42 protein-coding genes (1 of these 42 running past the window's edge) are annotated in these 57,671 nt (G+C 36.0%); 25 read left to right on the top strand and 17 right to left on the bottom strand.

Translation table 11 applies throughout. From position 1 onward, the window contains the following. From BW932_RS08500 to BW932_RS14155, 13 genes are all read left to right on the top strand, one after another. Nucleotides 1–222, top strand: the 3' end of a protein-coding gene (locus tag BW932_RS08500) for a TetR/AcrR family transcriptional regulator (RefSeq protein ID WP_221404511.1). The gene continues 450 nt to the left of window position 1, outside the view; 222 of the gene's 672 nt are visible here — the last part of the coding sequence; the start codon falls outside the window, past its left edge; the stop codon is at nucleotides 220–222. Nucleotides 223–816: 594 nt separating this feature from the next. After that, a complete protein-coding gene (locus BW932_RS08495; RefSeq protein WP_143745533.1) occupies nucleotides 817–1,050 on the top strand; it encodes a hypothetical protein in 234 nt (77 codons plus the stop codon). 872 nt (nucleotides 1,051–1,922) lie between these two features. Then, nucleotides 1,923–2,183: a helix-turn-helix domain-containing protein gene (locus tag BW932_RS08490; RefSeq protein ID WP_076387068.1), complete on the top strand. Its 261-nt coding sequence runs from the start codon at nucleotides 1,923–1,925 to the stop codon at nucleotides 2,181–2,183. A 602-nt stretch (nucleotides 2,184–2,785) separates the two neighbouring features. Next, nucleotides 2,786–3,427, top strand: coding sequence for a DUF6266 family protein (locus BW932_RS08480; protein ID WP_076387066.1), 642 nt, complete (start codon nucleotides 2,786–2,788; stop codon nucleotides 3,425–3,427). Nucleotides 3,428–3,734: 307 nt separating this feature from the next. Continuing rightward, a complete protein-coding gene (gene hsdR, locus BW932_RS08475; RefSeq protein WP_076387167.1) occupies nucleotides 3,735–6,104 on the top strand; it encodes an EcoAI/FtnUII family type I restriction enzme subunit R in 2,370 nt (789 codons plus the stop codon). Nucleotides 6,105–6,107: 3 nt separating this feature from the next. Then, on the top strand, nucleotides 6,108–6,854 hold the full coding sequence (locus BW932_RS08470; RefSeq protein WP_076387065.1) for an abortive infection system antitoxin AbiGi family protein: 747 nt from the start codon (nucleotides 6,108–6,110) through the stop codon (nucleotides 6,852–6,854). A gap of 4 nt (nucleotides 6,855–6,858) precedes the next feature. Further along, nucleotides 6,859–8,289 (top strand): class I SAM-dependent DNA methyltransferase, encoded by a 1,431-nt coding sequence (locus tag BW932_RS08465; RefSeq protein WP_076387064.1) that lies wholly within the window; start codon nucleotides 6,859–6,861, stop codon nucleotides 8,287–8,289. A gap of 1 nt (nucleotide 8,290) precedes the next feature. Then, a complete protein-coding gene (locus BW932_RS08460) occupies nucleotides 8,291–10,036 on the top strand; it encodes a restriction endonuclease subunit S (protein ID WP_076387063.1) in 1,746 nt (581 codons plus the stop codon). Beyond that, the gene (locus BW932_RS08455) at nucleotides 10,029–10,451 is read left to right on the top strand and encodes a hypothetical protein (RefSeq protein ID WP_076387062.1); all 423 of its coding nucleotides are present in this window, start codon (nucleotides 10,029–10,031) and stop codon (nucleotides 10,449–10,451) included. Before BW932_RS08460 ends, BW932_RS08455 begins: the two co-directional genes overlap by 8 nt. Nucleotides 10,452–10,474: 23 nt before the next feature. Continuing rightward, nucleotides 10,475–11,770 (top strand): protein NO VEIN domain-containing protein, encoded by a 1,296-nt coding sequence (locus BW932_RS08450; RefSeq protein ID WP_084566484.1) that lies wholly within the window; start codon nucleotides 10,475–10,477, stop codon nucleotides 11,768–11,770. A 208-nt stretch (nucleotides 11,771–11,978) separates the two neighbouring features. Beyond that, nucleotides 11,979–12,662, top strand: a complete 684-nt coding sequence (locus BW932_RS08440) for a hypothetical protein (protein ID WP_076387059.1) — start codon at nucleotides 11,979–11,981, stop codon at nucleotides 12,660–12,662. Nucleotides 12,663–12,698: 36 nt separating this feature from the next. Continuing rightward, nucleotides 12,699–13,952: a PD-(D/E)XK nuclease family protein gene (locus BW932_RS08435; RefSeq protein ID WP_076387058.1), complete on the top strand. Its 1,254-nt coding sequence runs from the start codon at nucleotides 12,699–12,701 to the stop codon at nucleotides 13,950–13,952. 20 nt (nucleotides 13,953–13,972) lie between these two features. Beyond that, nucleotides 13,973–14,803 carry an SH3 domain-containing protein gene (locus BW932_RS14155; protein ID WP_084566482.1) on the top strand — a complete coding sequence of 277 codons (831 nt, stop codon included), beginning with the start codon at nucleotides 13,973–13,975 and terminating at the stop codon, nucleotides 14,801–14,803. Between the two features lie 233 nt (nucleotides 14,804–15,036). Here BW932_RS14155 and BW932_RS08420 read toward each other — a convergent pair whose 3' ends face one another. Further along, nucleotides 15,037–16,464, bottom strand: coding sequence for a hypothetical protein (locus BW932_RS08420; protein ID WP_143745532.1), 1,428 nt, complete (start codon nucleotides 16,462–16,464; stop codon nucleotides 15,037–15,039). Between the two features lie 840 nt (nucleotides 16,465–17,304). Here BW932_RS08420 and BW932_RS08415 point away from each other — a divergent pair. Further along, the gene (locus BW932_RS08415) at nucleotides 17,305–17,952 is read left to right on the top strand and encodes an SOS response-associated peptidase (protein ID WP_076387056.1); all 648 of its coding nucleotides are present in this window, start codon (nucleotides 17,305–17,307) and stop codon (nucleotides 17,950–17,952) included. A gap of 104 nt (nucleotides 17,953–18,056) precedes the next feature. Continuing rightward, complete coding sequence (locus BW932_RS08410) at nucleotides 18,057–18,332, top strand: DUF1294 domain-containing protein (RefSeq protein WP_076387055.1); 276 nt, start codon at nucleotides 18,057–18,059, stop codon at nucleotides 18,330–18,332. Here the strand turns inward: BW932_RS08410 and BW932_RS08405 are convergent. The 3 genes from BW932_RS08405 to BW932_RS08395 all read right to left on the bottom strand — a co-directional run bounded on the left by BW932_RS08405 (nucleotide 18,329) and on the right by BW932_RS08395 (nucleotide 20,843). After that, nucleotides 18,329–18,691, bottom strand: a complete 363-nt coding sequence (locus BW932_RS08405; RefSeq protein ID WP_143745531.1) for a hypothetical protein — start codon at nucleotides 18,689–18,691, stop codon at nucleotides 18,329–18,331. The genes BW932_RS08410 and BW932_RS08405 overlap by 4 nt on opposite strands. Nucleotides 18,692–19,138: 447 nt before the next feature. Then, nucleotides 19,139–20,425, bottom strand: coding sequence for a tetratricopeptide repeat protein (locus BW932_RS08400; RefSeq protein ID WP_076387053.1), 1,287 nt, complete (start codon nucleotides 20,423–20,425; stop codon nucleotides 19,139–19,141). A 205-nt stretch (nucleotides 20,426–20,630) separates the two neighbouring features. Further along, the gene (locus BW932_RS08395) at nucleotides 20,631–20,843 is read right to left on the bottom strand and encodes a hypothetical protein (RefSeq protein ID WP_076387052.1); all 213 of its coding nucleotides are present in this window, start codon (nucleotides 20,841–20,843) and stop codon (nucleotides 20,631–20,633) included. Between the two features lie 325 nt (nucleotides 20,844–21,168). Between BW932_RS08395 and ychF the strand changes: the two genes are divergently transcribed. From ychF to BW932_RS08365, 6 genes are all read left to right on the top strand, one after another. After that, nucleotides 21,169–22,260, top strand: coding sequence for a redox-regulated ATPase YchF (gene ychF / locus BW932_RS08390; protein ID WP_076387051.1), 1,092 nt, complete (start codon nucleotides 21,169–21,171; stop codon nucleotides 22,258–22,260). Nucleotides 22,261–22,358: 98 nt separating this feature from the next. Then, a complete protein-coding gene (locus tag BW932_RS08385) occupies nucleotides 22,359–23,153 on the top strand; it encodes a T9SS-dependent choice-of-anchor J family protein (RefSeq protein ID WP_076387050.1) in 795 nt (264 codons plus the stop codon). A gap of 111 nt (nucleotides 23,154–23,264) precedes the next feature. Further along, on the top strand, nucleotides 23,265–23,825 hold the full coding sequence (locus tag BW932_RS08380; RefSeq protein ID WP_076387049.1) for an NADPH-dependent FMN reductase: 561 nt from the start codon (nucleotides 23,265–23,267) through the stop codon (nucleotides 23,823–23,825). Between the two features lie 123 nt (nucleotides 23,826–23,948). Continuing rightward, entirely contained in the window at nucleotides 23,949–25,835 is a 1,887-nt protein-coding gene (locus BW932_RS08375) for a DNA topoisomerase IV subunit B (RefSeq protein WP_076387048.1), read from the top strand. A gap of 28 nt (nucleotides 25,836–25,863) precedes the next feature. Beyond that, nucleotides 25,864–26,343: a hypothetical protein gene (locus BW932_RS08370; RefSeq protein ID WP_076387047.1), complete on the top strand. Its 480-nt coding sequence runs from the start codon at nucleotides 25,864–25,866 to the stop codon at nucleotides 26,341–26,343. Further along, entirely contained in the window at nucleotides 26,343–28,955 is a 2,613-nt protein-coding gene (locus tag BW932_RS08365) for a DNA gyrase/topoisomerase IV subunit A (protein WP_076387046.1), read from the top strand. The genes BW932_RS08370 and BW932_RS08365 overlap by 1 nt, the downstream gene beginning before the upstream one ends. Before the next feature lie 184 nt (nucleotides 28,956–29,139). Here BW932_RS08365 and BW932_RS08360 read toward each other — a convergent pair whose 3' ends face one another. Next, entirely contained in the window at nucleotides 29,140–29,505 is a 366-nt protein-coding gene (locus tag BW932_RS08360) for a hypothetical protein (RefSeq protein WP_076387045.1), read from the bottom strand. A 151-nt stretch (nucleotides 29,506–29,656) separates the two neighbouring features. On the opposite strand from BW932_RS08360, the gene BW932_RS08355 reads away from it, so the two are divergent. Next, nucleotides 29,657–30,862, top strand: coding sequence for a metallophosphoesterase family protein (locus tag BW932_RS08355; protein ID WP_076387044.1), 1,206 nt, complete (start codon nucleotides 29,657–29,659; stop codon nucleotides 30,860–30,862). A gap of 3 nt (nucleotides 30,863–30,865) precedes the next feature. Continuing rightward, nucleotides 30,866–33,901 (top strand): AAA family ATPase, encoded by a 3,036-nt coding sequence (locus BW932_RS08350; protein ID WP_076387043.1) that lies wholly within the window; start codon nucleotides 30,866–30,868, stop codon nucleotides 33,899–33,901. Nucleotides 33,902–34,034: 133 nt separating this feature from the next. On the opposite strand, the gene BW932_RS08345 is transcribed toward BW932_RS08350, so the two are convergent. The 9 genes from BW932_RS08345 to ligA form a co-directional block, all read right to left on the bottom strand. Further along, a complete protein-coding gene (locus BW932_RS08345) occupies nucleotides 34,035–35,216 on the bottom strand; it encodes a hypothetical protein (RefSeq protein WP_076387042.1) in 1,182 nt (393 codons plus the stop codon). Nucleotides 35,217–35,357: 141 nt separating this feature from the next. Further along, nucleotides 35,358–36,185 carry a type 1 glutamine amidotransferase gene (locus BW932_RS08340; RefSeq protein WP_076387041.1) on the bottom strand — a complete coding sequence of 276 codons (828 nt, stop codon included), beginning with the start codon at nucleotides 36,183–36,185 and terminating at the stop codon, nucleotides 35,358–35,360. 39 nt (nucleotides 36,186–36,224) lie between these two features. Further along, the gene (locus BW932_RS08335; protein ID WP_076387165.1) at nucleotides 36,225–37,331 is read right to left on the bottom strand and encodes a carboxylate-amine ligase; all 1,107 of its coding nucleotides are present in this window, start codon (nucleotides 37,329–37,331) and stop codon (nucleotides 36,225–36,227) included. A gap of 50 nt (nucleotides 37,332–37,381) precedes the next feature. Beyond that, nucleotides 37,382–38,341, bottom strand: coding sequence for an ATP-grasp domain-containing protein (locus tag BW932_RS08330; protein ID WP_076387040.1), 960 nt, complete (start codon nucleotides 38,339–38,341; stop codon nucleotides 37,382–37,384). Between the two features lie 79 nt (nucleotides 38,342–38,420). Next, a complete protein-coding gene (locus BW932_RS08325; protein WP_076387039.1) occupies nucleotides 38,421–39,134 on the bottom strand; it encodes an alpha/beta hydrolase-fold protein in 714 nt (237 codons plus the stop codon). Between the two features lie 57 nt (nucleotides 39,135–39,191). Further along, nucleotides 39,192–40,403, bottom strand: coding sequence for an ATP-grasp domain-containing protein (locus BW932_RS08320; protein ID WP_076387038.1), 1,212 nt, complete (start codon nucleotides 40,401–40,403; stop codon nucleotides 39,192–39,194). Between the two features lie 144 nt (nucleotides 40,404–40,547). Continuing rightward, complete coding sequence (locus BW932_RS08315) at nucleotides 40,548–41,963, bottom strand: leucyl aminopeptidase family protein (RefSeq protein ID WP_076387037.1); 1,416 nt, start codon at nucleotides 41,961–41,963, stop codon at nucleotides 40,548–40,550. A 205-nt stretch (nucleotides 41,964–42,168) separates the two neighbouring features. After that, the gene (locus tag BW932_RS08305) at nucleotides 42,169–44,907 is read right to left on the bottom strand and encodes a M4 family metallopeptidase (protein ID WP_076387035.1); all 2,739 of its coding nucleotides are present in this window, start codon (nucleotides 44,905–44,907) and stop codon (nucleotides 42,169–42,171) included. 266 nt (nucleotides 44,908–45,173) lie between these two features. Further along, nucleotides 45,174–47,177, bottom strand: a complete 2,004-nt coding sequence (gene ligA, locus BW932_RS08300) for an NAD-dependent DNA ligase LigA (RefSeq protein ID WP_076387034.1) — start codon at nucleotides 47,175–47,177, stop codon at nucleotides 45,174–45,176. Between the two features lie 199 nt (nucleotides 47,178–47,376). On the opposite strand from ligA, the gene BW932_RS08295 reads away from it, so the two are divergent. After that, on the top strand, nucleotides 47,377–48,723 hold the full coding sequence (locus tag BW932_RS08295; RefSeq protein ID WP_076387033.1) for an ammonium transporter: 1,347 nt from the start codon (nucleotides 47,377–47,379) through the stop codon (nucleotides 48,721–48,723). A 350-nt stretch (nucleotides 48,724–49,073) separates the two neighbouring features. Here BW932_RS08295 and BW932_RS08290 read toward each other — a convergent pair whose 3' ends face one another. The 3 genes from BW932_RS08290 to BW932_RS08275 form a co-directional block, all read right to left on the bottom strand. Then, nucleotides 49,074–51,146 carry an alpha-ketoacid dehydrogenase subunit alpha/beta gene (locus BW932_RS08290; RefSeq protein ID WP_076387032.1) on the bottom strand — a complete coding sequence of 691 codons (2,073 nt, stop codon included), beginning with the start codon at nucleotides 51,144–51,146 and terminating at the stop codon, nucleotides 49,074–49,076. 131 nt (nucleotides 51,147–51,277) lie between these two features. Continuing rightward, the gene (locus BW932_RS08280; protein ID WP_076387030.1) at nucleotides 51,278–51,967 is read right to left on the bottom strand and encodes a T9SS type A sorting domain-containing protein; all 690 of its coding nucleotides are present in this window, start codon (nucleotides 51,965–51,967) and stop codon (nucleotides 51,278–51,280) included. Between the two features lie 3 nt (nucleotides 51,968–51,970). Beyond that, a complete protein-coding gene (locus tag BW932_RS08275; protein ID WP_084566481.1) occupies nucleotides 51,971–52,558 on the bottom strand; it encodes a phage tail protein in 588 nt (195 codons plus the stop codon). 345 nt (nucleotides 52,559–52,903) lie between these two features. Between BW932_RS08275 and dnaE the strand changes: the two genes are divergently transcribed. Beyond that, nucleotides 52,904–57,562, top strand: a complete 4,659-nt coding sequence (gene dnaE, locus BW932_RS08270) for a DNA polymerase III subunit alpha (RefSeq protein ID WP_076387029.1) — start codon at nucleotides 52,904–52,906, stop codon at nucleotides 57,560–57,562. The last annotated feature ends 109 nt before the right edge of the window (nucleotides 57,563–57,671 follow it).

Raw genomic sequence — 57,671 nt, 5'->3', positions numbered from 1 at the left:
TTAATCGGTAATGTGATATTAGCCTATAATCCAAATTACAAATTTCCTAGATCATTGGCTTCTACGATCGTAGAAATAGCGCATTTTCAAAACTTCTTCATGCACAATCTTTCCTCACTGACCGATTTCAGCAAAAGAAATAAAGAGACTGAAATCGTTGAATTTCTAAATGATTTGGTTTTTTCCAGTTTAGATAGATCTGATACTTTTAAAACTATCTAATTTGCGATGTTAAGCTTTATTGTTTTACGCTTCGCTTGAAAATTATAGTATCATCATCTTACTATTGGACCTAAATCAGCATCCATAAATAATACCACTTTAAATCCGTTGATTGTAGTGCTGTTAGTGAAGTTGAAGCAATTGGATTCGGAGAATTGCGGCGGTTTTTATGAGATGCAGACTGAAATTATTCATCAATTTTAACAAGTTTTTTCCAATCGCGAATACAATATATTCGCAATTTAGTTGTAGCGGTATAATTTTTTTAATTCTTATCAATGAAGTACAAAAATCAGGTGGCAAAATATTATATTGATATTTCTAAATTTAAACGTAATTAAAACCTGATAACATTTAGTAAATAGTAGACGAAAGCTTTGATAGAATATTTTTGAAAAGATGTTGCAGCATGTTATAGCTGTACTACTTTTGTACACCTTGGCCGTTTTTAACCCTCATCAGTACAGACTTCTTTAGATTCTGTATTGGGAAATAATCCCACCTACCACCGCAGCACTCCTTCCCAATACAGGCAGCAATTCCCGCTTATTTTCCCCACGCAATCCGTATCGTTATTGGTTGGATTCGTTGCGTTTGAAGTCAACCAACCAATTCAAAAAAGCAGAATCAGGTTGGAAGCGCATCGGAGTTTCCAGCAATTGGGAGGAATCTAAATTCGCCAATTCATTTTTTGTTAAAGCAATATACACCGTACTTTCCACGACCGATTTCGCAGGTTCACTGCACGTTGACTGGTATTATTCCGGAAATAGAACCACGAGAACATTCGGGAAACCTTGTTGGATTTTTTCAGCTGGCAACCAATAGAGGTTCATTTCTTTTCGTTCGGAAAGGGTGCTTAGAATTGCATCTTTTGTTCCTGAAATCGGTTATATGGTTGAAATTTAAATACTCTTACCAAAAATGGGAAGAACAAGTGGAGGAGTTGTTCCAAAAGAAAGAAGAGGAAAGCTGTTTTCGCAGTGGAGGCAAGGTTCGTAAGGAAGCCAGAAAACTCCCGTGAATTCTTCTTTTTAAGTTTGAGATAGGGGCTTTTACTTTTTTGACAGTAAGAAGGTTCAAATCAAATGATCAGCACCAAGATGGGTACGGTCGAAATCAACCTATCGCCAACTTCGCAATGCCTTCTTCATGTACAATTCATGATCTGCCGAAACCGAAACATTCCCCTTTTTTTATTGCAGACCACCACCAAATAAGAAACGGTGGTCATAGGTTGTAAAAGCGAACTCAACGAAGCTGAAATAAAAAAACAATCCGAGAACTAAGAAGAAACACCCATGTTGCACTGCTTCGAGGGTGCGCTTCACTATGCTCTTGGAACTTCACGCCGCTCTATTTCCTGAATCATAGGCAAAAGGAGGCTCGCTGAATAGCAGTCGTCTAAAATTCCGTTGCCTGAACACGGGAAAGTCAACGATCAAAAGCGGTATTGGTGCGCCTTTGTACGTTTTTTCAAGGCGGAATGTTGTGGTAAAAGATGACCCTCCGTGATTGGTCGGTAAAAAGAGCGTGTTGTACGGTACCAATTTGATAAAAATACCGTGATTTAACGGTGCAAAAATCCGTGAAAACACCCTTTTTTTTTACTCAAATATTTTGCAACTTGCAGGGTGAAACAAGGGATCAAATGAATCCTGATTTCTTCATTTTTTATCCAACACAAAACACATAAAATTATGAAAAAAGCAGAAGAAAACCCCATGAACAGCGAATACACGCAGCAGATTCTAGATATGTTGCAAGTGATTTTCGGCTATGTGAAAAAGGTGGTAGAAAACGACCTCATCTACTATGATAACGCTGATCTGAAAAGAATGTTCCACATCAGCGACAGCACCCTGCACCGGTTGCGGAAACAAGGAGTCATCGAGTACATCAAAATCGGTGGTAAATATTTTTATCGTAAATCTTTTATCGATAGTGCCTTTATTAAATAAAGGCATTTTTTAGGGCCTGCTTCCCGCTCCATGAGCGCACCTCTTTAGAGCTTCCCGACCATCATCCTTCTGATTGATCAGACCTTCCCGCCAAACACTTCCCGCCAAATCCCTTTTTTTTCCTGCCTCCACTTGCCGTCGTGCGATCCTAACACTCGCCACTCAGCGCCGCCGTTCAGAACCCTTTGTGCATGCTCGCAAAATCCTACCATTTCCACTTGACCAAGAACCAAAATGAGTGCACTCCCGTCATTGTTCTACTTCTTAAAGAAGATGGTGGGGTTGAATGCGCTTCAAACGCCTGCACCTAAGCGTTTCCAAAAAAAGAAAGACCTTTTTCCCACCATGTATTCCCGCTTCTTTATTGCTCGTTTGTTCGATGATTGTTCGACCTTTCTTCGACTGTTCTTCGGTAAAAACATCTTTTTTCCGAAGGATGTTCGAACATGACTCGAACAAAGGTCGAAGAAACCCCTTAAAAAACTGCGCGCAATCGGTCAAAATCGGTCAGCGGTTGTCAAAACCTGTCAAATTTTTCACGGGTTTGGAGGGGAGTAAAATTTCGTTTTACATTCGTATAACAAATCCAAAATTATAGTATTATGGCTAACATTAGCAAAGGAATCCTAGGAGGATTCAGTGGAAAAGTAGGCACCATTGTAGGAGCCAACTATCGTGGAAAGGACATCATTAGAAGTGTCCCTAAAAAGAGTGGCAGAAAGCCGACTGAATTGCAATTGCTGCAGCAGAAAAAGTTCAGACTCGTAGTGAGTTTTCTGCAACCCCTCAAACCCATCCAAAGTAAATATTTTGGCATGAGCAGCGGGGTGAAATCAAAGGCTAATTTGGCAGCCTCCTACATGCTCAACAATGCATTGTTGGTGGTGGCAAATGAACCGGAACTGGTTTTTAACAAAATTCTGATCACCAAGGGAGAATTGGCAGGATTTCAAAATCAGGTAGCCACGCCTGCAGCAGGCAGGATCATGAACTTTACCTGGGACGATAACAGTCTTCAGGGGAACGGCAACGCCACCGACGTAATGAATGTGGTGAGTTACAGTGAAGATCAGCAAGTGTTTGAAGTGTTTCAGGGAGTCGCCACCCGTGCAGATGGCACCGCCCAGATCACCCTGCCCAATTATTTTGGCGGACTCGATATTCATTTCTGGATCTATTTCAACAACGCAGAGCAGAAGCTGGCGTGCAACAGTCCTTACCTCGGACTTATTACCTTAATTTAACCAACAACCCCGCTTGAGAGAACGGGGTTTTTTTGTGGGGATTTTGCGATTTATATGGTAAAAGATATATGAAATAATGGTGTTGTAAAAAATATATATTTTTTTACACCATTTTACGGGTTCCCTTTTTTTATATACATCGGCTTTTACTATATTTAACGTCAATTAATTTTTATGGCAAGTTGTTTAAATAAAATCGTAAAAAAGTATACCGAAAATTCATTTGCAGACTGCTTTAAAGCGAAATTTCAAATTTGTATAATAAATTTCAAATCTAATTTTTCAACCCACTTATCCAGTTTTAATGATTGATAAAAAGAAACTGTCAGAAAGAGATATCTGTACAAAGTTCATAAATCCTGCAATTCAGGAAGCTGGTTGGGATATGCATAAGCAGGTTCGCGAGGAAGTGTTTTTTACAGATGGGCGAATTATCGTACAAGGGAAATTATACACCAGAGGTAAGAGCAAAAAAGCAGATTATATTCTTTACTACAAACCAAATATTCCAATTGCAATTATAGAAGCAAAAAAGAATATATTACCTGCAGGTTCAGGAATGCAACAGGCTTTGGAATACTCCGAAATTTTACAGATCCCATTTGTATTTACTTCCAATGGAAACTCATTTGTTTTTCATGATAAAACAAATTCTGGAAAAGATTTAGAAACAGAACTTGCACTGGATGAATTTCCTTCACCCGAAATTTTATGGGAAAAATATTTGAAGCATAATAATCTCGCAGAACCCAAAGCAAAGGAAATTGTAGAGAAGGACTATTATGTAGATACGAGTGGAATGAAACCACGATATTATCAACAAAATGCTGTCAATAGAACAATAGAAGCAATTGCCAAAAACCAAAAGAGAATTATATTGGTAATGGCGACCGGAACAGGGAAAACATATACCGCATTTAATATTATTTGGCGTCTATGGAAGACGGGTCTTAAAAAACGGATTCTTTTTCTTGCAGATAGAAATGCTTTGTTGACACAGACTAAAAATGGTGACTTTTCTCCCTTCGGCAACGATATTATGCACATCATCAAAAACCGAAAAATAGATAAGTCATATCAAATATATTTTGCGCTCTATCAAGGATTAACTGGTACAGATGAAGAAAAAAATGCTTACAAAGAGTTTAGTCGAGACTTTTTTGATCTAGTTGTGATTGATGAATGTCATCGTGGAAGTGCATCAGAAGCTTCTGCCTGGAGAGAAGTACTTGAATATTTTTCTTCTGCAACTCAAGTTGGTTTGACAGCGACTCCAAAGGAAACAAAGGACGTATCTAATATGGAATATTTTGGAAAACCTGTTTATACGTATTCTTTAAAACAAGGCATCGATGATGGTTTTTTGGCGCCTTATAAAGTGGTTAGAGTAACAACTAATGTAGATGAAGGATGGAGGCCAACTGCCGGAATGTTAGACAAATTTGGTAATGAAATTAAGGATCGAATTTATAATCTCAAAGATTATGACAAAACTTTGGTTATTGATGGACGCACAGAAATTATTGCCAAGAAAATTACTGAATACCTAAAAGCAACAGACAGATATGCAAAGACGATTGTTTTTTGTACAGATATCGATCATGCCAACAGAATGAGACAGGCTTTAATAAATGAAAATGCAGATTTGGTTGCAAAAAATTGGAATTACTGTGTTAAAATTACTGGTGATGATGATGTAGGAAAACAAGAGTTAGATAATTTTACAGATGTTGAGGAACAGTTTCCTGTCATTGCGACCACTTCAAAAATGCTAACTACGGGAATTGATACCAAGATGGTAAAATTTATAGTGTTGGAATCTAATATTCAATCGGTCACAGAATTTAAACAAATTATAGGTCGAGGCACCAGAATTAGAGAGGCAGAAGGCAAAGTGTATTTTACCATTTTAGATTTTAGGAAAGCAACAAATATTTTTGCAAGACCTGACTTTGATGGCGATCCCGTTCAAATTTATGAGCCGGGACCCGATGACCCAATTGTTCCGCCTGATGAAGATGATAAGCCAGAACCAACTGTGGGGCCAATTATTTCACCTGGTGATGAGAAAGATCCGCCAGATATTACAATTCCTGATCCTCCTGTAGAGGAAGTTAAAAAGTATTACGTTAATGAAGTTCAGGTCACGGTAATTAATGAAAGAGTGCAGTACTACGGAAAAGACGGAAAGTTAATAACAGAATCTTTAAAAGATTATTCCAAAAAAAACTTAGAAAAAGAATTCAGTTCATTAGATGATTTTATTCAGAAATGGACAGAATCTGAAAAGAAGGAAGAACTCATCAAAGAATTAGCTGACCATGGCGTATTGTTAGAAGAACTGCGCGAGGATGTTGGAAAAGATTTAGATGATTTTGATTTAATATGCCACGTCGCTTTTGATCGGCCATCTTTAACCAGAAAGGAAAGAGCAGATAATGTCCGTAAAAGAAATTATTTTGGAAAGTATAGTGAAATGGCTCAAAAGGTTCTCAACAGTCTTTTAGACAAATATGAAAAAGAAGGATTTTATTCTATTGAGCAAGGATCAATACTAAAAATAAAACCTTTAAATGAAATGGGATCACCCGTGGAGCTGGTAAGAGCTTTTGGAAAAAATAAAGATTTTGAAAAAGCCATGAAAGAATTAGAAAACGAAATTTATAATATCGCGTAAAATATGGCAAGTTTATACCCCACTACACTTTTTCATTTTACAGATAAAGATGGTTTATATAAAATATTGACGTCTAATTTCAAGGTTTCTTATGCTAGAGAAAAGATTTGTGGACCAAATTCAGAAAGGGAATTTGCAGTACCAATGGTTTCGTTTTGTGATATAAAAATGGCAGATTTAAAATATTTTGTAGAGAAAGACTATGGAAAATTTGGTATTGGTTTAACCAAAGAATGGGCAAATCGAAATTCTTTAAATCCTGTTATGTATATAAATCAGCATTGCGATATAGCAGATCGATTTAACAATGGTTTAGCAAGCGTTTATCAAACATTAGGTTCAAATTCACTTACCACAAAAGGTTATCATAATTTGATAAATACTTATCGATATATGAAGAATTATGAAGGAGATTTAATTCGAGATCAAAAAATTACAAAAAATTACCGATTTGCTGATGAAAGAGAATGGCGCTATGTTCCGCCTTTCGAAGAAATCGGTGTTGAACCTTTCGTAGCAAAAACTAGTATTGAAACCAAAGAAAGAAAAACTTTTTATAATAGAAAAATTGATCATTTAAGATTATATTTTCAACCTGAAGATATCAAATATTTAATTGTTGAAAACGAAGACGATATTTTAAAATTAATTGAACATTTAAGATTTGCAAAGGTCAATTTTACAGAAGATACAAAGAAAAGACTGGCAAGCCGCATATTAACATTAGAACAAATTATAAACGACTTTTAAGCTAATGAGTAACATTACGACAAACATAAAAAGCATACGCGACATCATGCGTAAAGACACCGGAGTAGATGGTGATGCACAACGCATCTCACAAATGGTCTGGATGCTTTTCATGAAAATATTTTCAGACAAAGAAGAAGAATGGGAAATTACCATTGACAACTATGTTTCACCAATACCCGAAAATTTAAAATGGCAAAACTGGGCGGCAGATGATGAGGGCTTAACAGGTGACCTCTTAATGGATTTCATTGATAACGAACTATTCCCGGCACTTAAAGACCTGGATATTTCCATTAGTCCGCAAACACATATTATTCGGTCTGTCTTTGATGATACTTATAATTACATGAAAAACGGAACACTCTTCCGACAGGTCATTAATGTTATTGATAATATAGATTTTAACAGCACTACAGAGCGTCATTTATTTAATGACATCTACGAAACTATTTTAAAAGAATTACAGTCTGCAGGTTCTTCCGGGGAATATTATACACCAAGAGCGGTTACCCAATTTATGGTGGATATGATTAATCCTCAATTGGGAGAATCGGTACTGGATCCTGCCTGCGGAACAGGTGGTTTTTTAACCTGTACCATCGATCATTTGCGGGATCAAATTAACACTCCAAAAGATCGAGATATAGTACAAAATTCTATTCGTGGCATTGAGAAAAAACCTTTGCCCCATTTGCTTTGTACCACCAATTTAATGTTGCATGGTTTTGATTTGCCTGCTGTGCGCAGAGACAATTTATTGAGCAAACCTTATTCAGATTGGGGAATCAAGGATAAGTTGGATATTATTTTAACCAATCCGCCTTTTGGTGGAGTGGAGGAAGATGGTACGGAAACCAATTTCCCAGCGAAGTTTAGAACTAAAGAAACCGCCGATCTATTCCTGGCGCTAATCATCAAATTATTAAAAAATAACGGTCGTTGTGCGGTGGTTTTGCCGGATGGAACTTTATTTGGCGAAGGCGTTAAAACCCGCTTGAAAGAAGAACTTCTGGAAAAGTGTAATCTGCATACAATTGTACGCTTACCAAATGGCGTTTTTAATCCTTACACAGGAATTAAAACAAACGTTTTATTTTTTGAAAAAGGAACGCCTACAGAAGATATTTGGTATTTCGAACATCCTTATCCCGAAGGTGTAGTGAGTTACAACAAAGGAAAACCTATTAATATTAAGGAGTTTGACTTAGAAAAATCATGGTGGAACAATCGGGAAGAGAACCAACATGCCTGGAAAGTTTCTGTAGAAGAAATTAAAAAACGCAATTACAACTTAGATATTAAAAACCCGCACCAAGCCGTCGATACTTTGGCAAGCCCGGAAGTGATTTTAGAAAAATTTAATGCTGCCGAAAAAAAAATTGCGTCTGTACAAGATGAAATAGTAAAGGTATTAACTGAAGCCCTACAATAAGATGCAGTTATTACAACATTTTAAAAACCTTACCCTCCATCCTAAAAACGCAAAAGAACTGAAAGGTTTGATTTTACAATTAGCAATACAGGGAAAGTTAACGGCTAACTGGAGAAAAGATAATCCCGAAGTAGAACCTTCTTCAGAATTGTTAAAAAAAATTGAAAAAGAAAAAGCGCAATTAATTAAGGAGAAGAAAATTAGCAGAGAAAAATCTGTACATACAATTTCTGAAGAAAACTTTCCTTACACTTTGCCAAATACTTGGCAGTGGACATACTTAATAGAATTGAGTTCTATTAATGGAGGTTTTGCATTTAAAAGTACTAATTATATTGAAGATGGTGTCAGAGTTATACGTATTTCTGATTTTGATGAAAATGGATTTAAAAATCATAAGGTAGTTAGACATTCATTTTCTAATGATTTGAGTTCTTATATTCTGGAAAGTAAGAATATCTTAATAGCAATGACAGGTGGAACAGTGGGTAAAAGTTTATTTGTTGATTCAATTTCAGAAAAAATGGTTGTAAATCAAAGGGTTGCAACAGTAAAGATTTTTAAATCAATTTACGAAAAATATATAAATTGTGTAATTCCTACTCCATTAATACAAAATGTTATTAACGAAGCGAAAAACTCTACGAATGATAATATTTCGATGTCCGATATCAAATACTTCACCATTCCTCTTCCACCTTTAGAAGAACAAAAAGAAATCGTACGCGTAGTTGAAATACTTTTCAAAGAAGTAGAACAATTAGAGCAATTAACAAAAGAGCGAATTGCTTTAAAAGAAGATTTTGTGACTTCGGCTCTGCGACAATTAACAACTGAGGACACATCGAAAGAATGGGATTATTTACAAGACCATTTTAAATCTTTCTTCACTGAAAAAAGTGCGGTAAAAAAATTGCGTGAAGCAGTTCTACAATTAGCCGTTCAAGGAAAACTCACGGTCGATTGGCGAAAAAACAATCCAGACACAGAAACTGCCACAGAACTTTTGAAACGCATACAAAAAGAGAAAGTCCAACTCATTAAGGATAAGAAAATAAAAAAAGAAAGTCCGCTGCCTCCAATTTCAGATGATGAGATTCCATATGAATTGCCTGAAAGTTGGGTTTGGTGTAGACTTGGTGATACATTATTATTTTCAGATGCAGGAAAAAGTCCAGACTGTGAAAAAAGACCTGTTGTTAATAAAGAATGGGGAGTGCTAACTACAACTTCGATCCAAAAGAATAAGTTTAATCAAAATGCAAATAAGGTTTTACCTGCAAATTATCAAATTAATGTAAATCAAATTGTAGAAATTGGAGATATTCTTATCACAAGAGCAGGTCCTATCAATAGAACTGGAATAGCTTGTAAAGTTGATGAAATGAATTTTAATTTAATTTTATCAGATAAAACTATTCGATTACAATATTTAAAGGATTTACTTTCACCTGATTTTATTGTATCAACTTTAAATAGCGATTTAATAAGAGGTTTGTTATTATCAAAAATGATTGGAATGGCATCTAGTCAGGTAAATATATCACAATCAAATATTAAAAATATACAATTTCCCTTTCCTCCCATTGAAGAACAAAAAGCAATAGTAGAAAAAGTAAATGCCTTAATGCTTTTGTGTGATCAACTGGAGCAAGAAATAGAAGAAAGCAAAAATCTAAATGAGCAGTTGATGAAAAGTGTTTTGCGGGAGGTTTTTACAGATAAAAAAGAAATGGAAAATGTCTGAAGTAGTACATTTTGAACTATCAGAAGATGATTTTACTCGTTTAAATGATGCTTATCCCAATAGAAAGAGCAATCATGACATTGGTAATTTCGGAGTTCAAGTCGTGAAACTCTATCTAGAATCAACAGGATATACAGAGGTTAGAATTAACGTAAAGAAAGTTGATATCCAAGGAACTTTAAATAATGTTGTAGAAAAATTTGAAGTAAAGTCAACCGTGAAATCTGAAATTTCTTATGATTGCCTAAAAGTATCGAGTCCAAAAGATTACAAATCACTTACTGAAGACAATATGGAAATCATAAGAGTTTGCAGAGTAGGACAAAGAACTGTAGATCTTCACTTTTTAAAGCACGGTATTGATTTTCTATTGGTTCCAGAGCCAAGATGGAGATTGCAAAAAATAAGAAGATAAATTTACTTTTTAAATAATTTAAAATGAACAAACATCTACGTATTCTCATAGATCATTCGGGAAGTATGGGTTACATGAAAGGTACAGCGGATGAAAATAAATGGCTTTTAGAAGACGGTTCTCCACGAATTGAACTTGTTAAAAAAATTCTAACTAATGATTTATTGACACATTTAGATTTTTTTGATACTATTAATATTTTCACTTTCCGAAGTAATCCAAAAAATGTTCAAGATTTAATTTTACAAAAGGTTTATGCCGGAAGTGAATTTGAAAACGCAAGTAACGAAGTTAGAAAACTGCCAGTGCCAGAAATGGGCGGTACTCCTTTATTTTTGGCATATCAAAAAACTTCTCACTTCCTAGAGAAAGGTGGTGATAATTCACATCGTATTTTGCTAATCATCACTGACGGTGATGGTAATGATTTTATAAACTTTGATGAAAAAATACTCGAACATCAAAAGAATACAGATAAATATTGGAAGATATTTATTATTGGAATCGACCAAAATGCTGAAGCCGCAAGAAAATCTAAAAATGTATGTGAAAATACAAAGGGGGTTTATATAAATCTAAATGCAATTGCTTATGATAAACAGTATTTTTCAAAGATACTTTTTGAGATGAGATCTTCCATAACGAATGCAATTTTGATGGAGGCAATAAACTTAGATTTACAATCAGATTCGACCGAGGAAATCAAAGAAGAAAAAGAGGATTTTGACGTAAAACAAGATGTTTTAATGAATAACGTGAAAATCTCTGAAGAAAAGTATATTTCCACTTTAGAGAAAACGGTAGAAAGTAATACTATTGCAATCAAATTAATTGGAAAACAGTTAGAATTAATTTCGGCAGAAATTATAAGAGCAAATTCTATAAAATTCGAAGATTCAAAAATTATAATTGACGAAGATCCTATTCTAAATGCAAAAATTGGTAGACGGGCGGAAGAAATTGCATATGAATATCTATCAGCAAAAATGCCAGATGTAATTTTAAGTTGGGAGAACGAATTTACTGAAAGTTTTAAGCAATATGATTTCAGCTTCATAGAAGAAAATATAACAATCTATATTGAATGTAAGGGTACAACAGGAACTGAGAAATACTTTTTTCTAAGTAAAAAGGAATGGAATTTTTTCATTGATAACAGAGATAGATATGAATTAGTTTTGATTTCTCAGTTATATACAAAGCCTTCAATTTACCATAGCGAAAATCTCTTTAATTCAATTTTAAATGGGGAAATCGTACCCTATTCTGAATTAAATAGAAATATGAAAAATGGATTGGTTTATCTTCGAGTTATTTAAATGAGATGTTTAAACAATCTTTTTTTATGGACACTTTACAAGCGTTTGGAATATATAAAATTTGCAATAGCAGCATTATTGATTATGCAAATTCAATTGGAGCAAGGAATAAATGTAAGCAAAAATCTGCCTGAGCAGTTGATGAAAAGTTTATTGCGAGAGGTTTTTGAAGGACAAAAAGTATAAATTATAAAAAAACTACGTATCAATGAATAAATATTCCATGCTAGGAAATTGGTTGAATTTTGAAACCTACTCCTTTGATAAATATATAGAGTTTATCGAAAATAATTTTGAATCTACTTTTAAACTGATTGAGGAAAGGTTTCACGAATTAGAAGCAACTCTTGAGGATGATCCAATTAGAGAAACTGTAGAAAATAATCAAAGTTACTATGATCATTTAATTGATAGCACAATTGATGAGCATTATGAGCATAATGTTTTTCAACAGCGTTATAGATATTCTGTTATAATTCAATTGTTTATTTTTTTTGAAACTGAAATAACAAGAGTTTTAAATTATAATAAAAATCCTGCCTCAAAAAGCGTATCTGGCGATTTTTTAGATAAAGCAAAGGAAGTATTAAAACCAAAAGTGCTTATTGCGGCATTTCCCCAATATGTTTTTCTAAAGAATTTTTTGGAGTTAAGAAATGTAATTGTCCATTATAATGGTAAAGTTAGAACTAGCGACCCAAAAATTTCTAAAAAAATACACTGTTTAAAGGACTTGAAAAAGAGCAAAGGTTTTACCCTTATCGAAACTGTAAACCCAAAATCTATAAGTTACGAGGTGAAAATTGAAGATCAAGAGTTTTTAAAATATTCATTAAAACAGATTGAAGATTTCTTGAGCAAGTTGTACCAAGAGTTAAAAAAAACAGTATAATAAATTTAAAATAAAATATTTTTTAAATAAATAAATTTGGAAATAAAAGAAATTGAAAGCGCACTGGATTTCAGCATATCTTTAGAAAATAGAATTCAGAAAAACTTTGGGGAGTTATTAATACTACTTGAAGATTTTAACAACATCTTTGAGATTGAATCTGAAAAACTACCTTACCATATTAATCTTATAGATGAACTGCATGCAGATGAAAACGCACACAGTCGCATCTTCGCAAAGTTATTAAGGTACAAAAAAAATAATAAGTATCCATTAATAGAAGGTTTTCTTCACGATGTCTGCGGTTTTGAAATGACTATTATAAAACCAGTCGTAGAAAAAGTAGATTCTTGTGGTCGTATTGATATCCCGATTTTTGATACAAATTATGTGGTTTTAATAGAAAATAAGGTCACCGATAAAGCACCGGATCAAAACACTGAGGCAGGTGGACAATTGGCAAGATATATTGAGACCATTAAAAACAGTTACAGGAGGAGTGAAAAAGACATTTTTGTTGTTTATACACCAAAATACAGCAGAGAACCTTCAGCCGAATGTTGGATTAATAAGGATAAACTATCTTATAAAGACAGTTTTAAATTAAGATTTAAATCTGTATCATACCGTGATGATATTTATCCCTGGCTCAAAGACAAAATATTACCATTTGAAGAAAAGGATATTTATTTACAAAGTGCCATCGCACAATACATCGATCATTTGGAAGGTCTATTTAGCATACGAACAATAAACAAAGCAATGAATATGAGATTACAGGAATTTTTGAAAGAACAATTGAATTTAGAAGGTAAAAATTCAGACGAAGCAATAAAAATTTTAAACCATAAAAAGGAAGATTTAGAAAATGCAATTGCGCAAATAGAATTATTAAAATTCGATTATCGTAAAAAAAATGTAGTTGACAGGTTTAATGATTGGAAACAACAAATTATTGCAGACTTTCCTAATTTAAAAATTGTGGAAGATGACCCAAGTGCACGAAATAATGTTATTAATTTAGGTGTAATAATGGAAGTTGATGGAAAAGAGTTTTCTGCACTTGTAGAGTGTATTATTGGCGAACCACTAAATATTTATTTTGGTATTAGTCCGACTTATACAAATCATGGGCGTATTGATCTGCCAGATTCGCTTGCAATAATACTTAGGAAAAATAATTTAGGAGAACCGGAAAAATCGTGGTACGGCTGGAGACATACCTCATTGGCAAATGGTTATGTAGATTTAAAGAATATAATCGAAAAAATTAAACAGGAACAACAATAATCATTACAAAGTAATAATGCATGAAAAAATATTTATTATTTTATTTTTTGTTGTTTTTTATACAAAACTATTTTTCACAGGAGGCACGGTATATAGATACTGAACTTTTAAATGTTCGCAGTGGACCCGGCAAAAATTACGAAGTTTTAGATACCGCCCCAAAGGGAGAAAAAGTTATTTTTATATCCACCAAAGGAAATTGGACGCAAATTCAAATGGATAGTGGCATTAAAGGTTTTGTTTCATCAAAATTTGTAATTAATACGCCACCTACTTCACAAAAAATCAATAATGATCCGGGCAAATGGTGGAAAGTTCCTTTAGGAATAGTAGGATTTCTTTTGATAGTAAAATTCTTTGGCAGTAAAAAATGCTCATCGACATCCTCACGAGATTATTCGAAAACTTTTAAAACTCAACAAAATATGGGCTCCAATGCGGTAGTAGAGACCGTAAATATTTCTTCTAAAGAAAAACCATCAATTGCGCCAAAACCTATTCAAAAAAAGGAAAAATTATATTGTAAGTTTTGTGGTAGAGAAGAGACAAATTTATTTTTTCTCACCAGCGGCAAGTGCCAAAAAAGTTCTTCAGGATATCATATGCCATTTGAAGGAGATGTGGAAAAAAAATACCTTTGTAAATTCTGTGGTAGAGAGGAAAGCAATTTGTTTTTTTTAACTTCTGGAAAATGCTCAAAAAGTTCAAACAATTATCACCAACCTTTTGATGGGGGATTTAAGGATCGCTATGCATGCAAGTTTTGTGGAACTACCGACAGAAGTCTTTTCTTTTTAACTTCGCGTAAATGCAATAAAAGTACAAGTAAATACCATCAACCACTGATTTAAAAATTAGAAGAAAAAAATTTTTGTAAGTTTTCGTCACTCTTCATAATTTCTTGCAAAAAATTAATTAGGTGTATAAATGTCAGCAGAATATTTTAGATTAAAAAGGCCCAATAAATTTATTGGGCTTCAGTTTATTTTTTACTAATTGCTATAGTTACAAAGTTGATAATTTACATTTCTCAACTTTTTATTTTATAATTTAGCAATATAATGAAAGTCTAATTGATGGCTTTCTAATTACCAGGTTCAAAAGTAATTCCAACAGTTGCAGCTTGTTGTTTTTTAATAACAGAAGAGGTTGAATATATTGGTATATTGGCAGAAAGAGTATATTTATTTTTTATTTTAATTCCAACAGTCAATTGAGTAAGCCAAAACTTATTGTCAGAAATTTTTGATTGGAATTGACTTCCACCAATGAAATAAGAGTGCTTAACAGCGCCAAATAATGTGGCTTCATCTTTTATAGATTCTTTTTGTAGCAAATCTACCGTTCCCATGATATATCCAGAAAGTTCATGATAATTGTAAGTGCTGTTGAAAGCTACTTTATCTTTTATGTCATCTACGTTAAAGCGATATTCCACAGGAATATAAATAATGACTTTTTTGCCATTACCAATATACCATTTTGAAAATATAATTGGCGTAATAAGACTGATGTTTAATAAACCTCCATTCATTAGTTTTGAGGTCGCAACGGAATCTTTTTCAGAAGTTTGCTGGCTTATGTTGGTAGCCATTGTAAACTTAAAAGGGAAAATTACGCCACTTACTACATCAGCATTTGCACTAAATGAGCTGCTAAAATTTGATTGTATTCCAACTTTGTTAATGAACATTACGCTTTCTTCATCATTATTGTACAGAAAAAAATATTTAGCACTCATGACACTTCTAAGCGGCAAAAGTCTACTTAAGTAATTTGGTGTTCCTCCTAAAGAGTTAGCTGTTTTAAAAAAAGTTTTTAAGGCTTTATACCTTGCAATTAATTTGTCATACGCTATCATTTGTCTACTGTATTGCCCAGTGTCTGCATTACTATAAATCTTCCGCTTTTGTCCCAGTTCATCAATCCTTTTTATAACAATTGTTCTTAGGTTATCGCAAGCAAATGCGCTAACTTCATTCTCTTTGATACCCATCAATTCTTGCATGTCAGGCTGTAAATATTGTGGAATTGGGACCAAAATACTTCCGGTATCATAGGTATTAATAATTGAAGTTTCAGTTTCAGATTTTTGTACATAAGTAAAATATTCATTCAGTGCTTTAAATTTTTGGATAGAGTCACCGTATTTTTTCATTTTTTCATTGAAGTCTGATTGATTTGTTAAGCATGGGTCATTACTTTTTATTTCTGATATTTTTAGACATTTCTGCATTTCTTCTAAAGTCTCAATTTTTTTTTGAGTTACTTTAGAATATTCAGCAGAAGCATAAGCAGCTACCTCACCTTCTATATTCAAAAGATTTTTCATGTCATCTTTTAAATTTGATGGTATAATAGCTACTGAGTCTCTTAGTAACAAGTTAGAATTACTGACGGTCAATAATTTATTTGAATTTTTATTTTCAAATTTCGTATTAAAATCCGGAATTGTTTGTGCACAGTAAATAGCTGATGACAGTGTCATAATTAATTGTAATAAAGTTTTCATAATTTAAGTGTTTTAAGGTTGTCATAATTTATTTAATTGTCATTTGTTTTGTTTATTTCACATAAAAATAAATAAAAAAAAGCAAACTGACTAGCAATTGTTAGTTTTTTTTGTTAATGTAATGCGTAAAATGGATTTAATTAATGGATTTAAAAAAAATATACAAAAAATAATAAATATAATGCTTGAAATTTTAATAATATAATAAATATTGTACATTAATATATGCATTTATTGATATTTTGCTCAAAGGTTAAATCGACGTTTTTAAGAGACTTAACTTAGATAGATCAATAAAAAGCGTAATATTAAATATTGCACTTTTGATTGTTAAAAATTGATGGTTTCACTCGTCATAATTAATTATTCATTTTTCATGAGCCATAAATGATAACCTTACTCACTACTACATTCCCAACATTCGCAGAAATAGAAACCTCGTTGCATCTTCGTTTAGTATGCATTGCCATACATTCATTGTTTTTCCCACTAACTTTGGTAAAAAATTTAATGTAACCGTGCCATCAATGCGGGTTGCAATATTGTGCAGTAATTTTGTTTTGTGATTGTCCGCCGCAATAAATAAGGAGTACGGCTTAATTGGAAAAAATTCCGCAGAGGGAACTGGTATTGAAAAGCAAAAATTCCGATGACATTTTTGAGTAGCTAAAAACCACTCCACTCTATTTAAGAAGAATTTGCAGTCATTTTGTGTACTAAAAATACAGAAAAATGAGAGCAATTCACAACTGATGCAGAAATATTGCAAATTCTATTGTTATTATGTTTTATCCATTTCTTTAAAATCGTATATTTGATTAACCAACAAATCCTCCGCCCATGTGCTACTACGTCGATTCCCAAATCACCAAAAAAGACCTTAAAAAAATGTACAACGTGGGGTATGAGGGAAAGGATTTTGAAGCCAAAGATTTTTTAAATGGGTACAGTCATCCTTGGGTGGCCGTGATTTTAGATGAAAATCCTGCCGTGGCAACTGCCGCGAACTGGGGTTTACTTCCGGCGTGGGCAAAAGACCGCTCTTTACAGAAGCTGACCTTAAACGGCAAAATAGAAACCATTGCTGAGAAACCTTCCTTTAGAAACAATGTGCAAAAACGCTGTCTCGTGCTCGTGAAAGGTTTTTATGAATGGAAATGGCTGGATGGGAAAGGCAAAGTAAAACAGAAACATTTTCTCGCTTTACCCGACACCAATATCATGGCGTTGGGCGGCATCTACGGAAACTGGACCGACCAAGAAAGTGGGGAAGAACTCACCACCTTTTCTATCGTCACCACCGAAGCCAATGCGTTGATGACCGAAATTCACAATACCAAACACCGAATGCCCATCGTATTGACCAAAGCCATGGAAAAAGAATGGCTCACCGACCGCATTATTCAAGATTTTGCCTTCCCCAATCACGAGGCAGATCTCGTGGCCATCAATCTGGATCAAGCCCAGGAAATGACCACCTTGTTTTAGATGCGCACGCCAACAAAAGCAGGATTCCGCACCCCAAAACCCGAAAAATAGGCGTTACTTTGCGCCCTTCATTTGCTCTGTTTTTCCCCAACAAACGCTTTATCATGCTCACGAAATATTTAATCCTCACTTTTACGCTGATCACCTTTCTCGCCTTTGGGCTGGATAAATGGCTTGCCAAAAAAGGAAAACGACGGATTGCAGAAAATGTGCTGTTGGTGCTCACCTTTTTAGGTGGGACTTTTGGAGCGGTTTTGGGCATGGTTTTTTTTAAACACAAGACGGCAAAAAAAAGTTTCTTCCTGAAGTTCTGCTTCGTGGTCCTGGTTCAAATCGTGCTGATCTATCTGATGAAAGAACATCTTGCCGCCATGCATTAGCAAAGCTCGCCGATCATCATTCGTGAACTTTTCCGCCAAAAGCTCGCCCTATTCATTCCTTTCTCACCCAAAAAGGACGAGGGTTTCGGCTTGATCTTTTGAAGAAGGTGCAGGAAGATTTTCATGCGACGCTCCGTTAGAACCGCGAAGCGCTGCGCTCCACCCCAACTTGGGCTAAAAAAATACCCGATGGCGCTTACCGTGGTGCTTTTGGCATTGTCGAAGAAAGCGCTTGCAACGCAGGTGAATCCACCATCCAGCACCACGACAAAAGCAAAACATGCAGTGTAACCTTCACAAGTAGTACCACCCACAACTGATCCGTTGAGCAAAGTCACACCCATTTTTTCTGAATCCATTCCCAAAGTCTGCACCGTGGGAGAAGGGAGCAATCAAACACCTGCGTTGGTGGCTTGGTTGAAAGCGCCCTGATTTCCCCTCCACCAAACCGAAAGCTGAACGGCTCGAAAGTCGCTTTGAATGCACTTTCACTGTCAATCCTCATCTTTTCATCAATGGTGAAATTGCAGAAATAGGGTAGAAACTTTGAGCAGAAGAGCCGCGCATTGCTCAAACAAAAAATCACCTCAATCCTCCTGTTTGATGGAATTGAGGTGCTTTTTGAGCGTCTTAAAAACGGCGTTGAAGCTTGCGGAATTTTGAACCCGACTCGAAGCGGTCATTCCGCTTTTTGAATTTTATCGCGAATGAGCAGGAAGACAATCGTACCGAAGATTGTATTTACACCAAGATTCGGTGCCGTTGTTCAAGTCCGGAAGAACGGTCGGAAGTTTCGCTGTGGTGCTTTAATAGACAATGCCATTGATATTGGCCAACGTTTTCGTGTAATCTGCGAGCAATTTGGTGATCTTGCTTTCGTCCTGTTCGCGGTACTTCGTGGCATCAAGTTTCAGGAGCGCCTCTCTCGATTGGTTGATGCTGATCAGCAGTTCCTGCGTCTTCGCTAAAGACTGTTTCTTCTGCTGTTCGAAGGTTGTTTCTTGTTTGCTTTTCTGGGTAGCAAGCATATTTTTGAAATCGACCGTAATGGCTGCATCCATCGCATTGACGGTTTCCACAAATTGTTGTCGGCGGGCTGCATAAGGCGAAGTGCGCTCGATGATGAGGTTCATCGCAGAAATGCTGCCCTCTATATTGGTCATGAGTCCTCGGTAGGCTTCTTTTCCCGCAAGGTAGGTTCGCTCTTTCTGCAGGTTGGTCAGGTACGTTTTGATGCGGGGATTGATCTCCTGAAAGAGTTGGGCTTTTCCTTGCCAATCGGTTTTGGGGATGGCGTCGTTTTTCTGGATAAACCTGTTGATTTCTGTGGTGGATTCGGTGAGCATTTTGGTCAATCGCACCGTCGTTTCATTCACTTCTTTCGAAAGGGAAGTCACTTGATCGGTCAGCTTTTTGGCGTAGGCATCGTCTGTGGCTTTTTCCGTGAGTGCAGCTTTTGCGGCGGCTTCTTTTTGCAGCACCTCTTTTAATTTGTCGGTGGCAGCAGAATGGTATTTGTCGCCCACAACGGCCTGGTTCAGGATGAACTGATAATCTGCTTTGGCCGAATCCAACTGTTTCATCGCGGTATAAAGTTGTCCGCGGTACACGTACGCTTCGAGAATTTTTGGATCGTCTTTAATGAGAAAACTCAGGTCAGCCAAGGATTTCTCCGGTTGGTTTAATTTGAAATAGGCTTTGGAGCGCAGGATAAGCGCAGGTTTTAAGTTCGGCTGTATTGCCAAAGCTTGGTTGAGGCTTTCTACGCCTTCCTGCGTTTTTCCGAGCGCCATTTTTGCAGTTCCTAAAGTGATCAATCCATGCGTGCTTTTGGGATTGAGAAGCATTACTTGCGTGGCATCGGCGATGGCTTTTTCGTTCTGACCCGCCTTTGCGTAAAAATTGGCGCGGTAGGTCAGTAAGATCTCGTTATTGGGATTGGCTTCTAAAAAAGTGGTGAGTTCATCAAGAGCCGGAAGGTAATTGTTTTTCGCAATTTCTGCTTTGGCATGGTCGCTGAAATTCTGCGCAGTCAGCTGCTGATTGGCAAAACCGAGGCAGAGAAAGGAGAGGAGGAGTGTGATTTTTTTCATGGGAATACGGGACTTTTATTTTCTTCAAATATAAAGGGGCGAGTCCAATTGCGGCTACCCAATTCGGGGTATTTATTTCTTCTTTGCATTTAATTTGCTCGATAGAGGCGCATAAAAACAGCTTCTTTCTCCATTGTTCCTCTTGGATCATCCATTAAAGACAAGAAGATATCAGAAACATTCACGGAGATAGGCTTTAAAAGCATTACTCCAATCCTTCTTCTTGAAGCCCAATGTTTTGAAAAGCGGCGGAGCATTCATCATTAAGACCTAGAAAACTGCCGAAAGTAATCTTCTGAACTTTACCACTAGTTTTCAAACCAAGTGCAGGTACAACCGGGAAAATTCCGGGAAAATCTAAAGCCTGGTCAACAAGAATTTCGAAGGTAAATCCTGCACACCCTCGAATGTACTGCACAGGTTGGTAAAAGTTTACAAGGTGGAAAATCCTTTCGCGATGCCTTTGAATACTCGTTGAAACAATGCTTACGGCGAACGCATTACAGATCAATCTTTCTTAAATGCAGATCATCCCTTAAGGAAAATTGCGGATGATGCAGCGCAAAACTGCGGTTTAAATTCAGAGTCTTCTCTGAACGCTTCCTGAAGTTTAGAAATCCGTACCAAAGCGGTCTGGATTTTTTTATGCATAACCCAATCAAAATCTTTATCTTTGCGACCTGTTAATTGAATGGGTTTAAAAGCGTTTTTAAACCTTTAGTTGTAAACTTTGAACTCAAGATATGAAATGTGGAATCGTAGGTCTACCCAACGTAGGTAAATCAACTCTTTTTAATTGTTTAAGCAATGCCAAAGCGCAATCAGCTAATTATCCTTTCTGTACCATTGAACCCAATATCGGAACAGTTTCTGTACCCGATGAGCGTTTGTTTGAACTGGAAAAATTAGTAAAACCGGAAAGAGTTTTACCAGCAGTGGTAGAAATTGTAGACATCGCCGGTTTGGTAAAAGGAGCAAGCAAAGGGGAAGGTTTAGGAAATAAATTTCTGGCAAACATCAGAGAATGTGAAGCGATTATTCACGTTTTAAGATGTTTCGAAGACGGAAATATCGTGCATGTAGAAGGAACTGTAGATCCGCTTCGTGATAAAGAAATTATCGATATCGAACTGCAATTGAAGGACATTGAGACCTTGGCAAAAGCAGTAGAGAAAGCGAAAAAATTCATCAAATCCGGTAAAAAGGATGATGTGATGACGTACGAAACGCTTCTTAATCTTCAGAAATTTGTAGAAGAAGGTCAAAATGCAAGAGAATTTCCGTTGGATGATTTTTCTACACCGATTATTTCTGAGGTACACTTATTGACCAATAAGCCAGTGCTTTATGTTTGTAATGTCGATGAAAATTCGATTAAAAACGGCAACGAATGGATTGGCAAAATCGAAGAAATGGCGAAAAAAGAAAATGCTGAAGTCGTAGTTCTTGCCGCACAGATCGAAGCAGATATCAACGAATTAGATACGTTCGAAGAAAGAGAAATGTTCCTGGATGAATTGGGTCTTACGGAACCTGGCGTGAACAGACTCATCAGAAAAGCGTATGATTTACTTCATTTGCAAACGTATTTTACCGCAGGTGTAAAAGAAGTTCGTGCATGGACCATCGGAAAAGGATGGACTGCACCACAAGCTGCAGGAGTCATTCATACCGATTTCGAAAAAGGATTTATCCGCGCAGAAGTTATCAAGTATGAAGACTTCATTAAATTTGGATCAGAAGCCAAAGTAAAAGAAGCCGGAAAAATGGGCGTAGAAGGAAAAGAATATATTGTGCAGGATGGCGACATGATGAATTTTAGATTCAATGTGTAAGCATTCGACACAGTTGTAGAAGATAGAAAGTTTAGTGTTTGTTCGCTAAACTTTTTTTCTTTTCATATCTTGCAGGTATCAATTATAAAATAAAAATAATGATTAAAAAATTACTTTTGGCATCCACATTAGGACTCGGAGTCTTCAATAATGCGCAAACGGTTGTCTTTACAGAAAACTTTGAACCCAGTACTGCTGCACTTTGGCAAAATATGGACCGCGACGGCGACACGGAAAAATGGGAGTTTCTCGATGCACAGCTCAATGAAGTTGATTCTTTTCAAGGGTATTTTGCTACGTCATTTTCGTGGTATTTGGAAGCGTTTTCGCCTGATAACGCCTTGATCAGTCCGAAAATTACTTTGCCTGCAACGGGAACGCTGCAATTGAGTTTCAAAGTAGCGGCAGGTGATGAAGAGCTTTTTGATGAACATTATGCCGTTTATATCATTCCACAAAATGCAACTTTTACGGGTGCTGAAACGCCAGTTTTTGAAGAAACTTTGGATGGAGGCTATCTTGCAGCCGCAAAAGTGGTGAATATCGACGTGTCGTCTTACAAAGGTCAGGACGTGAAATTGGTTTTCAGACATTACAACTGTACTGATATTTTTTACGTTGGTATTGATGATGTGACCATTACGCAAAGCACTTTAGCGGTGTCGGATTCACAGAAAAATCAGATCAAGATTTATCCCAATCCAAGTTCTGATTGGATTACCATTGAAAACGTGGAAGACCTTAAAACAGTCAGAATTTTTGATAGGTCCGGAAAGTTGGTGAAGCAAACCCAAGCCAAAGAAATCAACATTCAAAACTTTGCTAAAGGGCAATATATCATGAATGTATATACCGGAAATGAGATCGTTTCCCGAAAATTCATCAAGAAATAAATCATTCAAAAGTATAGCGAGCGGACTTCGGTTCGCTTTTTTTTGGTTAAAAAATAGAATTTACGCTTTTAAATATCCTCTTTTTTTTGTAAATTGGGATCAAATTATTTTATGAAAAACATCCAAGTTGCAATCATTGTAGGGAGCCTAAGGAAAGAATCTTTCAACAGAAAAATCGCTGCTGAAATGATTCGTCTTCAGCCGGCAAATCTTGATTTAAAGATTGTAGAAATTAAAGACCTTACCTTTTTTAGCGAAGATATAGAAAATGATCCGCCACCATCTTGGACGGATTTTAAGAATGAAGTTGCTGCAGCAGACGCGGTCTTATTTGTTTCGCCGGAATACAACAGAACCATCCCCGGAGTTTTAAAAAATGCCATGGAAATTGGAGCAAGACCCCCCAAACAAAATTCCTGGAAGGGAAAACCAGGTGCTGTTGTCACCGTTTCTCCGGGTGCAATCGGTGGTTTGGGAGCAAACCAAACGATCAGAAATGCGGCCGTTTCTTTGAATATTCCACTCATGCCACAACCGGAAGCTTACCTCGGTCAAATCAAAGATAAATTGCTGGAAGACGGTAAAACAGTCAACGAAAAAACAGAGAAATTTTTGGTTGATTTCTTAGCCGCTTTTGAAAAATGGATTGACCAAAATAAACAGAACTCCTAGGAATGAAGGGTAAAAAATTTTAGTTGCAGGCAATGCGATAAAACTTTCCCCAAAAATTTTAAAAATCAGTTTCCTTTCACTATTTTTGTGAGTTTCTGAATTTAAAGCACTTTCAAAATAAATATGAGCGAAAACGAGACCGTTAATTATTCCGAAGATAATATCAGAACCCTGGATTGGCAGGAACATATTCGGCTGCGTCCGGGAATGTATATTGGCAAGTTAGGCGACGGTTCTTCTGCCGACGACGGAATTTATATTTTGCTCAAAGAAATCATCGATAATTCTATTGATGAATTTGTGATGAAATCCGGAAAAAGAATCGAGATCAAAATCGATGACGGAAAAGCGGTTGTACGCGATTTTGGTCGTGGTATTCCTCTGGGAAAGGTGGTCGATGCCGTTTCTAAAATGAATACAGGGGGAAAATATGATTCCAAAGCTTTTAAAAAATCGGTAGGTTTAAATGGAGTAGGAACCAAAGCAGTCAACGCACTTTCGGAGTTTTTCAAGGTGAAATCCATTCGCGATGGCAAAATGAAAATCGCGGAATTTTCTAAAGGAATCATCACCGAAGATTTCACCGAAGCAGCGTCAACCGACCGAAACGGAACCGAAATCACCTTCATTCCCGACAGCAGTATTTTTACCCATTTTAAGTTTCGAAAAGAGTACATCGAAAAGATGTTGAAAAATTACTGTTACCTGAATCCGGGTTTAAAAATAGTATTCAACGGCGAAACCTACTTTTCAGAAAATGGACTGAAAGATTTACTGAATGAAGAGATTGAAGGCGAAATTATCTATCCCATCGTTCATTTGAAAGATGATGATATCGAAGTCGCCATCACGCATTCGGATAAGTCGCAATCGGAAACCTACTTTTCCTTTGTGAACGGACAAAACACTACACAAGGTGGAACGCACCTCAATGCTTTCCGTGAAGCGTATGTAAAAACAATTCGGGAATATTTCAATAAAAATTTTGAAGCTGCAGACATTCGTAAGTCGATTATTGCCGCAGTTGCCATCAAAGTGATTGAACCGGTCTTCGAATCACAGACGAAGACCAAACTGGGATCCAACGAAATAGAGCCAGGAAAAGAAACGGTAAGGTCTTTTATTACCAACTTTTTAAAAAATAAACTCGATAACTTTCTGCACCAAAATCAAGAAATTGCAGAAGCGATTCACCGGAAGATCATTATTTCCGAAAGAGAAAGAAAAGAACTTTCGGGCATTCAGAAATTAGCACGCGAAAGAGCCAAAAAGGTTTCTCTACATAACAAAAAACTGCGCGATTGCAGACAACATTACAACGATCAAAAAGCTTTGAGAAAAGCCGAAACCATGCTTTTCATTACTGAAGGTGATTCCGCATCGGGGTCGATTACCAAATCCCGTGATGTAGAAACGCAGTCTGTATTTTCATTAAAAGGAAAACCCCTCAACTGTTATGGTTTGACCAAACGTGTGGTGTATGAAAACGAGGAATTTAATTATTTGCAAGCTGCTTTAAATATAGAAGATTCACTGGAAGATTTGCGCTACAATCACGTCATCATCGCCACTGATGCTGATGTTGACGGAATGCACATCCGCCTTTTGATGATTACTTTTTTCCTTCAGTTTTTCCCGGATTTGATTAAGAACGGACATCTTTACATCCTGCAAACGCCGCTGTTTAGAGTTCGCAATAAAAAGGAAACCCGATATTGCTACACGCAGGCTGAACGAATTAAAGCTTTGAATGAACTGGGGAAAAATCCGGAGATTACGCGATTTAAAGGATTGGGAGAGATCTCTCCTGATGAGTTTAAACATTTTATAGGAAAAGACATTCGATTAGAACCTGTTGTTTTAGGAAAAGACCAAACCATCGAACAGATTCTCGAATTTTATATGGGTAAAAATACACCGGATCGACAAGCTTTTATCTTAGAAAATCTGGTCGTTGAAGATCCTGATATTGATAAAAAAGAGCCGCTCAATGAAGAGGAGGTGGTATAGAATTGAAGTTAAATCTAAATGATGAAAGATGAGATTAAATAACCGCAATAAAATTGGTTTTTTTAATTTTTTAAGTACGTTACTCGTCATGATTTCCCTGTTTGGTATTGTGGGATTTTTGCTGGAACGTTTTCAATATAATTATTTGGGCTTCAGCTCGATCCTTTTCCTGTTGATTCCACTAGTGTTCATCACTATTTTTTACCTTCGAGGGCGACAGATTTTTGAATACGACAGTGACGGTGAAGCTTTAAACTTTAAGAATAGAAATGTATTGCCTTATTTAAGCACGCCTATAAGTGACGAGTTCCCGAAATATAAACTGCAAAATTATGAAATCCTCAATGGTTTTATTTTTAAACGGTTGTACATCAATATTGCAAGCAAAAAGAACCACACCATTACGCTGAGATATGATATTTCTTACCTGAGCAGAAAAGAATTAAATGACCTTAAATTTTCCTTAAGCAAAGTGATTAAAAATAATAAAGAGAGAGAAAACAGTTGATGGAAGAACAAGAAAATCACCACGAAGAATCACTTAAAAAAGTTTCCGGTCTTTACAAAGATTGGTTTTTAGATTACGCGTCTTACGTAATTCTGGATCGTGCAATTCCCTCTATTTTTGATGGATTCAAGCCGGTTCAACGTAGAATTATGCATTCCATGCGGGAACTAGAAGATGGTCGCTACAACAAAGTTGCCAATATCGTCGGGAATACTATGAAATATCATCCGCACGGTGATGCCTCGATTACCGATGCAATGGTGCAGATCGGACAGAAAGAATTACTGATCGATACGCAGGGAAACTGGGGAAATATTTATACAGGCGATTCTGCTGCTGCAGCAAGATATATTGAAGCACGATTGACTCCTTTCGCATTGGAAGTGGTGTTTAATCCCAAAACGACGGATTGGTCCAAATCCTACGATGGTAGAAATAATGAGCCAATCGATCTTCCAGTGAAGTTCCCACTGCTTCTCGCTTCAGGGGTAGAAGGAATCGGTGTAGGATTGTCAACGAAGATTATGCCTCATAATTTTAATGAGCTTATCAATGCTTCTATTGCGCATCTGAAAGGTAAAAAGTTTGAATTGTTCCCGGACTTTTTAACCGGGGGGATGCTCGATGTTTCCAGTTATCATGATGGGGAACGTGGCGGAAGAATCCGTGCAAGAGCCAGAATTATTCAAAAGGACAAAAATACCCTTTGCATCACTGAACTTCCTTTCGGAAAAAATACAAGTGATTTAATTGATTCAATTATTAAAGCCAACGATAAAGGAAAAATTAAAATCAAGAAAATAGAAGACAATACCTCGGATCAGGTAGAAATCAATATTTTTTTGAATAATGACGTTTCTCCCGACAAAACCATCGATGCTTTATACGCGTTCACTGATTGTGAGATTCCCATCTCTCCAAATGCTTGTGTCATCGTAGGTGATAAACCAGAGTTTTTAACGGTTTCAGAAATCCTGCGCAGAAATACCGATCATACGGTTTCTCTCTTGAAAAAAGAGCTGGAAATTGAACTGCACGAATTGCAGGAAAACTGGCATTTTTCTTCACTTGAAAGGATATTTATCGAAAACCGAATTTACCACGATATTGAAGAGGTTAAATCTTGGGAAGACGTCATTAAGACCATCGATGAAGGTTTAAAACCGCATACCAAACATTTACTGAGAGCAGTAACAGAAGAAGATATTTTGCGGTTAACGGAAATTCGCATCAAAAGAATCTCGCGTTTTGATCTCGATAAATTCAAAGAGAATATTGTAGCTCTCGAAGGTAAAATAGAACAGGTGAAATACCACTTGCAACACCTTATTCCTTATGCGATTGATTATTTTACCAATATTCAGAAAAAATATGGCAAAGGAAAGGAGCGTAAAACAGAATTAAGAATTTTTGATACCATCGATGCGACAAAAGTTGCGGTGGCAAACGAAAAATTCTACGCGAATTTTGAAGAAGGATTTATCGGAACTTCACTGAAAAAAGATCAATATCTTTTCGATTGTTCCGACATCGATGATATCATCACCTTCCAAAAAGATGGCACCATGAAGGTGGTAAAAGTAGAGCCGAAAACATTTATCGGCAAGAATATCGTACATGTTGCAGTGTGGAAAAAGAACGATAAACGCACCGTGTACAATATGATTTACAGAGAGGGAAGAGACGGTCCGTTTTACATGAAAAGGTTCTCCGTGACAGGTGTTACCAGAAATAATGATTATAAATTAGCTTCCGACCAAAAAGGTTCAGAAATGCTTTACTTTTCTGCAAATCCTAATGGAGAAGCTGAATCTGTTACCGTCTTGCTAAAACCCAACGCAAGAATCCGGAAAAACAAAATTGAACTCGATTTCTCCGAATTAGGCATTAAAGGCCGTGATTCTAAAGGGAATTTGGTTACGAAATATGCCGTAAAAAAAGTAGATCTCAAAGAAGAAGGTCATTCCACTTTAGCACCAAGGAAAATTTGGTTTGATGATACTGTTCGCAGGTTAAATGCCGATGCAAGAGGAACTTTACTCGGCAGTTTCAAAGGCGATGATAAAATTTTGACCATCAATTCGCAGGGAGAAGCGAAACTGATTACTTTTGAATTGAGCAACCGTTTCGATGACGACTACCTAATTCTTGAAAAATGGAAACCCGAACAACCGATTACCGCCATTTATTTTGATGGTGAAAAACAGATTTATTTTATCAAAAGATTTTTGCTGGAAAATACGACGAATGTTCAGCAATTTATGCTTTCAGACCATCCGAAATCTTTTATAGAAAATGTCATTGTTGCGAATAACACAACTTTAGAAATAGTATTTGCAAAAGATAAAGACAAACAGAAAGATCCGGAAATGGTGAGTACCGATGAATTTATAGGAATCAAGGGGATTAAAGCCATCGGAAATCAGTTGACGAAAAGTAAAGTGAAAACCATTAACATCATCCTTCCAGAGCCTGTAGAAGAACCCAATGAAGGTTTCGAGGCGGAAGATTCTCCTGAACGTCAAAGTGATTTGACCGATGCAGAAGCGACCGATGCTGATTTCCCTGAAGAAGGCACGATTGGTGATCTGTTTGAATTTCCAGAGGAATAATTTCTGCGATACAATAACTAAAAAGACGCTTTTGAACAAGCGTCTTTTTTTATGCAATGATGGGATTGGTTGTTTTAATGATGCTGCAATTTCTTCAATGGTTTTTGCAAGCAACCAGATTCTTTTTCATGAGGATCTTTTCACCTGTCGAAATCGGATCTTCTCTTCAATTTTTAACAAACCATTATATCTGACTCCTGATTCTCTCCATGAGCATTGTGATGATTCTTCGGTTAAATTCTTTGGGATCCACATTGTACTGTTCAAGTTCCTCCAGAGTGAACATTCCTACTGTGATACCGATGAAGATATTTTTTAGCGCGACATCTTTTTGAAGACTTTGTTCAATATAGATGCTTTTTTGCTCTTTTCGCAGTGTACTGAAATCTGTTTTTTTTCGATCGATATACGCTTTAAATAAGGCAAGATATAAGTCATTTTGTAATTTTAAAATAGGGCGTAATGTTTGGTTTTGAAACGATTCTATCGAGGTACTCATTTCTAAAACAGGTATTTCTAAAGAAGGTCTTAAGGCTAATTTGTTTGGCATTTTATCGGAATTTTTGCATTATGTTTCAACAAAAATAGCCTTTATTTTCCCAAATCAGCAGTAAAGATGCAGTTTAAAACGAGTGGGAAATTGCGCAGCTAAATCACCAACTCACCAGAAGATCCCTACAAAATTTTCTTACATTTGAAATATGAAAATTCTGCATACCGCCGATTGGCATTTGGGTAAAAAGTTAGACCGTTTTTCCAGACTGGAAGAACAAATAGAGGTTTTGGAAGAAATCATCGGAATTGCAGACGAAAAAGCGGTTGATTTGGTATTAATCGCGGGAGATTTGTTTGATAATTTTAATCCGAGTGTCGAAGCCATTGAACTGTTTTATAAGACCTTAAAACGCTTAACTGCACATGGAAAACGACCCGTAATCGCCATTTCAGGAAATCATGATTCTCCTTATCTGGTCGATTCTCCGAATTCGCTTGCTCGCGAATGTGGAATTATTTTAATCGGTCATCCCAACACGAAAGTTCAACCCATGAATCTGGAACATTTTAAAATTACCGCTTCCTCGGAAGGTTTTTTTGAACTTCAGCTAAAAAATCAAAACTTTCCAGTCCGGATTGTTCACACTCCTTACGCCAGTGAAATTCGATTGAAAGAATATTTTGGCGAAAATAAAGAGGCGGAACTCAATCGTGTTTTGGCCGAAAACTGGGCAAAAAATGCCGATGATTTCTGCGACGAAAAAGGCGTGAATCTCTTGATGGCACATTTGTACATGAACAAAAAAGGAGCACCTTCCTTAGAAGAACCGGAAGGTGAAAAACCCCTCAAAATGGGAAATGCCGATTTAATTTTTTCCGAAAGCATTCCGACCCAGATTCAATATACTGCTTTAGGACATTTACATGCCTTCAATAATATTGGGACAGCGGAAAAACCGGTCGTTTATTCCTCCTCACCTTTGTGTTATAGTTTTAGTGAAGCGGGACAAACCAAATATTTATCCATGATTGAAGCGGAACCTAATCAGCCGGTTTCTTTTCAAAAAATTCCGTTAACAAAAGGGAAAAAGCTCTTTCGGAAAACTTTTGATTCCGTAGATCAAACGGTGGCGTGGCTTTCCGCGCATCCCGGCTCTTTGGTAGAAATTACGTTAGAAAGTGAAACCTTTTTAAAAGCCGAAGAAAGAAAGCAAATTTACAATGCTCACGATGGAATTGTTCATCTTATTCCAAAAGTTAAAAATCAGGAATTTACCGAAAATAATTTGCGAGAAATCAACTTAGGTCAGGAGATTCTGCCTTTATTTCAAGATTATTTTAAATCTAAAAACAGCGGTCAGGAAGCCAACGAAGATCTGATCAAACTTTTCCAGGAAATTTCAAATTCATAATTCATGATTCCACTTCAACTAACCCTCGAAGGTTTGTATTCTTACCAAAAACGCCAAACGATTGATTTTCAAACGCTGACTGAAGCCGGACTTTTCGGAATTTTCGGACAAGTTGGATCCGGAAAATCTTCTATTTTGGAGGCGATCTCTTTTGCGCTTTACGGGGAAACAGAACGGTTGCACAGTCGCGATAATCGAGCGTACAACATGATGAATCTGAAATCTAATCGGTCATATATTGAGTTCGATTTTATCAATTTTGAAAACAAAAAATTTCGAGCCACGCGGGAATTTAAAAGAAATTCTAAAAATTTTGAAGACGTAAAAGCTTCTGCCGTTTTATACGAATGGAAAAATGATACTTGGGTAACTTTGGAAACCACAAAAGCCGACGAAATTATTGGGTTAACTTATGCCAATTTCAAGCGCACAATCATCATTCCTCAAGGTCAGTTTAAAGAGTTTTTAGAACTCGGTGCGAAAGATAGAACTGTGATGATGAAGGAGATTTTTGGTCTCGAAAGATTTGACCTTCAATATAAAATAGCAGATTTAAGCAATGAAAACAAGTCTAAAACTGGTTTTCTGGAAGGTCAGTTGCAAGGTTATGAAGAAATCAATGAAGATTATATTTCTAGGCAGAAGGAAATTGTAAAGCAACAAACGGAAATCTATAATTCCATCACACTGGAATTTAAAGATTTGGAAAAAAAATATCTGAAGCAAACCACTTTAAAGACAGATTTTGAACTTTTGGGACACAAAACCGAACTGCTAAAAAAACTGGAAATTCAGAAAATTGAAGTCGACGTTTTAGAAAAAAAGACCGAAAAATACGATCAGGTTTTCAAAGTTTTCAATCCATTGCTTTCTGAAAAGTTGAAGCTTGAAAAATTGCAGGCAGGACAAGCTGAAGATCAAACGCAGCAAAAGAAAATTTTAGAAAAAATTGAAAGTGAATTTACTCGGGTTAAAAAGGATTTAGAAACGATTTCACCTCAATTTAAAGCTTTAGAAGAAAATAAAATTCAAGAGCATGATTTGAATTTGATCGTGCAGATGTTGGCTTTTTCCGAAGAAATAAAAAAGGTAAAGGATCGTACAAAAAATGGAGGCGAAAAAGTAAATGAAGTCATTAATGAACAGGTTTTGCTTGAAGAAAAAATTGCACTTTTTACTAAAAATTCTGATGATTTAAAGGCAAAAAGAATCGATGCTGATGTTTTGTTGAATGTGGGAAAGTGGTTTTCTACGAATCAATATTTGAAGGAGTCTTTTTTGAATCAATCTCAAAAAGTGATCGATTGTAAGGCAAATATTCAGCAGATTTCTGAGGAATTAAAAGTTTTAAAAATCAATGAAAAAACCTATTTGGAAGATTTCAAAAGTAAAATGGAGCTTCTCGAAAACCAGAAAAAAAATCTAAACGATCAGAGAAATCATCTCGAAGTTCAGCAAAAGCTCGCGCATTTTTCCACGGAACTTCACGACGGCGAATCTTGTCCATTATGTGGCGCTTTAGAACATCCGAATATCGTAGAATTTACCGATGTGAAAGCGGAAATTGAAAACGTTGAAAGCCAACTTCGAGATTTAGAAGTGGAACAAAAAGCACATCACAATGAATCTTCGGCAATCGAAAAAATGCTGGAACGGAAAAAGATTTTTGAAAATCAGTTAGTAGCTGAAGAAGAAGTCTGCGAGAAAATAAAATTGAACCAGAAAAATCATCTGAATGCTTTTGAATGGAAAGAATTTCATGCCGAAAATGAAGCTGAATTTGAACAAAAACGCAAGGAAGCCATTCACTTAGAAAAGCAAATTGAAGAGCTTAGTTTGAAAATTTCAGTGGAACAAAAAAACAGGCAGAATTCTCAACAAAATCTAGATAAATTCAAAAAAGCATTGCAGGATTTGCAACTTCAGGAAAACAAAGTCGAAACGCAGATTTCCAGCAATCAATCAAATTTGAAATTTCTGAACTGGAACGATTTCAAAGATGAAAATAGAGTCAAAATTGAAGAAAATCTAGCGCAGTTAAGAATCTCGAATCGCGAAACGGAAGAGAACTATCAACTTTTGACAAGAAAAGAAACGGAACTTTCTCCAAAATTAGCTGCGCAAAAAGCTATTGTTGATCAGCTTGAGAAAAGAATTTCTGAAATCGAAAATGAAATCTTGAGTCATCATTTGCTTTTGAATGAAGCTTTACTTTCCTTTCAATTTGATACCGTTTCTGATGTTCAAAAAATTCTGACAGAAGATATTAAAGTGCTTGAAAACCGGGAAAAAATTCACCATTTCAAAATGGAGTTTGGAATTTTAACAAACAGTATTTCTGAATTATCTTTGAAATTAAAAGATTTCACCTTCGACATCGAAGAGTTTGCGCGGTTGGAAAATGATTTTGAGACGAAGAAAGGAGAAACACAATCTGCTGGTGAAACACTTGCGAAACTCAAAGGAGAAATCGATCGTCTGGAAATAGAATTTAAGAAAAAAGAGGTTCTTTTAAAGGATTTGGACCAACTGAAAAAACGTGCAGAAAATCTGAAAGTCATGACTAATCTCTTTAAAGGAGCGGGTTTCGTGCAATATGCTTCTTCTATTTATTTGCGGCAACTGTGCGATCATGCCAATATTCGTTTTCACCGCATGACCAGAAATCAGCTTAGTTTGCAGCTCAATGAAAACAATGATTTCGAAATCGTAGATTATTTGAATGAAGGCCACAAACGCAGCGTAAAAACATTATCTGGCGGACAAGCTTTTCAGGTTTCCCTCAGTTTAGCTTTGGCATTGGCAGAAAGTGTGCAGTCTCATGCAATTGCAGAACGTAATTTTTTCTTTATTGATGAAGGTTTCGGAACCCAGGATCCAGAATCTGTTCAGGTGGTTTTCGAAACTTTGTTGAGTCTTCAAAAGGAGAACAGAATCGTCGGAATTATTTCTCATGTTGAAGAACTGAAAGAGAAAATGCCAGTTTCATTGAATATTACGAAAGATGATGAACGAGGAAGTTTAATTGAACTGGTGTAATATTTGAAAATATTTTCCATCAGATTTTCCCAAATACACCAATAAAAAGCTGCGAATTGTATGTTTCCGCAGCTTTTTTAAGGTTTTAATATTCAGAGTGTTAAGTCGAATGGTTACGCTAAATAGATGGTTTTTACCGTTCTGTAAAAGCTGTTGAACCACCGATCCAGATCGCATCTTTTTTATTGAAATCTACATTGACCATTGCCGCTTTTGTCATTCTAATCAGATGTTCCATTAATTTGGGCTTGTCTGAATCTTCATTCCAAATATAAAGCAAGCGGATTTCAGCTTTCGAAAATTCTCCATTAATGTCTTCAAATAAAGGTGCATATTCCACTTTTCGTTGTAAAATATAATTGGTTCGATCCTCAATTTTTTCAATATCTTTTGGAGTTGGAGTTAAATTAACGCCACTTCCGGCGAAAGAAAACAAAGGTTTCAAGACAAAATCTTCTAAGTTTTCATGCTTTGGAAAATCATTTAAAAAATAGCTTTTAGGGACAAATTCGTGCGTTAATTTGGGTAAAATAAATTTCGAAATTTTGAAAAACCAGTTCGGATGTGTAATCCATTTTACGTCTGCTTCTTCGCGGAAATCAAATTCAGTTTTTAAATCAGGTATTTTATTGATCTCATCGAAAATAACACGGTTGTAAATTCTTTTGATTTGAATTTTTCGACCGTCTTTTTCATAATACAATTTCCGACCTTCTTTTTTGACCTTTGTGAGACACACGATTTCTATTCCGAGTCTTTTTTTCGTAAGATAAAAATCGATATTTGTTTTTTGCGAATCGGGAAAAATTTCCATTAAAATAACATTCTCCGGATTTTCGTCGCCTACAATTAAATCTCTTAATTCTTGATAATATTGCTCGTCGCTTTTGGGTGTTTTCAAAGGTTTTAAAAAATCATATTCGCTGACAAAGGCGTTTTGTAATTCTTTTTGAAAACAATACAAAGTAGGGAAGGATTGTAATTCTATCAGTTCCGGTACGATTTCGCCTTTTTCATTTTGACAAATTCCAAAATCGATGGTGAAAAAATGAGGTTGCAGCGTGTCATTAGGAACTCTACAATCATCGGGAATTGCAAGATCTAATTCCTGTGGAGACATTTCCTTGATCTGTGAAATAATACTGTCGCACGCTCCGTGAAGCTTATCAATAAACTCGGTGGTTAAAAATATTGGACTTTCAGAAACGCGGAATTGCGGATAAATTCCCCCTTCTTCTTGTAAATGATCCAAAATATTTTGGTACTTCTTTGGTGAAAATTCTGCGTTAAACTGTTTTCTGTATTTCGGAATCATAATGTCTTTAATTTACTAAAAAGTTAATTTTAAATAATGCCTCATCATTAATGTAATTCTTTCTGAGGAAAATATACACCAAAGAAACTCGTACAAATTAATTCACCTGTTCAAAAAACGAAAAAATAGCCGATTAAAAAATTAAGCCATTTCAAATTTCAAAATCTGTTCTGAGGCAGATTGTAAAAAGCGGGGTAAAATTTGACGCTGGGTAAGAATAATTTTGTCTGGATCATCCATTCTATCTATGGTTTCCAAATATTTTTCAACGCCGAAATTTTCGATCATCGCCGTGCGATTTTTATCATTTTTTAAATTTTCAATCATTCCTTTCGGATCTGCTTCTGGGTGAAATTGTGTGCCGAAAATTTCTGCTGAAAAACGAATCGCCATCACCGCTCTTTCCAAATGAATGTGTGGTCGGACTTTCTCTAATGCCATAATTTTCATCCCCATTTTTTCCATCTTTTCCTCATCGGCTTCGATCAATTGATAAGCTCTGGAATCTACGGCGTAGAATGGGTTTGGTAAATTTTTGAGCAGAAAATCGTTTTCCCCTTCTTCAGTTTTATGAATTGGCATTACGCCAAAAGAGTAGGATTTTCTCTTGCAAATATTCCCGATATTCCAATGAATGCTTGCAATCTGAAAAGAATGACAGATTAGAAAAAGAAATTTTTTATCTTCCTGTCTTTGATTATGCTCCCAAATTCCGGTTAGAAATTCAGCGTATTTTTTTTCCCATTCGTAGCCTTCTTGATGTGGATTTCCGGGACCACCGGAGGAAATGAAAATGTCAAAATCTGCAATATTTGGAACTTCATTCTTGTATCTCACATCAAAAAGTTCGATAGTAACATCTTCATCCGCATTTTCTTTGAACGCCTGAGAAATTTCTTTAATATTTCGCATTCCCTGATTCGCATGGTTATTATTCATGTCGAGTAGGGCAACTTTAATTCCTTTCATTTAATAATATTTACGGTACAAAACTAGTGAATAAATTATTTATTCATAAGTAATTCCATACTCAGTTTCTGAAATCATATAATCTACAACCGATTTTAGATCTCCAGTTTGCTCATAGACCGCTAATTGTCGGTCTGCACCTGTTCCGTTTTTCATAATTTCCCAAGCGTATTCAACTTCTTTTCGGCAACCCAAATCATCTACAACATCATCGATAAAAGCCAAAAGTTCGTGGAGTAAATCTGAATAAGGAACGCTGGTTTCTTTTCCGAAATCTATAAGTTGAGCATGGATTCCGTCTTTCGAAGCGCGCCATTTATTTTCGTTCAGCAGCAGTCTGCGGTAACTTCTGAAGCTTAAATTCTGTTCGTGAAGTTTGTAAATTTTGGCCACCAAACATTGCATAATTGCTGCGATACAAACGGTTTCTTCTACTCGAAGTGGCATGTCGCAGATTCGAAATTCGATGGTTGGATAAAAAGGATGAACGCGTAAATCCCACCATATTTTTTTTGCATTATCAATGGTTCCTGTTTTAATCATTAAATTAATGTAGGCATCAAATTCTGCGACAGAACTGAAATAACTGGGAATTCCTGTTCGTGGAAATTTCGCAAATACTTCTTGGCGGTACGATTTAAATCCTGTTTTACTTCCTACCCAAAACGGAGAATTCGTAGAAAGTGCGTACAAATGCGGCAAAAAGTAGCGTACAACATTTTGGATTCTAATGCCTTCTTCCCGATTGGGAATACCGATATGAACGTGAAGTCCAAAAATGAGGTTGGACCGTGCAACATCTCCCAAGTCCTGCACAATTTTGTCGTACCGATCGGCTTTTGTGATGGGATTGTCTTGCCATCTTGAAAAAGGATGAGTTCCTCCGCCGGAAACGCGTAAATTATTTTCGTGCGCAACTTTGATGAGTCGTTTTCGAAGATCGGTCAGTTCGGCCTTTACTTCCTGAATATTGTTACAGATGCCCGTTTCCATTTCGATAACGGATTCGTGCATTTCATGTTTTAGATTTTCGAGTAAAGTTGCTTTTCCGCCTTCAATTATTTTGGAAACATGCGAGACTAAATCCCGCGTTTCTACATCAATAATTTGATACTCTTCTTCTACGCCTATGGTAAATTGATGCATGGTTTTGTGTTTTTTGAGTATTTTTAAATCTAAATTTTTTTTCTTGAAATTTACTTTTTCGTAATATTGTCTGTAACAAAAGTTCCCCAAGAAATATTCGGTTTCCCTGCCACATATTCTTTTGCTTTTTCGATCGCAAACTGCGCTGCGTGTTCTACGATCCAGGCAAAATTTTCTTCACCAACCGAATTTCTGTCTGCATCTGGTGCAGGATTACAGAAATCGATCGCGTAAGGAATTCCATCTTTTACTGCAAATTCTACGGTATTAAAATCATATCCTAAAGCTTCATTCATTTTGATCGTGTAATCATAAATGATTTTGAGCAATTTCTCTAGTTCTTTTCCTTCTGTTTGATGCGTAGTTGCGTATCTTAAGTGGTGCGGATTTCTTGGTTCATAGGGCATGATGTGAACATGTTTTTTGCCCAAACAATAAACTCTGTAATAATCCTGGAAGACAATTTCTTCCTGAAGCATCATGACCAATTGCCCTGTTTCGCCTAGTTTTTCCCACATGTCTTCGGCATTTTCTATGCGATAAACACTTTTCCAGCCACCACCATCATGCGGTTTCATATAAGCAGGAAAACCTACATAATTGAAAATATAATCCCAATCATGCGGGAATTTTAAATTTCTAAAAGACGTTTCTGTGGTATCTGTTGGTCGGTCATTGCTGGGTAATAAAACTGTTTTTGGCAATGGGATTCCCAGTTTAGACATCAATGCATTATTGAAAAATTTTTCGTCTGCACTCCACCAAAACGGATTGTTTATCACATAAGTTCCATTCAGTGCCGCGTTTTTTAAATAAGCTCTGTAAAACGGAACGTCTTGGGAAATTCGGTCGATAATTACCGCATAACCATAATCTGCACCTTGTTCCAGTTTATCAATCATTACTGCTTCCGCTACAACTTCACCTTTACCCAATTCGTTTACCTTGTCAATGAAAGCCCACGGAAAAGTGTCTTCCATTCCAAATAATATTCCTACTTTTTTTGCCATGATATTTTTTATTTTTTTATAAATGTTAATTTAAATTTTATTTTACTTTTTTTGAAGAATGCCGATTACTGAATTACTTTTACCCAAAAAATCTTCCGACAAAAGTGGGGAAAACCATTCTCCAAAGTGGCCAATCATGATTGATCCATTTTTGTTCATCATACCAATGATTAATTCCACGTTCGGCTAAGATTCCTGCCATTTCTCGGGTTTGTTCTAAACAGATGTCTTCATCCGAAGTGCTTAAAACGATATGCATGTGTTTAAATTTCCAGGCTTCATCATTCCGCATAAATTCTTGCGGACAGTTGTAATACACCAAATCGTTGCTGAAACCATCCATAAAATTTCTTATGGAAAAAGCTCCGGACAGACAAAACATGTGAGAAACTACATCCGGAAAGCGAAATGCAAAATTTGCAGCGTGATAACCGCCGAAACTTGCACCGGCAACTGCAACGCGGTGTACAGAATGTAATCTCTGAATGTACGGAACAAATTCCTGTTTCAGAAATTGCATGTACAATTCATAGTTCCTGATTCTCTCAGAAGGATGAATATTCTTATCGTAAAAGCTGAATTTATCGATGGTTTCAATGTTGTAGAGTTTTACTTTTCCGTTTTCTACCAACCAATTGAGGCTTTCGTTTAATTTGAAGTCGTGATTTTGGGTATAATCGCCTTGAGAAGTAGGGAACATGATCATTGGATATCCAAAATGTCCCGTGACTTCTACTTTTAAACTCATTCCTAAAATGTGGGAATAAAAATCAGTATGTTCAATTCTAGGCATGTATCTTTTTTTATAGTTTATTAATTTTTTTGATTTATTCAAAGAGAAATCTCTTTTTTAGGAAGATGGTTTTGTTTTTGGCGGCAAAATATTCAGATATTCTTGGGTAATAATCAAGGCTGCTTCATCGAGTTTCTCCTGAATTTTTTCTTTGATGTCTGACTTGTAAACGATTCCGATATGATAATCCAATTGCAGAAATTTCTCTACCTCATCGCAGTGAAATTTCTCGTAGTTTGGAACTTTTTCCTTTCCGAGCGCAACAATTAATCCGGCCGCAAAACCAGTTGATTTCTTGATTTCGTATTTTGTATTTTTTAACAAAGCATCTTCAATTCTTGCCCATTCCCGCCATAAGTTAATTCCGGTAGAAGCTTCCACCAAATCAGGAATATGCGCACCTCCAACTCGGGAGGAAGTTTCCAGAAAATACCATTTTCCATTTTCTTTGCTTCTGATAAATTCAGTATGAGAAACGCCATTGACCAAGCCGAAACTTTTCAGAATATTAGAATTTGCTTTCTCTAATGCTCGATATTCTTCTGAATATAATGGTAATGTTTTGGTCCGAAAAACACCGCCTTCATGGGAAATTTCCATCGGTGGTGATAAGTACTGCGACGCGGAAATGAAAAGAATTTCTTTATCGTATATCAAACTATCCACATGAAAAACGTCGCCGGGTTTGAAGCTTTCCAATAAAAATTTATGACGTTCTGCACCGAGTTTTTCAATTGCAGGCCACAATTCTCCTTTAGATTTTATTTTAACGATTCCTGTTGCAGAAGCTTCGGAACGCGGTTTCAAAACCCATGGTGCAGGATTTTGATCTGCAAATTCATTGACTTTTTCATCATTAAAAATTGAAGAAAATTGCGGTGCATCAATTCCGGAATCTTTTGCCATTTGACGCATCGCCAATTTATCTCTGAAATAGCGGTGCGTTGTTTGTCCCATTCCGGGAATTCTGAAAGTTTCGCGGACAAGAGCTGCCTTTTCTACGTCGTAATCATCTAATGTGATTACGGCATCAATTTTATGGGTTCTTAAAAGGAAAGAAAAACCTTCGATCAAATGATCAAGATTCCAGACAGAAGGTTCAAGTTCCTGCATGTAATACACTTCGGAAATTGCAAACCATGGCCAGTTTTTATCTTTAAAATTTTCGGAGGTAATGAGGATCACTTTATTTCCGAGTTGATGCATCTCGTCCATAAAATCATAACCTTTGTAATAACATGAAATACAAACAATTGTTTTTTCCTTCATACAACGATTTTTAAAAATTAATGAATTTTCAAAAATTTTAACGAATAATTATTAAATAATCAACAGAGATTTTTTATAATCGTTCGTAAATTGAAAATTCACTTTCAATTATACTGAGAAAAATTTTAATACGCTAATTTTTCATTAACAATTTTCTAAAAAATCAATTAATAATTGCACCCCATAACCGGTTGCGCCTTTTTCTTTCATATAACGCACATTTCCGAAGGCAACTCCTGCAATATCGAGATGTGCCCAATTTTGATGCCCTTCGATAAACTGCTCCAAAAATTTTCCCGCAACGATACAGTCACCGAATGGTTTGGACGATATATTTTTGAAATCCGCAACATCGGATTTGAAATCGTCTTTCCAGATGTCCCAAAGTGGAAGATTCCAAAGTCTCTGGTTGGTTTGATCGCCCGATTTCTCTAAAGATTTTTTTAAATTTTCGTTGTTTGAAAAATAAGCGCCACAGGTGTAACCAAACATTCTCACGGAACTTCCTGTCAAAGTTGCCAAGTCTATTAAAATATCGGTTTTGTAATTTTTGGAGAGATAAGAGAGTCCGTCTGCAAGTGTCATTCGTCCTTCCGCATCGGTGTTTAGAACTTCGATGGTTTTTCCGTTGTAGGCTTTTATAACGTCGCTTGGAATATATGCAGTGTTTGAAACCGCGTTATCAGTAATTGGCAAAATCGCAATAATATGAACTGGAAGTTTCATTTTTGCGGCAGCAATTAAAGTGCCGATCACGGCAGTTGCTCCTCCCATATCAGATTTCATGTAATGCAGATTTTCTGAACCTTTAATGGAAATTCCACCGGTGTCAAAAAGTACACATTTACCGACTAAACCGATAGTTTTCGCATTGGGATTTTCAGAATGATATTCTAAAATGGTAAAAGCGGCTTCCTGCGAACTTCCCTGATTAACGGAAAGAAAAGCACCTAATCCGATTTCTTCTGATTTTTTACGATCGAATACGGTTTGCTTGAAATGATATTGAGTGGAGATTTCAGTTAAAAATTCAGAAATATGAGGAACCCGCTTGAAATTTTGAGGTTTGTTCAACCATTCCATACATGCAAATTGACCTTCACAAATGGCGGATGTTTTTGTGATTAAATCCTGCAGATTTTCTTCAGAAATATCGGATAAATTAAGCTGAAAATCAGCATTAAAGATAGGATGTTCTGCTTTAAATGGATATTCGTACGTTCCTAAAAATAAACCTTTTACCAGACTTTCAATTTGATGATTTTTGAAACTATCAGCATTGATTTCTGTATTTGTTGCCTTCAATTTTTTTCTGAAATCGTACGTGAATTTTTCGGCACTTGCTTGGATTTCGAAATTCTGTGGATCTTCTCCCAAACCGATGAGGAAATGAACTTTTTCGTCTTCAACTACAATAAAGGTTTCATCTTTTTTTGCAGAGAAGATTCCTTCTAAATTCTGGTTGAAATTTGCTTTTTCCGTTTGCCAGTTTTCTTCGGTGAAAAAAGAGAATTTCTGCTTGATTTCCTGTGCTGATTTATGGGTAAGATTGATTTTCATTTTGAATTAATCGATTTAAATAAGTTGGATGAATTGGTCTTTAAAAATAAGATTTTTTTAGATAAGATTAATTATATTTTAAAAAAGAAAAAATTGAATCCACCTCTAAGTTTGGAAATTCATTCAAAAACTTTAATGATAAAAAAAGCCGGAAGAATAAAATCTCCCGACTTGTGACCGAAGTCCTTCGTTAAAATAAATAGGATTATTTTTTGATTACTTTATGGCTGGAAGTTTTACCGCCTTGTGTAATCTTCATGATATACATTCCTGTTGGCAAATTTTGAACGTTGATCGTGCTTTCAGACTGGTTACCATCTTTAATGATTTTTCCGTCTGTAGAAATTAACTGGTAATTGTAATCTCCTTTAACATTTATATTCAAAACATTTTTCACTGGATTTGGATAAACATTAACAGCAGTTTCAACATTTGCACCCGCTAAAGAAGCAACGGTTCCTGCAGCTTTAATGTTCAAAGTGTAATCTTCTACCTGTCCGTAAGAGAAGGCTTCACAAGAAGTTGGAATTCCATTGTATTTCATGGAAACTCTCATTCTGGTATTTCCAGTCAATGCAGTTGCAGGAATGGTGATGGATCCAGAAACTGGGGTAGTTTTAGAAGCTGCTTTGGTGAATACGGTTTCTCCGGCGTCAGCAAAATCTCCATCTGCATTGTAATCAATGAAGACTGCATAACCTTCATTGTAGGTAGTTGAAGTCCATTTTGGAGTAATCGTAATCGTGTACGCAGTTCCTTTATTTACATTCGCAATTTGAGCGGTGAAGTTTTCATACCCTGCAGTTCCTGTAGAAGTATTATTGATCGTTCCAAAAACTACTTTTCCGATTTTCTCATCAGAAGTAGAATTTCCTTTGGAAGCGCAATAAGCTACCGGTGGAGTTGTAGTAGAACTTGTTGTTACCGATAAAACGTTGCTTGAAGCAGAAATGTTTCCAGCAGCATCTTTCGCTTTCACAGAAAAACTATACGTTGTAGAAGCAGTTAATCCTGTCACAGAATACGTGGTAGTTGCTGTAGTTCCTAATAAAGTTGCTCCGTTGTAAACATTATATCCAGTTACACCTACGTTATCGGTAGAAGCAGTCCAGGTTAAATTTGTTGCAACAGAAGTTGTTCCACTTGCAGAAAGATTAGCAGGTGCAGAAGGAGCTGTTGTATCTGCAGTTGTTCCACCAGTATATGCTGTTCCTAATCCTACTGCATAAAGTGCGTTTTGTGTCGCAATAGCTTCCGGAGAACCAACGCCGTATAAATCTTTGGCAGACTGAATTGCGTAAGTTAGAACATTTGCATAAGTAGAAGTTGAGGAAAGGTAAGAGGTTTCCATTCTATAGACAATCTTTGCAGATTTATCAAAACCGATTCCAGTTACAGAGTAAGAGTTTCCTTTGTCATTTGTTCCGGTTTTCCCTTTCGTTAAAATGTAGAAGAAGTGATTCAGAACTCCACTGTTGTAATGAACCCCACATTGATCATTGGCTTGCGATGGCGTACAACTGCTTGTTGCAGCTTTCCAGTTTATTCCCAAATAAGTGTCTGGTTGGGCACTTAATCCTGATTTCGGATTACTCATGGAACGTAAATAACCTGGAGAAGTTTTTGTAATGTCTTCACCAATCAGGAAATTCTGTTTGGTTGGTGCAAAAGCATTTTCTACCACTGATCCCCAAATATCTGAAAGACCTTCATTGATCGCGCCGGATTCTCTGGAATAAACCAGATTTGCAGAATATTCGCAAACAGCGTGTCCTAATTCATGAGCGGTTACATCTAAAGAAGTTAAAGGTGAAAAAGTAGAAGCTCCATCTCCATAAACCATTTCGGAGCCGGACCAATAAGCGTTTTCATAAGCAGAACTGTAATGAATGTAACTTTTTAAAGATGCTCCTGCATTATTGTAAGAGTTTCTGTTAAAGGTGTTTTTAAAATAATCGTATGTGCTGGAAACTCCCCAATGTGCGTCTAAAGCAGCATTATCAAAGGCAGCATTGTTAAATTCTGCGGCAGTCCAGTTGTTATCTGCATCTGTGAAATCTGTTGAAGTTAGTGCAGTTCCTTTTCTAAGGTTATAAGTGAAAACGCCATTTCCTCTGGAAGAATCGCGAAGCGTGTAGTTGCTTCCAACCAAAGTGGTCGCAATTGTTTGTGAACCGCTGTATCTTGTAGCTGCAGTTCCATTCACCAAAGCTAATTTTGTATTTGCAGCTTCAGAATGATGTTCAGAATTTTCTTGGTGAGAAGCAGAAGCTTCACCGTAGAAATTTTTCGCATGTTTGATGATTGCATCAGTCATCAAAATTTTGCCATCCAATGCATCTACGTAAACATATTCTCTGCTTAGAGGTTGTGCTGCATAAATGTCAAATTTATAAGCCAGAAGTAATTTAAATGAACCGTCATTTTGTTCGATCGGAATTAAAACCAATTCCCCGTCTGGTTTTTTGTAAGAATTTTCTTTTACGTATTGTTCATCTTCCCACATGTATTTTTGTGCACCGGTATGCTTTATTGCAGAATTTAAAGCTGATGTCGCACTTAAAGCAGGTTTGGTAGTAACGTCGGTGATTGGAAACATGTTCCCGGATAAACTTTCTATTTTTCCGTTTTGGGAATGCGTTGTATAAACGACATACTGAACTTTGATTCCATCATAATAAAGCTGAAATTTTTCATCTACAAAAGAACTTGAGGGATCCAAGTTTGTTTTGATGCTTTGCAAAGATGACCGGAAATCCAGATTCAAACTTTGCTTCAAAATTTCATTAATGTTCGTTGATTTTGCGCTTAAACCACCGTTAAAAGTGATTAAATCAACTCTGCCATTGGAGTCTAAATTTCGTTTACTCACAAACTCTTGTGCCGAAAACTGACCTGCAACGAACAGCATTATTAATCCTGCAGAAAATACATGTTTTTTCATAAGACAATATTTATTTAATAATTTAATCAAATGTAAATAAAATTGCAGTACGAAAAATAAATATTACAATTATTTTTTAAAATTTATTGAATTGGTCTTTTAAGTGATTTATTTTTAACTAAATAGAATTATTGCCCTATTTTCCGTATTTGCATGGTGTTTTGAAAATGATATTGATTGCATAGTAAGATTGGGTTTTTCTGAGTGAAAACAATAAACTCTTATTGAAATCGTAATAACCTGAAAATCAAAAGTTCTATAATGTTTTATTCAGAAATAAGATTGAGAAACTGCTGTTCATCTAATATTTCAATAGTTCCGATGTCTTGCGCTTTTTTAAGTTTGCTTCCGGCTTTTTCGCCAACTACCAAATAATTGAGATTTTTAGAAACCGCAGAAATATTTTTTCCGCCATGTTTTTCTACCATTTCCTCCGCTGCTTCTCGTGTAAAAAGAGAAAGTTTTCCGGTAAAAAGGAAGGTTTTGTTTTCTAAGCTATTGCTTAAAACTTCGTTGGTATTTTCCCCTTTTTCTAATTGAACTCCATAGGATTTTAAGCGTTCAATCATTAAAATGTTTTCTGAATCATTAAAGAATTTGACAATACTTTCAGCGATTTTCCCGCCGATGTCTTCCACTTGAATCAGCTCTTCTGCTGTTGCATTTTTCAAATCATCAATCGTATTGAAATTTTTTGCTAATTTCTTTGCAACCGTTTCTCCAACGTGTTTGATGCCAATTCCAAACAATACTTTTTCAAAGGGAATTTCTTTCGATTTTTCTACACCGTCGATAATGTTTTGCGCAGATTTTTCTGCCATTCTTTCCAATGGAAGCAATTGTTCTTTCTTTAAAACATAAAAATCTGCGGGATTTTCTACCAGTTTTTCCCTGTATAATTGTTCGATGGTTTCTGCGCCTAATCCTTCAATATCCAACGCTTTTCGGGAAACATAATGGATCATTCTTCCCACAACTTGTGGTGGACAATGCAGATCATTTGGACAAAAATGAATCGCCTGATCTTCTAATTTTAGGAGTTCTGTTCCGCATTCCGGACAGTTTTTGATGTATTCAATTTCTTGGGAATTTGAAGCTCTTTTCTCTAGATTAATCCCCACAATTTTTGGAATAATTTCGCCACCTTTTTCTACATACACATAATCATGATCATGCAAACCAAGTTTTTTGATGATGTCTTCGTTGTGCAAACTGGCTCTTTTCACGATGGTTCCTGCCAATAAAACGGGTTTTAAATTCGCGACCGGAGTAATTGCGCCGGTTCTTCCCACTTGATAAGTTACGCTTTGCAATTCGGTTTCTACCTTTTCAGCTTTGAATTTATACGCCATTGCCCATCGTGGAGATTTTGCAGTATAACCCAATTGTGACTGTTGTTTAATGGAGTTTACCTTCAAAACGATTCCATCAATTTCAAAGGGAAGTTCATGTCTTTTTTCGTCCCAAAAATTGATGAATTCTTTTACTTCTTCTAAATTTTTACAAAGTTTTGCCTCATTAGAAATTTTAAAGCCCCATTTTTTTGCGTTTTGCAATAATTCCCAATGCGTTTCGAATGGAGTTTCACTGGAAATAAATTGATATAAAACTGCCGATAATCTTCGTTTTCGAACTTCGGCGGAATCTTGCATTTTCAAACTTCCGGACGCGGTATTTCTCGGGTTCATGAATAAATCCAAACCTTCCTCTTCTCGTCTTTCATTGATCTTATCGAAGTTTTTTCGGGTTAAATAAATTTCACCACGCATAAAAAATTGGTTCGGAAAATCATCTTTTAAAGTTAATGGAACGTCGGAAATTGTTCGAACATTATTTGTGATTTCATCGCCTTGAAAACCATCACCACGCGTTACGGCCTGAATTAATTTCCCGTTTTCATAAAAAATTGAAATCGAGGCGCCATCATATTTTAACTCAGCCACAAATTCTACCGGATCGTCGATGGTTTTGATGATGCGTTTTTCCCAGTCTTCCAAATCATCGAAATCGTAAGAATTATCCAAAGAATACATTCTGAATTGATGTTGAATCGTAGGAAAATTTTTGGTGATTTCTCCACCAACACGCAAAGTAGGAGAGTTGGGATCAAAAAATTCCGGATGTTCTTTCTCTAAATCTTGAAGTTCCTTGAGTTTAAGATCGAATTCACGATCGGAAATTGTAGCATGATCGTTTTGATAATAATTATAATTGTGTTGATGAAGTTCGGCGCGTAGATCTTCTATTTTTTGGGAAATATTGTCGGACATTTTAAAAGATGATTTCTACAAAAATACAAATTCATTTTACAAAACTAAGATTCGAGAATGATTTTCAATTAAAATTAAATATTTTTAAATTTTTATAAGAAATTTAATGAAATTTTAAATTTCAATAGGGGTGTTAATTTAAATTTTAATAAATATTAAAATAATTTTATATTTTTGTAGGGGTAAAACAAAAATAAACATGAAAATTGAAAAACGCTGGATCGTTTCTTTTGCAATAATTTCTATAACAGCGATAACCGCTTTATTTTGGAAAAATGAAGAAATTGCACCCAATATCAACGAGTTTTTGAGTGAAGACAAAATCGTTGGAGCCGATGTTGCATGGATTTTAACTGCATCAGGATTGGTCCTTTTGATGACACCCGGACTTTCTTTTTTTTATGGAGGAATGGTTCGACAAAAAAATGTGATTTCTACCATGTTGCAGAGTTTCATTGCTTTGGGAGTCATTTCTATTTTCTGGGTAGTTATTGGTTTTAGTTTATCATTTGGAGAATCTTTAGGTTTCAAGATCAATGGAATTCATTATGGAATTTTTGGAAATCCATTTTCTTATCCATTTTTCAATAAAGTTGGAAGCCTTCCTCACAAAGACTTGGCTCCCACAATTCCCTTTATTTTATTTGCGCTTTTTCAGATGAAATTTGCGGTGATCACGCCCGCTTTAATTACAGGATCATTTGCAGAAAGAGTTCGGTTTATTTCTTATTTGGTTTTTATGGTTTTATTCAGTCTCTTTATTTACTGTCCACTTTGTCACATGATTTGGTATCCCGATGGATTGCTTAATAAATATTTCGGTATTAAAGATTTTGCTGGCGGAACCGTTGTTCACATGAGTGCAGGTTTTGCGGCGCTTGCTGGAGCTTTATTTTTAGGAAAAAGAAAAAACCTGGATCATCAACCATCTAATATTCCGTTTGTGATTTTGGGAACAGGAATGTTGTGGTTCGGTTGGTTTGGTTTCAATGCAGGGTCCGCTTTGGCTGCAAATTCAACTGCCGCGATGGCTTTTGGAACAACAACAATTGCTTCAGGCGCGGCAATGATTACTTGGATATTTTTTGATAGAATTAATGGAAGAAAAGTTTCTGCAATGGGAGCTTGTATTGGTGCAGTCGTAGGTTTGGTCGCCATTACTCCAGCTGCTGGTTTTATAAGTATTTCTGAAAGTATTTTTGTGGGATTTATTTCTGCTGTGGTTTCTAATTTAATAATGAATTGGAAAAAACTTAAAAAAATTGATGATACTTTAGATGTTTTTGCCTGTCACGGAGTTGGTGGAATTATGGGTATGATTTTGACTGCAATTTTAGCACACGGTAAGAATGCAAGTTTACTACATGGAGGTTTTAGTGTGTTTTTACATCATATGACTGCACTTATTTTAGTTTCATTATTTACTTTTTTTGGAGCGATTTTACTGTATAAAATAACCGATTTTATAATTCCGCTGCGTGTTTCTGAAGATTCTGAAAAAATAGGTTTGGATTTATCTCAACATGGGGAAAATTTATCTATTTGATTTTAAATAAATTCCTTTCTTAAACTAAGGAAAATTGTAATCTAGAGAATAATTGAAATCCTCTTTTTTGCCAAAAATTTCTTTGTATAATAATCTACTTTAAAAAAAATTGTAATGGATAGCCAGAATTGTACGCCCAATAAAATCGCCATTCCAAGAAAAATTTTGGATAAATTTATTTTTTTAAAATTTAAAAATAAATAGAAAAGAGATGATATTGTTTGGTGCAGCAGTTTGACTTTGTATTATTGCGTAAGCTTTTTGTTGGGTTTAGATTGAACTACAAAGTCACAAAAGTTTTCAATAATGAACTCTTTTGTGACTTTCTGATTTTAAGATTGATGTCAATATTACTGAGTCAACATTTCCCCAATTTTTAAAGAAAGTTTTTCCGCATTCGGCAACATTTCTTTTTCTAAAATTAAATTAATCGGAACTGCAGGAAGGTTTAATGAACCCATTGCTTCAACCGGTGCATCTAAATACCGGAAACAGTTTTTAGATATTCTTTGTGCTAAAGCTTCTGCAAAGGAGTTTTGAATTTGTTCTTCCGTGAGAACCAAACATTTTCCATGAATTTTAGTCCGCTCGTAAACCAAATTTTCATCTAAAGGAATTAAGGTTCGCAAATCGATAATTTCAACTCTTCCTGCGAAATTTTTGGCGGCTTCTTTTGCCCAATAAATACCCATTCCATAGGTTATGATGAGCATTGTTCTGCCTTTTTCAGTTTCAGTTTTATCGGCTTCAATAATTAAATTTCCTTTTCCGAAAGGTAAAATATAATTTTCGTCAGGTTCGATGGTTTTTGCCTCTTCTGTTCCGGGAACTTTACTCCAATATAAACCTTTATGTTCCAGCATTATTACAGGATTTGGATCATAATATGCGGCTTTTAACAATCCTTTAAAATCTGCTGCATTACTTGGATAAGCGATTTTTATTCCTTTAATATTCGCCAAAATGCTTTCTACACTACCACTATGATACGGTCCACCTCCGCCGTAAGCGCCGATTGGAACGCGAATAATATTGCTCACCGGAAATTTTCCGTTGCTCAAATAATTTGATTTTGAAACTTCCGTGATCAACTGATTGATTCCGGGATAAATATAATCTGCGAACTGAACTTCCACAATTGGTTTTAATCCAACGGCACTCATTCCAACGGTACTTCCTATAATATATGCTTCCTGAATTGGCGTGTTAAAAACTCTCTTATTCCCGAATTTTTTACCTAAAGTCACCGTTTCCCGAAAAACGCCGCCGATTCTTTCACCCACATCCTGTCCATAAAGCAATGCTTCAGGATGTTTCCACATGATTTCCTGAATAGCGTGAATGGCTGCATCGACCATTACAATTTTTTCCGGATTTTTTCCTTCTCTTTCTCCAACTTCTTCCGTAATCGAAGTAGGAGCGAAGACGTGATTTTCTACGGTTTCTGGTTTTGGATCTTCCGCTTCAATGGCTTTTTGAAAGTCGGATTCCACTTGAAGCCGTGCTTTTTTTTCTATTTGTTTTAAAAGTTCTTCATCAACTCCGTCTTCCAGCAATTTTTTTCTTAAAATATTCCCCGGATCTTTTTGGCGGTGTTTTCCCAGATCTTCTTCATCGCGATAAAATTCACGACGAACGCCGGAAGTATGATGCCCGATTAACACTGTACTTGCACAAACCAAAATCGGCTTTCTTTCTTCCCGAACAAAATTCACAGCTTCTTCCATGGCTAAAAAACTGGCTTCGAAATCGGTTCCATCTACTTTCATTCTGTTTAAACCGACAAATCCGGCCGCGAAATCATAGGCATCGGAAGTTCTGGCTTCTTCTTTTGTTACCGAAATTCCCCATTCATTATCCTGAACCAGAAAAATAATCGGCAATTGATGAAGTGCTGCGAATTGAAATGCTTCGGAAACTTCACCTTCTGTAATAGAATTATCCCCAAAACTGCACACAACTACAGGATTTTTTTCAAATTCTTGTAAATTAAATTCCTGAATATATTTAATTCCCTGTGCAACTCCGGTTGTGGGAATTGCCTGCATTCCGGTAGCGGAACTTTGGTGAATTATTTTCGGTAAATTTTCTGCTCTACTGGATGGATGTGAATAATAGGAACGGCCACCTGAAAATGGATCTTCCGCTTTTGCTAATAACTGAAGCATTAATTGATACGGTTCGAAACCCATTCCGAGCAACATACTTTCATCCCGATAATAAGGTGAAACCCAGTCTTCCTTCGTTAATTGATAAGCAGTTGCAAGCTGAATTGCTTCGTGACCGCGAGAAGTAGAGTGAACGTATTTGCAGATGTTTCTGTTTTCTTCGTACACATCTGCAGTTGCTTTTGCAACCATCATGTGATTAAATGCTTTGAGTAAAATCTCCTGCGAAACCTTTTGTTTTGAATCAATTTCCATATTAACCAAAGATAAAAATTTTAATGGAATTCGAAAAAAAAGAGATTCAATTTTAAAAATAATACTTATCTACTTTTTAAATAAAAAAAAACTCCTGTTTTTAGACAGGAGTTTGAATCGTATTTTTTTATTTATTTTTTGATGAATTTAATCCGATCGATTGTAGAACGGTCGGTTTGAATCTCCACAAAATAAACACCCGGTACAAGTTTTGAGATATTAATTTCTCCTTTATTAGTAATGGTTGAGATTATTTTCCCATCAGTAGAAATTATTTTTATACTTTTTATGTTATCAAGACCCGTAATACTGATGTATTCTGTAGCTGGATTTGGATAGATGGTAATTTTCGTTTGATCAAATTCATTTACAGCGAGAACAGTAGTGCGTACATCTCCCGTCATGGTTGCATTCGTGTCCGTTAAATTTCCACCACATTCACCTGAAGTTACTGCCGTGTTTTCTTTCCAGGTACCGATGGCAATATTGGGTGGATTATTTCCAGCGCTATTTGCTGTTGAGCTGTAATAGATTAGGAATGGATTTACAAAATCGCCATTTCCTTGGTCTGCTAAATACTCCCATCTCGATAAGGTATTGTTCCACTGTAATTTAAATTCACAAGTACCCAAACCGCCGCATGGTTGATTACCATCCACGGGTGTTGTAATGTAAATGTTTTTACCGAAAGAATCGGTTCCAGTCTTATTAAAGGTGTAGGTTTGATTGTCAAACAAGGGAATACAGCCTTTAAAATCTATTGTTTGTGCGAATGAAATATTCCCCAAACAAAACATTGAAAATAAAATTAATTTTTTCATAAATTAAGGTCTTGAGGGATAAATTCCTTGGAGTGCAATAATACATTTAAGTGCCAAATAAGGCGGTCTGTTTTCGTGCGGCAAACTTCCGCCCGTCGGATTGAGCATGGTGCTTTTCATTGTTGTATTCGCAACAGCATTGGAATATTCTTTGTCAAGAGTTTTAGTGTTTGCAGGTAAATTTCCGGTTGGTGATGCATCATTTCCTTCAACAGTGACTGCATTAACGAGGTGAGTATGAGTAGGCATTTCTCCTTGTGTAAGAGTAACTGATTCAACTCCTCCAGTTTGTCCCTGATTATAAATTGACAATTGAGGTCCTTGTCCGGAATGAACGACCACGCGACCACGCATATCGGGTAAAGCAAAATTTGTTGTTCCATTTCCGCCATATTGTGTTCCTAATAAGGAAAATAATGCAGTATTCTGTGCGATAGGTAATAATTGGCCATTGCATTCCGCCCATCCGACGGGAGCAAAATTAAAACCAACAAAAGCAATCTGTCCAAGAAATGGATCTTGACCTTGTGCATTCATTGTAGCGCTTAACATCGTTGCGCCAAAAATCGAAAGTAAAATTTGTTTTTTCATGATAATAGGATTTTTGTAAAATTACAAAATTATAAATTCAGACAATCTATACATTTGTTAAATTTTAATGAACTTTAATATTAATTTTCTATCATATTATGAGTTATTAGTTGTATTTGTATATTTTATCATAAAGTCCATCCTTTAAAAACCCAATTTTATTAATTGTATTGATTCCCTTATTTTTAAACGAAAGCATTAAAAAAAGAGATGCAATAAAAAGATAATTTTAAAAAGAGAAATCATGATTATATCAATTTTGAAAATCCCAACTTTTATTTAAAGAAATTTTAGCCTAATTTTACCAAAATTCTTCTATTTTTTTGTCCAAATTATAAAACATAAATGTATTTAATCTTCGATACTGAAACCACAGGTTTACCCAAAAATTATAATGCACCGCTCTCTGATTCAGACAATTGGCCAAGAATGGTTCAGATTGCGTGGCAACTTCATGCTCAAGATGGAACATTGCTCGAAAATCAAGATTATATCATCAAACCCGAAGGTTTTGATATTCCTTTTAATGCGAGTAGAATTCATGGTATTTCTACAAAAATGGCCAATGAAGAAGGGAGAAATCTTCAGGAAGTTTTAGAAGAGTTTAAAGAAGTTTTGAAGAAAGCTGAAGTAGTCGCCGGTCACAATATCGACTTTGATTACAAGATTGTAGGCGCAGAATTTTTCCGAAAAGAAATTGAAAATTCTTTAGAGAAAATACCTTCCGCAGACACCATGGAATTAGGAACCAACTATTGCCAATTGGGTGGTGGAAGAAACGGCAGGTTTAAATCTCCGAAACTGACCGAACTTTATGAAAAACTGTATGATGAAAAATTCGATGAAGCTCATAACGCTGCAGCCGATGTAAATGCAACGGCACAGGTTTTCTTTGAAATGATGCGGATTGGGATTATTCCGGCAGATAAATTAAAGATTTCTGAGGCAGAATTAAAGGATTTTATTGCACAGCATTCCACTCCAATTCAACCATTCGGGATTATTATCCGACGACAGGTTGCAGGTTCGAAAAAGAAAAAGAAAGTCGATTTTGGTGATACTGATGAAATTGAAATTGGCGACTATTTTAATTTTCACAATCACAGCATTTATTCCTCGCTTCAAGCCTCTTCTAATATACAAGAACTCATCAATAAAGCCCTGGAAAACAATTTTTCGGCAGTTGGTTTAGTTGATTTGGGAAATATGATGGGAGCATTTAAATTCGTTTCTGAGGTTGAAAAAGCCAATGGAAACATCAAAAAAAAATACCAAGAATTTCTAGATAAAAAACAAAAAGCCGAAGATGAAGGAACTGAATTTGAGGAAATAGAACCTCGAAAAAAAGAATTAATTCCAATCATCGGGTGCGAATTTTACATTTCTGACCGTCCCGAAAAAAAGCAGTTTACCAAAGATGATCCCGATCGCAGAACGCACATTGTTTTGCTCGCAAAAAATATGAAAGGGTATAAAAACCTCACGAAATTATCGAGTATCGGTTATGTGAACGGTTTTTACTTCGGAGTTCCAAGGATTTCAAAAGAGATGATTTCTGAATACAAAGAAGATCTTATTGCTTTAACAGCAGGAACTTTAGGCGATATTCCGAGTACGATTTTAGAATTTGGAGAACAGAAAGGAGAAGAGGTTTTCAAGTGGTGGAAAGAAAGTTTTCAAGATGATTTCTATGTTCAGATTCAAAATCATGAGGTGGAAGAAGAAGAACATTTAAATGATGTTTTGCTGGAATTTGCCGAGAAATATGAAACGAAAATTTTAGCGCAGAATGAAACCTTTTACACCGAAAAATCTGATGCCCATATTCAGGATATTTTATACTGCATCAAAGACGGGGAAAAATTATCTTCTCCTGTTGGAAAGGGTTTTGGAAAAAGAAGAGGTTTACCAACGCACGAATTTTACATTAAAAATGAAGACGAGCTCAAACAAACTTTTCGCCAATTTCCTGATGCTTTTGAAGCTTACACTGAATTTTTAGCCAAGTTTGAACCTTACACTTTAAAGCGCGATGTTTTATTGCCAGAATTTGGAATTCCAGAAGAATTTTTGAGCGAGGAAGATCAATTGGATGGTGGAAAAAGGGGAGAAAATGCCTATTTAAGATTTTTAACTTACGAAGGTGCTGCCAAAAAATATCCCGAAATAACCGATGAAATCAAGGATCGTCTCGATTTCGAATTGGCAGTTATTGCAAATACAGGTTATCCAGGATACTTTTTGATCGTTCAGGATTTTTGTGCCGAAGCGAGAAATATGGGAGTTTGGGTTGGTCCAGGTCGTGGTTCTGCGGCAGGTTCTGCGGTTGCATATTGTACAGGAATTACCAATGTGGATCCCATTAAATATGATTTGCTATTTGAACGGTTCCTGAATCCAGAAAGGATTTCAATGCCCGATATTGATATTGATTTTGATGATGAAGGTCGTGATAAAATTATCAAATGGGTGGTTGAAAAATACGGTAAAGCCAACGTTGCCCAAATTATTACCTACTCGGTTTTAGGAGGAAAATCGGCCATAAAAGATGCTGGAAGGGTTTTAGATGTTCCCATTTTCGAGACCAATAATATTGCGAAATTAATTCCTTCAACACCGGGAATGAACATTGCAAAAGCCTTTGCCAAATTTGAAAAACTCGCGCCCGAAGATAAAGTTCTCGCGCAGGAAATGAAAGATATTCTGGCAAATCCGCAAGATGAACGTTATAATGTACTTTCTGCGGCTCAAAAAATGGAGGGCTGTATTCGAAATACGGGTATTCATGCTTGTGGAGTGATCATCACGCCGGAAGATATTTCGAATCTTGTTCCAATAACGATTGCGGCGAAAGATGCAGATATTTTGGTGTCTCAATTCGACAATTCTGTGGCGGAAAGTGCAGGTTTATTGAAGATGGATTTCTTAGGTTTAAGGACTTTAACCATCATCAAACACGCTATCAAACTCATCAAACAAAAACATGGAATCGAAATTGATCCTGATCAGATTCCGTTGGATGATGCGAAAACATATCAGTTATTTAAAGAGGGTAGAACAGTCGGTATTTTTCAATATGAAAGTCCCGGAATGCAGAAATATATGCGCGAACTGAAACCCACGAAATTCGCAGATTTAATTGCAATGAACGCGCTTTACCGACCTGGACCAATAAAATATATTCCAAATTTCATTAATAGAAAAAATGGTTTAGAAGAAACGGTTTATGATTTAGAAGAAACAAAAGAATATTTAGAAGAAACCTACGGAATCACCGTTTACCAAGAACAGGTAATGCTTTTATCGCAAAAACTCGCCAACTTTACCAAAGGTGAAGCCGATACTTTGCGGAAAGCGATGGGTAAAAAAGACCGGCCAACATTGGATAAAATGTATCCAAAATTTTTGGAAGGCGGAAAACTCAATGAACTCGACGAAACCAAACTCAATAAAATTTGGAAAGACTGGGAAGCGTTTGCAGAATATGCTTTCAACAAATCTCACTCCACTTGTTATGCATTAATTGCGTATCAAACTGCTTATTTAAAAGCGAATTATCCGGCTGAATATATGGCAAGTGTCATGTCGAACAACATTAATAATACCAAGCAAATTACTCTGTTTATGGAGGATTGCAAAAGTATTGGCGTTGATGTTTTAGGTCCCGATGTGAATGAGTCTCAATATGCTTTTGCGGTAAATGAAAAAGGGCAAATTCGTTTTGGTCTAGGCGCGATCAAAGGAATTGGTGAAGGTCCAAGTGAAGCCATTGTCGCCGCAAGAAAAGAGGAACGCTACAAAAACATCTATGACTTTTTTGAGAAAATTCCGTCTTCACAGATGAACAAAAGGGTAGCGGAAAGTTTGGTTATTGCAGGAGCTTTTGATGAAGTTGACCACTATCATCGTGCACAATATTTTGATATCGATAATTCTGGTAAAACCAATTTGGAAAGACTTTTGCGATATGGGCAGAGTTTCCAGGATAATATCAATGAAATTGAAAACTCTTTGTTTGCCGATTTTGCCGATGAAGTAAAAATTGAACAACCCAAAATAAATCCCGCTCCAGAATGGCAGAATATGCAAAAACTCAATAAGGAAAAGGAAATTATTGGCTTTTACCTTTCGGCGCATCCTTTAGATGAATATAAATTCCAGTTTCAGTTTATTCAAGGAGCTTTGAGTAAAAAAGAAATTCTTGAAGGCAAAAAAGAGGAAGAAATTGAACTCGAAAAAATTATTGTTCCCCACGATGTTGTAGACGATATTTCAGATGTGGATGAAGATTTGGTTGATATTCCTTCGGAAATTTCTGAGGGTGAAGATAGCGAAATCATTGAAGATTCCGGGAAAAAAGCAGAACCGAAAGGAATGTACAATTTCCTGAATTTAGATGAAATTGAAAATTTTAAAAATACCGTCTTTGCCAATCAACAACCTGAATTATTCAACAACGATAAATTGAGTTGGAAAGAAAAACAGGCTTTAAAAAATAATACTCCGGAATACATGGTGGCTGGTTTGGTTACCGAATATACCGTAAAAGATGGAAAAAATAGTGGGGAAAAAATAGCCTTTTTAACCTTGGAAGATTACAGCGGAAGTTATGGTTTCCGACTCGGTGATCGGGATTATATGAGACTTCGCGATAAAATTGATGTGCAGCGGTTTATCATTTTCAAAGTGAAATTCACTCAAGCAAATGACGGAAGAGTTTTCGTAAATGTAACTGAAGCAATTGATTTGAAAGATGCTTTCGAAAAATTCGCCAAAAAAATGACGATTGTAATAGATTTAAATGATTTACGGCGGGATGACATCGAGTTTTTTAAAACCAATTTTATTGAAACCAATGGGGAACAACAACTTCATTTCTACGTGAAAAACCCTGAAGATCAGTCAACAATGGAGTTGATTTCTATGAAAGCAAAAGTAGATATCAATGGAAATCTCTTAGAAATCATTCACCAAATGCAGAAATATGAGGTCTTTTTGAATTAAAAAGATAATCCTTCAAAGAATGCGTCTCACAACAAAAAGTGATGCGGATTTTTATTTTCATTAAAATTCGATATGCGTTTGAAAAAAGGAAAAGTTGTCCTCTTTAGGC

This window comes from Kaistella chaponensis (assembly GCF_900156725.1).
GTDB lineage: Bacteria > Bacteroidota > Bacteroidia > Flavobacteriales > Weeksellaceae > Kaistella > Kaistella chaponensis.
This window is presented reverse-complemented; position numbering and strand designations above follow the sequence as displayed.

Excerpts from the sequence above, each read along its gene's own strand:
- BW932_RS08490 (WP_076387068.1), top strand. The coding sequence starts at position 1,923 with ATGAAAAAAGCAGAAGAAAACCCCATGAACAGCGAATACACGCAGCAG.
- BW932_RS08480 (WP_076387066.1), top strand. The coding sequence starts at position 2,786 with ATGGCTAACATTAGCAAAGGAATCCTAGGAGGATTCAGTGGAAAAGTA.
- BW932_RS08470 (WP_076387065.1), top strand. The coding sequence starts at position 6,108 with ATGGCAAGTTTATACCCCACTACACTTTTTCATTTTACAGATAAAGAT.
- BW932_RS08465 (WP_076387064.1), top strand. The coding sequence starts at position 6,859 with ATGAGTAACATTACGACAAACATAAAAAGCATACGCGACATCATGCGT.
- BW932_RS08460 (WP_076387063.1), top strand. The coding sequence starts at position 8,291 with ATGCAGTTATTACAACATTTTAAAAACCTTACCCTCCATCCTAAAAAC.
- BW932_RS08455 (WP_076387062.1), top strand. The coding sequence starts at position 10,029 with ATGTCTGAAGTAGTACATTTTGAACTATCAGAAGATGATTTTACTCGT.
- BW932_RS08450 (WP_084566484.1), top strand. The coding sequence starts at position 10,475 with ATGAACAAACATCTACGTATTCTCATAGATCATTCGGGAAGTATGGGT.
- BW932_RS08440 (WP_076387059.1), top strand. The coding sequence starts at position 11,979 with ATGAATAAATATTCCATGCTAGGAAATTGGTTGAATTTTGAAACCTAC.
- BW932_RS14155 (WP_084566482.1), top strand. The coding sequence starts at position 13,973 with ATGAAAAAATATTTATTATTTTATTTTTTGTTGTTTTTTATACAAAAC.
- BW932_RS08420 (WP_143745532.1), bottom strand. The coding sequence starts at position 16,464 with ATGAAAACTTTATTACAATTAATTATGACACTGTCATCAGCTATTTAC.
- BW932_RS08415 (WP_076387056.1), top strand. The coding sequence starts at position 17,305 with ATGTGCTACTACGTCGATTCCCAAATCACCAAAAAAGACCTTAAAAAA.
- BW932_RS08410 (WP_076387055.1), top strand. The coding sequence starts at position 18,057 with ATGCTCACGAAATATTTAATCCTCACTTTTACGCTGATCACCTTTCTC.
- BW932_RS08405 (WP_143745531.1), bottom strand. The coding sequence starts at position 18,691 with ATGGATTCAGAAAAAATGGGTGTGACTTTGCTCAACGGATCAGTTGTG.
- BW932_RS08400 (WP_076387053.1), bottom strand. The coding sequence starts at position 20,425 with ATGAAAAAAATCACACTCCTCCTCTCCTTTCTCTGCCTCGGTTTTGCC.
- ychF (WP_076387051.1), top strand. The coding sequence starts at position 21,169 with ATGAAATGTGGAATCGTAGGTCTACCCAACGTAGGTAAATCAACTCTT.
- BW932_RS08385 (WP_076387050.1), top strand. The coding sequence starts at position 22,359 with ATGATTAAAAAATTACTTTTGGCATCCACATTAGGACTCGGAGTCTTC.
- BW932_RS08380 (WP_076387049.1), top strand. The coding sequence starts at position 23,265 with ATGAAAAACATCCAAGTTGCAATCATTGTAGGGAGCCTAAGGAAAGAA.
- BW932_RS08375 (WP_076387048.1), top strand. The coding sequence starts at position 23,949 with ATGAGCGAAAACGAGACCGTTAATTATTCCGAAGATAATATCAGAACC.
- BW932_RS08370 (WP_076387047.1), top strand. The coding sequence starts at position 25,864 with ATGAGATTAAATAACCGCAATAAAATTGGTTTTTTTAATTTTTTAAGT.
- BW932_RS08365 (WP_076387046.1), top strand. The coding sequence starts at position 26,343 with ATGGAAGAACAAGAAAATCACCACGAAGAATCACTTAAAAAAGTTTCC.
- BW932_RS08360 (WP_076387045.1), bottom strand. The coding sequence starts at position 29,505 with ATGCCAAACAAATTAGCCTTAAGACCTTCTTTAGAAATACCTGTTTTA.
- BW932_RS08355 (WP_076387044.1), top strand. The coding sequence starts at position 29,657 with ATGAAAATTCTGCATACCGCCGATTGGCATTTGGGTAAAAAGTTAGAC.
- BW932_RS08350 (WP_076387043.1), top strand. The coding sequence starts at position 30,866 with ATGATTCCACTTCAACTAACCCTCGAAGGTTTGTATTCTTACCAAAAA.
- BW932_RS08345 (WP_076387042.1), bottom strand. The coding sequence starts at position 35,216 with ATGATTCCGAAATACAGAAAACAGTTTAACGCAGAATTTTCACCAAAG.
- BW932_RS08340 (WP_076387041.1), bottom strand. The coding sequence starts at position 36,185 with ATGAAAGGAATTAAAGTTGCCCTACTCGACATGAATAATAACCATGCG.
- BW932_RS08335 (WP_076387165.1), bottom strand. The coding sequence starts at position 37,331 with ATGCATCAATTTACCATAGGCGTAGAAGAAGAGTATCAAATTATTGAT.
- BW932_RS08330 (WP_076387040.1), bottom strand. The coding sequence starts at position 38,341 with ATGGCAAAAAAAGTAGGAATATTATTTGGAATGGAAGACACTTTTCCG.
- BW932_RS08325 (WP_076387039.1), bottom strand. The coding sequence starts at position 39,134 with ATGCCTAGAATTGAACATACTGATTTTTATTCCCACATTTTAGGAATG.
- BW932_RS08320 (WP_076387038.1), bottom strand. The coding sequence starts at position 40,403 with ATGAAGGAAAAAACAATTGTTTGTATTTCATGTTATTACAAAGGTTAT.
- BW932_RS08315 (WP_076387037.1), bottom strand. The coding sequence starts at position 41,963 with ATGAAAATCAATCTTACCCATAAATCAGCACAGGAAATCAAGCAGAAA.
- BW932_RS08305 (WP_076387035.1), bottom strand. The coding sequence starts at position 44,907 with ATGAAAAAACATGTATTTTCTGCAGGATTAATAATGCTGTTCGTTGCA.
- ligA (WP_076387034.1), bottom strand. The coding sequence starts at position 47,177 with ATGTCCGACAATATTTCCCAAAAAATAGAAGATCTACGCGCCGAACTT.
- BW932_RS08295 (WP_076387033.1), top strand. The coding sequence starts at position 47,377 with ATGAAAATTGAAAAACGCTGGATCGTTTCTTTTGCAATAATTTCTATA.
- BW932_RS08290 (WP_076387032.1), bottom strand. The coding sequence starts at position 51,146 with ATGGAAATTGATTCAAAACAAAAGGTTTCGCAGGAGATTTTACTCAAA.
- BW932_RS08280 (WP_076387030.1), bottom strand. The coding sequence starts at position 51,967 with ATGAAAAAATTAATTTTATTTTCAATGTTTTGTTTGGGGAATATTTCA.
- BW932_RS08275 (WP_084566481.1), bottom strand. The coding sequence starts at position 52,558 with ATGAAAAAACAAATTTTACTTTCGATTTTTGGCGCAACGATGTTAAGC.
- dnaE (WP_076387029.1), top strand. The coding sequence starts at position 52,904 with ATGTATTTAATCTTCGATACTGAAACCACAGGTTTACCCAAAAATTAT.